Raw genomic sequence first — 56,759 nt, 5'->3', positions numbered from 1 at the left:
GGAACGTCCAATTTCAGGTTGACATGAAACATGATCAAGTATCAGTTTCACGAAATGCTGACAATCTGTCAGCTTTTGGCGAGCTGCAAGGGGGCGCCTCGTGACTGTCACCGATGCCAGGCATGTGGAAGAGGGCGACTGGCTTGTCGGCAATCCGACCGGCCTGCAACTCGCCTCGGCGCTCTGGATCGGTTCGGTCGGGCTGCTCATTCTCGGGCTGCAGCCAGTGCTGCTCGGCGCGCTTTACACGGAAGGGCATGTCACCGGCGACGAGCTGGCGCTGGTCGCCACCGCCGAGATGATTGCCATAGCGATCGGCTCGGGCGTAGTGGCGATGCTCTTGCCGGCGCGCAACATGCGCTGGAAGAGCGCTTTACTTCTGGTCCTGCTGGCGCTCGCCAATTTCTGGGCGGCCTATGCCGGGAGTCCCAACGCGCTGATCGGCGCCCGTACTCTCGCAGGCTTGGCGGAGGGCGGACTGGTCGCCGTCGCCACCGAGCTGATCGCCCGCTCGCGCCGGGCCGAGCGCATCGGCGGCTATTTCGTCACGCTGCAGACGCTGGCGCAATGCGCGTTGGCGCTGCTGCTCGCGCTCTATGCGGTGCCGGCCGCCGGCTCGGCCGGCGGGTTCATTGCGCTCGGCATTGTCTGCCTTTTGTCGCTCGCCTTCGCCTCGATGGTGCCGGACGATTATGCCGACCTGCCGAAGGAAGAGCATTTTGCCAATGTGCTCACCGTGCCGGCGATCACGGCGCTGTTGTCGATCTTCTGCTACTTCATGTTCTTCGGCGCCGTCTGGGCTTTTCTCGAGCCGCTCGGCGCTGAGTTCGGCATCGATGGCCGCACTGTCGGCCTGATGGTTTCGGCAAGCCTCGCCACGCAGGTGGTGGGTGCCATGACGGCGACCGTCTTTGAAGCGCGCATCGACTATCGCTTCGCCATAACCATCATCGGTGTCGTGGCGGCGATCAGCTCCGCGCTGCTTGCCTCCGGCCCGGGGCTTTCCGTGTTCTGGGCGACGGCATTGGTGATGGGCTTCATCCTGCTCTTCATCGTGCCTTACCAGATCCGTCTGGCAATCACCGCCGACGAGACGCGAACGGCTGTACTCCTCGTACCGGCCGCGCAGCTCTTCGGCCTCGCCATCGGCCCGATCGCCGCTTCGCTGCTGATCGAGGGCGAAAACTTCCGTCCGGTGCCGGAATTCGCCGCGGCAAGCGCGCTGGCCAGCGTCGCGCTGCTCGGCGTTTTCGTGCTGGTCGCGCGGCGCCGCATTCCAGTCTGAGCGGGAGGTGACGGTGGCAAACGCCTGGAGCAACTGGTCGGGCTTCGTGAAGGCCGCGCCGAAGCTGATCGCCACACCCACCGACGCCGGTGAGCTGGCAGAGCTGGTGCGCTCGGCGCCCGGTCCGCTGCGGGTCGCCGGCGCCGGCCATTCCTTCACGCCGCTGGTGCAGTCGGACGGCACCATCGTCTCGCTGGAGAAGATCGAGGGGCTCGTCTCTCATGACCCCGCAACCAATCGAGCAAGGGTGGGGGCAGGCACGCAGCTCGGCGCCCTGATGCACATCCTGCAGGACATCGGCCAGGGCTTGCCCAATATGGGCGATATCGACCGCCAGGCGATCGGCGGCGCGCTGGGCACCGCCACGCATGGCTCCGGCCCGACGCTCGGCGCCTATCATACGCAACTGGAAACGGTGCAGTTCGTCGACGGGCAGGGTAAGTTGCGCGAATATAGCCGGGCAGGGGATCAGGACATGACCCACGCCACCGGCGTCGCGCTCGGCGCCTTCGGCGTGCTCACCGAAGTGACGATGAACAACATCCCGACCTACCGGCTGCGCCGCCGCAAATGGGCGCTGCCGATCGGCGACATGCTGCGCGATTTTCAGACGATGATGGCCGCGCATCGCTCGGCGGAGTTCTACTACATCCCGTTCTCCGGCTACGCGCAGTTCATCGCCAGCGACCTGAGCGACGCCGCGCCCACGCCGCGGCCGACGGAGGACGACGAGGAGGGGCTGGCGACGTTGCGCAAGCTGCGCACGGCGCTGCGCTGGCTGCCGTGGCTGCGCCGCGCGCTGATCAAGGGCGCGGTGAAAAAGGTGCCCGCCGAGGATTATGTGCAGGACTGGCTCAACGTCTATGCCAGCGACCGCCGGACAAAGTTCAACGAGATGGAATATCACCTGCCTTTCGAGGAAGGCCCGAAGGCGTTGGCCGAGATCATCGAGCTGACGGAGAAGCACTTTCCGGAAGTCTATTTCCCGATGGAGGTGCGTTCGGTGGCGCCCGACGATTTCTGGCTTTCGCCCTTCCACAAAAGACTGACCTGCTCGATCGCCATCCACCACGATGCTGCGAACGACCCGCTGCCCTTCATGCGCGCGGCTGAGCCGATCTTCCGCAAGTACGGCGGCAGGCCGCATTGGGGAAAGATGCATAGCCTGAAGGCGGCGGATTTCAAAAAACTCTATCCGCGCTGGGATGAGGCGATGGCGGTGCGCCGCGAGATCGATCCGGAAAACCGTTTCGTGTCGCCCTATATGGCCGGCCTGTTCGGCATCGAGCCCGGTCCTTTTGGCATCCGACAATGAGCGCGTATTTCGCCGAGCTGTCGAAGGCGCTGAAGGCGGCGGAGATTTTTCGGCCCTGCCTGGTGCTCGACCGCGATCGGCTGGATGGCAACATCGCGCTGGCGAAGGGGAGATTGGCGCCCGGCCTTGCCGTGCGCCTGGTCGACAAGTCTCTGCCTTGCGTGTCGCTGCTTTCGCACATTGCGAGAGCGCTCGGCACCGACCGATTCATGACCTTCCATCCGCCGGTGATGCAGGCCGTGCTCGACGCTTTCCCCGAGGGCGACCTGCTCTACGGCAAGCCGATGCCGGCCGGCGCGGCCAGGGCCGCGCTAACGCGGGGCGGCGCCGGCTGGTGGTCGCGGGTCTGCTGGCTGATCGATACGCCGGAGCGTCTGGCGGAGTATGGTGCGCTCGCCGCCGCGCTCGACACCGAACTGCGTTTCGCCTTCGAGATCGATGTCGGCCTGCATCGCGGCGGTTTTTCCAATCCCGCCGGAATCAGGGCGCTCTCGATCCCCAAGGGCCTGCGCTGCGAAGGCGTCATGGCCTATGAGGCGCATGCGCCGGAAATCCCCGGACTGCTCGGCGGCGCCGAAAAAGCACTGAAGAAGGCGTCGGCCAAGGCGGCCGAATTCGTCGCCGCCCTCGATCCGGACCAGCGCCGCATCCGCAATATCGGCGGCTCGAAGACGGCGCTGCTGCATGGCGGCGGCATGGCCAACGAAGTGTCGATCGGTTCGGCGTTCGTGCTGCCCAAAGATTTCGACACGCCCGGCCTCGACGGCTTCCAACCGGCGGCCTTCATCGCGACGCCGATTCTGAAGGCGGTCGATCCGGTGTTGCCCGGCCCGGCGACGATCTCCGGGACGCTACGGGCGCTCGGCCTTTTCCCGCGCAAGGGCTGCTATCTCTATGGCGGCAAATGGATGGCCGAGCCGGTGTTCCCCGAAGGCATGAAGCCGAACGGGTTGATCGGGCTGTCGTCCAACCAGCAGTTCATGGGGCTGCCTGCCGGGGCGGACGTGAAGCCCGGCGACTATGCTTTCCTGCGGCCGACGCAGAGCGAGGCGGTGCTGCAGCATTTTGGCTCGATTGCGGTGTTTTCAGCGGGACGGATCGTGGAGTTCTGGCCGGCGCTGCCGATGGGGTGAGGGAGCGCTTCAGGCACTCGCGACTAGCGCCGGGGACCTTGAGGTCGTCATTCTAGGGCGGAGCGAAGCGAAGCGGAGCGCAGACCCTAGAATCCAGGCCGTTACGTCCGCCGAAGAACGATACGGTGCAGAAAGTAGGTCCCCATGCCACCGTGTCCGTGCCAAGGTCTGCACCGCTGCGGCGCTTGTAGGTTACGGCATGGATTCTAGGGTCTACGCCGCGTCGCTTCGCTCCTTGCTCCGCCCTAGAATGACGAAGTTGCGAGGTGCCTCGCCGCATCATTTAATTGACTCCGTCAACTAAATGGTTGATCCTGTCCAGGACAGGAGGAACTCCCATGACGATCCACGATCATCCCGGCAAGGAGCGCATAGACGCGGTGCGCGCTTTCAACCGCTTCTACACCCGCCAGATCGGCGTGCTCGATGAAGGCTGGCTCAAAAGCGCCTTTTCGCTGACTGAGGCCCGGGTGCTTTATGAGCTTGCCCATCGCGATGGGCTCGTTGCCAGCGATCTGGTGCGCGATCTGGGCCTCGATCCCGGCTATGTCAGCCGGCTGCTGAAGAAATTCGAGGACCGCGGCCTGGTCGAGCGCGCCGCCACCGAGGCCGATGCGCGCCGCGCCTCGATCACGATCACGTCCGCGGGCAGGGAGGCTTTCGCGCCGCTCAACCAGGATTCGCACGACCAGGTGCGCGCGCTGCTCGATCGTCTGGCGCCCGTCGATCAGGAACGGCTGGTCAAAGCGATGCGCACGGTGCAGGACCTGCTTGGCGACAAACCCGAACCCAAGGTGCCCTATATCCTGCGTCCGCTGCAGGTCGGCGATATCGGCTGGATCACGCACCGCCAGGGCCTGCTCTACGCGCAGGACTATGGCTGGGACGAAACCTATGAGGCGCTGGTCGCCGAAATCCTCGGCGAGTTCGTCAAGAATTTCGTCCCGCAATGGGAGCGCAGCTGGGTCGCCGAGAGGGAGGGCGAGGTGGTCGGCTCCGTCTTCGTCGTGCGCAAGTCGCCCAAGGTGGCGAAGCTCAGGTTGCTCTACGTCGAGCCGTCGGCGCGCGGCTTGGGCATCGGCGGGCGGCTGGTCGACGAATGCATCGCCTTTTCGCGCGCCAAGGGCTACAAGACGCTGACGCTGTGGACCAATGACATTCTTGGTTCGGCCCGCCGCATCTACCAGGCGGCAGGCTTCAAGCTGGTTGAGGAAGAGCGCCACCATTCCTTTGGCAAGGACTTGGTCGGCCAGACTTGGAATCTAGAACTGTAGCGCTGATCAGCCCTTTACCGGCACTCAGATTTCCAGTCCGCCATTGCCGCTGTGCGGATCGAACTCTGGCCCGTAGCGCTCGAACTCCGGCGCGTCGGCGATCTCATGGCCGGAGGCCGGCAGCCATTTGTTCCAGATCGTGTTGACGGTGTGGCGGATGGTCGAGATGTGCTCGCGATGCGCGAACACCGCGTACTTCTGCGCCGGCACTCTGACCCGGCAGAAGTCCTTTGGCAGATCCGAGAAATCGGCGACCTCTACGCCGGCGACGTAGTCGAAATTGCCGACGTCGTCGCCGTTGACGCAGGCGCCGTACGCGACGTTGCCGATCTGGCCGGGGATGTTGCCGATATAGGGGCCGAAGCGCTGCCACTGCGTCGGGATGCCGGCGCTGGATTCGCAACTGTAGCGCTCGCCGAGCCCGGCGATGAGGAACGGCCGGCTGGTCTCGAAGCGCGGCGGCTCGAGCGTGGCTAGAAGCGAACTGTCCATGAGGATGGGCTCCACGAGGTCGAGGTTTTTGGTCGAGCTCTCGGCGCGCACCAGTTCCGGCGTGGTGCCGAACTGGTCGCGGAAGGCCCGCGTGAAAGCCTCATGCGATCCGTAGCCGGCATCGAGCGCGACGCTCAGAATATCGGGCGCCCCACCGGCGAGCTTGCGCGCCGCTTCGCTGAGCCGGCGCGCCCGCATATAGCCCATGACCGACCGTCCGGTGGCGGCGCCGAAGGCGCGCGTCACGTGGAAGCGCGACACGCCGCTGCTTGCCGCGACATCGTCCAGCGAAATCGCATCCGGCAGATGGCTTTCGACAAACCACAGCGCTTTCTCGGTCGGGTTCATTGGGCCTCGCATTTGGCGGGGCGACACTAGCCACCGCATCGACAGCCAGTTTGATCGAAATTGCGCAGTGGGCAATAATGGCAACGCGCATGCCCGGTCGAGTGGGATCGACCGGGCATCGTGCGCGAGCCCGAGAAGGGTGTCCCGATGACGACGGCGACGGCCGATCAGGTCTTCCGCTTTGGCGGGTTCACACTCGACCTTGCCAGGGGGACGCTGTGCGGCGTCAACGAGCCGCTCTACCTCCGGCCGAAAGCCTACGCGCTGCTTTCGCACCTCGCCCGCAATATGGGCCGCGTCGTTCCGAAATCGGAGCTGATGGATGTCGTCTGGCCGGGCGTCTATGTCACCGAGGATTCGCTCACCCAATCGATCCGCGAGATCCGCAAGGTGCTGGGCGACGATATGGTGCGCACGGTCTCGAAACGCGGCTACATGCTTGCCGCCGAGGCGCAGGCAGCGCCCGAGATCAGCACGCAGCCGATCGTGGCCGTGGTGCGCTTCCGCAACGACAGCGGCGATCCGGCCGACGAGGCGATGGTCGACGGCTTTGCCGAGGACATCATCAACGGCGTGGCGCGCTTCGGCACCGTCACTGTGCTGGCACGCAATTCGAGTTTTTCCTTCGCCTCCTTCGGACGCGCCGAGTGGTCCCAGATCCGCGCCCGCATCGGCGCCGACTATCTGGTCGAGGGGTCGCTGCGCCGGCAGGGCGAGCATATCGTGGTGGCCGTCAGCCTCGTCGACATCGCCACCGCCAGCCAGCTCTGGGGCGACCGCTACCAGTCTCAGGGCGCCGGCCTGTTCGCGGTCGAGCGCGAGATCGTCGAGCAGATCGTCAGCCGCCTGGTCACCCGCGTCACCAATGCCGGCCTGGAGCAGGCCTCGCGCAAGCCGGTGACCAGCCTTGCCGCCTATGAGCTTCTGCTGCGCGGTTTTGCGCTGTTGCGCGACCCGGCCCAGACCGACCAGCGCGGCGCGGAGGCCTTGTTCGAGGCGGCCATCGCCAAGGACCCGAATTACGGATTGGCCTACACCTATCTGGCTTTGGCGCGGGCACTGGACGGGGAGTTTGGCCGCGCCAGCGATGCCGTGCTGGAAAACGCCCGCGACCTCGCCGACAAGGGACTGGCCTTGTCGCCGGACCAGCCAACCGGGCATCGCGTCCAGTCGCTGATCCGCCTCTATATGCGCGACCACGTGGCGGCCGAGCATCACATGCGTATCGCGCTGCAACTCAACCCCTACGACGCCGACAGCATCGAGCAGATGGGCATGCTGCTCACCATGCGCGGCCGGCCGCTAGAAGCGCTGACCTGGCTGGCGCGCGGCATCCGCATCGATCCCTTGCATCCGCACTGGTATCAGTTCGACCGTGCGCTGGCGCTCTACATGATGGGCGAATACCGCCAGGCGGCGGAAGCGCTGGAACTGGCGACGCGCCCGGCGCCCTGGATCAGGACAAGGCTCGCGGCCTGCTATGCCCAGATGGGCGATATGGAGCGGGCGCGCCGGCAGATCGCCCTCATCGAGGAAGGCGAACCGTTCTCTCCGCTCGATTACGCGTTGCGCGGCGTGCCGTTTGAAAATCCGGCCGATGCCGAGCATCTCGCCGAGGGCGTCAGGCTTGCCCTCGGCGTTGGAACGTCCGCCGGTCAATCGACGACGACCACGATATAGCGGCCCTGATAGAGCCGGTAGTAGGTGCCGCCGCATCGCCAGACGTCGAAGCCGTTGACCTTGGTGCGGACGCAGCCTGCCGGCAGCGTGGCAACCCAGGCGGTGGTGTGCCTCAGCACGCGCCACGTCGTGGTGCGGCGCGCGACGCCGGCGGCGCTGCGCGGCGTCCAGGGCGCACCGATGCGGGCCTGGGCTTCATTCACGAGGGAGAACGGCGCGAGACCGCCGAGGTCGGTGGCAGCCATGACGAGGCCGAGAGCGGCCAGGCCGATCTTCTGGCTCGCCTTGCGGCGGGAAGGGGCCGCGGCACGCGCGAGACTGGAAGTTTCATGCGGATGCGTCATTTCCATTGCTCCTTTGCATTTCGGGTTGATTGGTAGGTTTGCCCAGCACCGCGCGAACGCGCTCCCGGCCGGGCGCGGGATCCTCGGTGGGCACGCCGGTCAGGCCGGCGCGCCCACGAGATCTGGAACCGCATCGCCGCCGGACAGCGCCGGCGATGCATTGGCAGAGGTCGCCGCCGGCTGTCCGGCCGGCGCCTTGATGCCGAACCAGGCGACGTAGAGCGTCGGCAGGAAGACCAGCGTCAGCACGGTCGCCACCATCAGGCCGCCCATCACCGCATAGGCCATCGGTCCCCAGAACACCGTCGGCGCGATCGGGATCATGCCGAGGATCGCGGCGGCCGCCGTGAGCAGGATCGGCCGCAGTCGATGCGTGGTGGCGCTGATCACGGCTGCCCAGGGCTCCTCGCCGGCGGCGATGTGCTGGTCGATCTGCGCGATCAGGATGACCGAGTTGCGGATCACCATGCCGATCAGCGACATCACGCCGAGGATAGCGACGAAGCCCATCGGCGCGCCCGACAAGAGCAGGGCGCCGGCAACGCCGATGAGGGCCAGCGGCGCGGTGAGCAGCACCAGCACCAGGCGCTGGAAGCTCATCAGCTGGATCATCAGCACCGTTGCCATGACGAACAGCATCAGCGGGAAGACCACGAAGATGCTGGCCTGCGCCTTGGCGCTGTCCTCGATCACGCCGCCCTGCTCGACGCTGTAGCGGGCCGGCAGCTCCGCTTTGAAGGCGGCGATCGCCTTGTCCAGTCTCCGGGTCACCGAGGCAGCGTTGTTGCCAGGCGCGACGTCGGCCTGCACGGTCACGGTCGGCAACCGGCCGCGGCGCCAGATCAGTGGCGGCTCGGTCTGGTAGCTGAGCTTGGCCACCTGCTCGAGCGGCACGCGGCGTCCGCCCGACGCGCTGATCGTCAGGCCGCGCAGCGTGTCAATGCTGGCACGTTCGGTCTCCACCGCCCGGGCGACGATGTCGACGAGGTAGGTGTCGTCGCGCATCTGCGTGATCTTCGAGCCCGACAGCACCGCGTTGATCGTCTCCGACAGCTGCTGCGATGAGATGCCCAGCGCTCGCGCCCGGTCCTGGTCGACCTCGACCTTGATGACCTTGGCCGGCTCGTTCCAGTCGTAGTTGATGTTGCGCACCGCCGCATCGCTGCCCAGCACCTGCGCGAACTGCTGCGCCAGGCTGCGCGTCTTGTCCGGATCCGGACCGCTGACGCGGAACTTCAGCGGCCAGCCGACCGGTGGACCGAGCTCCAGCGGCGTGACGCGGGCCATGACATCGTCGAAGCCGGTCGACAGCTCCTTCTCCAGCCGGTCGATGACGGCCTGGCGCACTGCGTGCCCCTTGGTCACCACGACGGCCTGGGCGAAGAAGTCGTTGGCGAGCTGTGCGTCGAGCGGCAGGTAGAAGCGCACCGCACCCTGGCCGACATAGAAGCTCCAGTGGTCGATGTTAGGATCGGCGGCAAGCAGCTTCTCGACGCGCTCGACGACGGCATCTGTCGACTTGATCGAGGCGGTGCGCGGCAAGGTGAGGTCGAGCATCACCTCCGGCCGGTCGGACTTCGGGAAGAATTCCTGGCCGACGAAGCCCATGGCCACGACCGAGAGCGCGAACAGCCCCGCCGTCGCCGACAGCACCAGCCATTTCGCCCGCATCGCCATCTCGAGCAGCGTCTGGAAGCCGCGCGCGATGCGCGACGGCTGGTAGCTGCCATGGCCCTTGATGCGATCGGGCAGCAATGCCACGCCAGTCAGTGGCGTGAACAGCACCGCCACCACCCAGGAGACGAGCAGCGCTATTGCCACGACCGCGAACAGCGAGAAGCAGTATTCGCCGGCGCCGCTCTTGGCGAAGCCGACCGGCACGAAGCCGGCGATCGTCACCAGTGTGCCGGTGAGCATCGGGAAGGCGGTGGAGGTATAGGCATAGGTGGCGGCCGAGATCTTGTCGTAGCCTTCCTCCATGCGCGAGATCATCATCTCGACCGCGATCATCGCATCGTCGACCAGGAGGCCGAGCGCGATAATCAGCGCGCCGAGCGAGATGCGCTGCAGCGAGATGCCGAAATACTCCATGGTGACGAAGGTAATGGCCAGCACCAGCGGGATGGCGATGGCCACCACGACACCAGGGCGCCAGCCGAGTGCCAGCAAGGAGACGGCAAGCACGATGGCGATCGCCTCGCCGAGGCTCTTGGTGAACTCGCCGACAGATTCTTCCACGACATGCGACTGGTCGGCGACCAGGCCAACCTCGGCGCCGAGCGGCAGCTCGGCCTCCATCTCATGCATCTTGTCCTTGACGTTCTCGCCGAGCGCCAGCGCGTCGCCGCCCGCGGTCATCGAGATGGCGATGCCGACGGCAGGCTTGCCGCTGAAGCGGAACATCGGCTGCGGCGGGTCGGAATAGGCGCGCTTGACCTCGGCTACGTCGCCCAGCCGGAAATAATGCCCGTTGGCGTAGAAGTTGATGGCCTTCAGGCTCTCCTCGGAGGTGAAGCTGCCGGAGACACGGACGGCGATGCGCTCGGGGCCGGCATCGACCGTACCGCTGGGCGTCAGCGCGTTCTGCGCCTGCAGCGCCTGCGACAGCGTGCCGACATCGAGGCCGAGCGCGGCGACCTTCTGGGTCGAGAATTCAAGATAGATCTTCTCGTCCTGCTGGCCGATCAGATCGACCTTGGCGACGTCCTTCACGGTGAGCAGCCCGGCGCGCAGGCTGCTGGCCAGGTCCTTCAGCTCACGATGGCTGAGGCTGTCGGAGGTGAGCGCATAGATCAGCGAATAGGTGTCGCCGAACTCGTCGTTGTAGAACGGGCCCTGGACGCCGGACGGCAAGGTCGGCTTGATGTCGTCGAGCTTTTTGCGCACCTGGTACCAGAGCGGCTGCACCTGGTCGCCGGCGACCGTGTCCTTGAGGTTGACGAAGACGACGGACTCGCCGGGCTTGGTGTAGCTCTTGACGTAGTCGAGGTCCGGCAGCTCTTCGAGCTTCTTTTCGATGCGGTCGGTGATCTGCTCCACCGTGTCGCTGGTGCCGGCGCCGGGCCATAGCGTCTTCACCACCATGGTCTTGATGGTGAAGGGCGGGTCCTCCTCGCGGCCGAGGCCGCGATAGGCATAGAGGCCGGCGAGCGCGGCCGCGATCATCAGGTAGACGATGAAGCTGCGGTGGCGCAGCGCCCATTCGGAAAGATTGAAGCTGGTCATGATGCGGCTCCTTTTCAGGGCGCGCGAAAGCGCGCTCCGCCGGCGCCTGCCGGCTGGCGAAAAAACAAACGACGGTTGGGGTTCAGTCAGCAGCGCCCGCCGCGCGGCGGGCGCCGTGGCAATTCAGGCCAGGCTGTGCATGGTGCCAGGCACACGATATGGCGCGCGCTCGGCGGTTCTCGGCCGGATCGCGAGGCCGGCGAGATAGCGCTGGAAGGCGGCCGCCTCCTGGACGGGGGAGGCGAGCGCGACATGGCCGTCCGGCCTCACCAGATAGGCTGCGTCGCGCTGCAGTCCGGCCTTCTCGGCCACGTCCGACCAGGCGAAGGCGTGGACCGGGATTCCGCTCGGCGCGAGCATCGCCCGGAAATCGCAATTCACCTCTCCATAGACATGGACCTGCCAGTCCAGCGACTGCAGCGGCTCGAAATTGTCGCCGTTCGCGCCGGCGACATAAGGCAGGCGGTCGCCGCCGCTCACCTTGCCCGCCGTGCCCGAGCTGATCGGGCTGGCGCGATACTCGATCGCCGCCTGCGAGATCACGCCGAAGAAGAAGCGCGAGCCGAACGAGGTGTGGAGCAGCACGTTCAGGATCTTCGGCATCAGATAGCGGCGGAACAGGCCGATCAGCCGCGAGCGGCTGGTGATGAAACGGAAAGCGGTATCGGTGCTCTCGATCAGCTTCTGCGCGAAGGCGATGCGCTCCGGCTCGTAGCTGTCGAGCAGCCGCATATCGGCCCGGCCCTGCACCACGGCGGCGAGCTTCCAGGCGAGGTTCACCGCATCGCCCATGCCGGTGTTCATGCCCTGGCCGCCGGCGGGGCTGTGGATGTGGCCGGCATCGCCGCAGAGGAACACGCGGCCGCCGCGGAAGCGCTCGGCGACGCGATGATGGACGCGATAGGTCGAGAACCAGTTGACCTCGTCGACCGTGACGCCGGTGTCGCGCTCGACATCGGCGCGGATCGCCTCGAAGGTGATCTTCTCGTCGGCTTCATGCGCCTTCGGCACGATGCCGATCAGCCTGACCGAACCGGACTGCCGGACCGGCATGACGATCATGCCGTTGCGGGTGATCTCGCCACGGCCCTTCACGTCGGCGACATAGAAGGACTGCTCGTAAGCGCCGCCAGGGAAGCCGATGTTCAGCCCATGTCGAACCGTGCTGTGGGCGCCGTCGCAACCGGCGAGATAGGCGGCGCCGACGGTTTCGGTCCGGCCTCCCTTGCTCAGCGTGGCGACGATCGCGTCGCCTCTGTCCTGGAAGGCGACGAGTTCCGTGCTGCGCTCGACTTCGACGCCGGCGCGCTTCAAATGCGCGATCAACAGACGTTCATGGATGTCTTGCGGCAGGGCGAAGGCGAAGGAATAGGGGCTGATGCCGCGGCCGAAATCGGAGAGCGGCAGCCGCGCCGCTATGCCGGCCGGCGTGTGCACGGTGAGCCGCTCGATGCGAACGCCCTCCGCAAGCACGTGGTCGACGATGCCGATCTGGCGGTGGAACTCCAGCGTGCGCGCCTGGACGGCAAGCGCCCGCGAGGTCTCGCCGGGAGCGGCGGCCTTGTCGAAGATGCGCACCGGGACGCCGAGCCTGGTCAGCCAGAGCGCGAGCGTCAGCCCGGTCGGACCGGCGCCGGCAATCAGGACCTTTGTCTTGGACACGGTCATTTTCCTTCTCCTTCAACGATACGAACTTTTTCGTGTTCCCGCAGCCGGTTGACGCCGGCGGTGACGACGAGGTCGCCCTGGGCAAGCCCGTCACTGACGACGACGCGGTCGGTCTCGTAGCGGGCGACGGAGACGGGCCTCAGTTCGACGGCCGATGACGATGTGACCACCCAGACGGCCGGCTTGCCGTTCTGGTCGAACAGCGCGCTGCCCGGCAGCACCGTCACCGGCGCGCTGGCCATCTCGGCGCGACCGGCGACGCTCGCGCCAAAGCGCATTTCGTCCGGCGCATTTTCGAGCGAGACCTTCACCTGGAAGGTGCGCGTCGCGGCGTCGGCCATCGGTGCAATCTCGCGAATGGTGCCGAGCGCCGTGATCGCCGGATTGCTGAGCAGCGAGACCGTGACCTGCGGCGGCCGCCTGGTACCAGGCGCGTTGGCGAAGGCGGCTTCCGCAATCGAGAACACCGCGTCGCGGCTCTCCGGATCGGCAACGCGAACCACCATCTGCCCGACATTGACGGACTGGCCGGCTTCGGCGCCGGTGGCGGTGACGATGCCGTCGAATTCCGCACGCAGCTCGGTATAGCTCAGCTGGTCCTTGGCCATCTCGAAGGCGATGTTCGCCGATTTGAGCTTGGCCTGCGCCGAGCGCAGGTTCTTCAGCGTGGCGTCGTAGTTGGCGCGTGTCGTGAAACCCTTGGCGAGCAGCGCGCCGATGCGGGCCTCCGCGGCGCGCGCCTCCACCAGCACGGCCTGCGCGGCCGCCACGTCGGCCTCGGCGCTGGCGAGCCGGTTGCGATAGTCCTGGTCGTCGATGCGGGCGAGCACCTCGCCCTTCTTCACCTTGGAGCCGATCTCGGCGATCCGCTCGACCAGCTTGCCGGACACGCGGAAGCCGAGGTCGCTTTCGAGCCTTGGCCTTATCTCGCCGATGGCGATGCGGGTGTCGGCGTTGCGCGTCGGGGCAACCGCGATGGCCTTGACGAGCTTGGTCTCCGGCGCGGCGGGTTCTGCGTTCGAGGCCTCACTTCTGGCGTCGTGCCAGACCACGGCTGCGCCGCAGGCAAGAGCTGCGATCGAGCCGGCGACAAGGCGGCGCCTCAGCGGCTTGTTATGCCCCGAAAGGCTGGCTTTAAAAAGTGCGGCAATCATGTTGTCTCCATGACCAAGATTTCGGTCGCGCGGGAGGATGCGGCGACCGGGAACTGTGTTGGCTGGGAGGGATCGGGCGTTGCGGCCTGTCTTTCGCCAGCCCGATCTTCTTGCTGTTTCGGGCACGAGAAATCCCGAACGGTTTCTGAAAATTTTCCGATGTTTGGGTGAGGCGACGCCGGAGGGATTGACATCGGCATGCCAAACGTATGTAATGTTATTACATATCAAAATGGCGAACCAGGAATGCATCCTTCAGACAGATCGTTCGGACGATTCATGGGACAGCGACCTCTCGCAGCAGCCCGTTGCGACTCGCGCGCGAACAACCTACGATGGCGGCGTCATGGTCCCCGAGCCGCAAGACGAGGGGTGAAAAGGGAACACGGTGAGACCCTGGTCGGGTCGAGCCCGTGGCTGCCCCCGCAACTGTGAGCGGCGAGCTCCATCCGAAACGCCACTGGCCGGCAAGGCTGGGAAGGCGGATGGCGCAACGACCCGCGAGCCAGGAGACCTGCCATCGACACGAGTTGACCGGACGGGGTGTGCCGGGAGGAGACGCGGGCACCGGTCTTGTCGGCCGGCTCGTCCAGCATCCTTCCGTCGCCATTTTGGAAAGTGACGGAATGCTGGACGGCTCCATCGATCGTATCCACCACGCCATCGGACATGCGGCCCGGAAATACCATCCGGGCAACCGGGCGGGCATCCGCCCATGACCGCGCCGCTTCTCGAAGCCTGTGGCCTCGGCGTGACGGCGAATGGCCGCGCGCTGGTCGACAATGTCAGCCTGTCGATGGCGGCGGGCGGGCGGCTGGCCATCATCGGCCCCAACGGCGCCGGCAAGACGACGCTGCTTCGCATGCTGTGCGGCGCGCTGCCGCCGAGCCGCGGCGAGGTGCGTCTTGCCGGGCGCCGCCTGGACAGGATAACCGCCGCCGAGCGGGCGCTCAGCATCGCCGTTGTCGGCCAGACTGATCAGCCGGACCCACGGCTGGCGCTCATTGACTATGTCGAGCTTGGCCGCGTTCCGCATGCCGGCCTCAGGCGCCGGCACGACGACCGCGACATCGTCGTCGAGGCGCTGCGCCGAACTGGGCTCTTGCCGCTGCTCGCACGCACCATCGGCTCGCTCTCGGGCGGCGAGCGCCAGCGCGCGCAGCTTGCCCGCGCCATCGCGCAGGAACCGAAAATTCTGTTCCTCGACGAGCCGACCAACCATCTCGACCCGCGCGCCCGCGGCGAATTGCTCGACCTTGTCGCCGGCCTCGGCATGACCGTCGTCGCCGTGCTGCACGATCTCGCGCTGGTGGCGCCTTTCGCCACCAGCGTCGCGGTGATGAGCAACGCCCGGCTGCACGTGCTGGCGGCGCCGCGTGAGGCGCTGGCGCAACCGCTCATTCGCGAGGTGTTCGGCATCGATGTGCTGCGCCTCCGGCACCCGACCGAGGATCGCGAGCTCACCGTCTTCGAGCTTCCCATGCGTGCTTCCTCGCCATCCTGAGCCTGCCCAACCCAACCCGAACAACCCAAGCAAACAGGAGCACCATCCCGTGAAACGCCTCGCTTTGTCGCTTGCCCTCTCGCTTGTCGCCTCAGCCGCCTTCGCCTTCCCGGTTACCGTCGACAGCTGTGGCAAGCCGCTCACCTTCGACGCGCCGCCGAAGCGCGCCGTCATCCAGGACCTCAACATGGCCGAGATGGCTTTCGCGCTGAAGCTGCAGCCGTCGATCGTCGGGCTCACCGGCATCACCGGCTGGTACAAGGTCGGCCCCGAATTCAAGACCGAGCAGGGCTCTATCCCGGAGCTGGCGCCGAAATATCCGACGCTGGAAAACCTCGTCGCCGTGCAGCCCGATTTCTTCTTCGCTGGCTGGTATTACGGCATGAAGCCGGGCGGCGATGTCACGCCCGACACGCTTGCCCCGCACGACATCAAGACGCTGGTGCTGACCGAAAGCTGCGTCCATCTCGACAAGAACCGGCCCGCCGCCTCGATGGACCTGCTCTATGGCGACGTCGAGAAGCTGGGCAAGATCTTCGGCAAGGAGGCCGAGGCCGAGAAACTGGTCGCCGGCTGGAGGGCTGAGCTCGCCGGCATCACGGCCAAGGTGGGCGACCACAAGGGCACAAGGGTGTTTCTCTATGATTCAGGCGAGGACAAACCCTTCACCGCCGGCAAGTTCGCCATCCCCAACGCCATGATCGCCGCCGCGGGCGGGGAAAACATCATGGCCGACATGGAGACGAGCTGGGGCAACACCGACTGGGAGACGGTGGCGTCGCGCAATCCGCAGTTCCTCATCCTGCTCGATTACCAGGATGGCGGCGGTTACCGAAAACTGCTCGATTTCCTTAAAGTCCATCCGGCGATGAAGGAGACCGACGCGGTGAAGAACGAGCGCTTCGTGGCCTTGCGCTATGCCGAGCTGACGCCCGGACCCGCCAACATCGAGGCGATCGGCAAGATCGCCAGGGCCATACATCCGGACGCGTTTTGAGCTCTGGAGCACGGTTGAGCCGGGAGTGTTTCCATTGATGGATAGCCTGCTTTGGAGAATGGCGAAAACGCCCATCACTTCGTCATCCTCGGGTCTCCGCGACGGAGCTGCGCTCCTGCTTCGCCCGTGGATGACGAATTCGCGGAGATCTCGGCTAATCTCGAACGCTGGCGGGCCGATGACAGGCCTGAAGACGTGAGCTCGCGCCATAAGCCATTCGTCCTGTCGATGACGCTGGGCGCGCTGCTACTCGCAGCGCTCATGCTGCTTTCGATCGCCTATGGCTCGACGCTGATACCGCCGCGCGAGGTCGTCGGCGCGCTGGCGCGTGCGGCTGGACTGGGTGGTCAGGCCGTGCCCGGACCCGTCGGCAGCATCGTCGTCGACCTCAGGCTGCCGCGGACGCTGCTGGCGATCGCCGTCGGCGCCGGCCTCGGCGTCGTCGGCGCGCTGCTGCAGACCGTCACCCGCAACGATCTTGCCGACCCGTTCCTGTTCGGCCTTTCCTCGGGCGCCGCCGCCGGCGCCGTCTCGGTCATCACCGTCTTCGGCGACTCCTTCGGCATCTGGACCTTGCCGGTGGCGGCCTTCACCGGCGGCATATTGGCGGCGGCAATTGTGCTTCTGCTGGTCTCCCGGGTGAGGGGACAGGGGCCCGAGCGGCTGATCCTTGCCGGGCTCGCTGTCTCCTTCATGTTCACCGCTTTAACCAACTACCTCGTCTTCGCCGGCGACCAGCGCGCCGCCCACTCGGTGCTGTTCTGGACCATGGGCGGGCTCGGTCTCGCCCGCTGGGACAATATCGGCCTGGCGGCGCTGGGCGCCGGCATCATCCTCGCCTACGGCCTGTGGAACCACCGCCGTTTCGATGCCTTCCTCGCCGGCGAAAGCGCTGCCGAGAGCCTCGGCGTGCCGGTGGCGCGCATGCGCCGCGCGACATTCCTCATCGCCGCTCTGGCCACCGCGATTCTCGTCGCGGTCGCCGGTGTCATCGGCTTCGTCGGCCTGATGATCCCGCATCTCGGCCGGCCGCTGGCGGGTCCGCTGCACCGGCCCCTGATAGCGATCTGCGCGCTGTTCGGCGCGATCCTTTTGTTGGCCAGCGATCTGCTCGCCCGCACGCTGCTGCCGCCGCAGGAATTGCCGATCGGCATCATCACCAGCTCGCTCGGCGCCTTCTTCGTTGTCACATTGCTGATGCGCAAGCGCATTTAGCCGGCGGTCAGACCGTCCAGAAATAGCGCACGATGTGGAAGAAGATCGGCGCGGCGAAGACCAGGCTGTCGGTGCGGTCGAGCATGCCGCCATGGCCTTCGATCAGATGGCCCCAGTCCTTGACGCCCTGGTCGCGCTTGATCGCCGAGGCGACGAGCCCGCCGAGGAACCCCATCGCGCAGGCGACGAAGGCCACCGCCGAGGCCTGCAAAGGCGAGAAGGGCGTGATGAAGGACAAGAGCGCGCCGAGCAGGCTCGATGCGACCAGCCCGCCGATCAGCCCTTCCCAGGTCTTCGACGGCGAGACGGTCGGCGAGAAGCGGTGCTTTCCGAACAGCTTGCCGAAGATGTACTGCAGCACGTCGCTGCCCTGCACGACGATGATCAGGAAGGCGATGAGCAAGAGGTTGCGGCCTTCGAAGCCCGGCACGTTGAAGGTCAGCAGGGCAGGGACATGGCTGACGCAGTAGACCGAGATCATGATCGCCCATTGCTGCGCGGCGATGCGTTCCAGGAAGCGCTCGGTGTCGCCATGCAGCGCCGTGATCGCCGGCATCAGCAGGAAGCAGTAGACCGGGATGAAGATGACGAACAGCCCGTACCAGGCCGTCCACACCAGCCAATACTGGAACGGAATGACGATGCCGAACATGCCGAGCAGCACCCAATGGTCGCTGCGGCGGCTGTGCGTCAGCGTCACGAACTCGCGCAGCGCCGCAAAGGAGATCAGCGCGAACAGGATCGTCATGCCATAGCGGCCGAAGAAGAAGGCGACGGTCATCAGCGCCACCATCACCCACCAGGCGTTGATGCGCTGGGTAAGATTGACGAGCGTCGCGCTCAACGGCTTCGGCGCGCGCGCCGACAGGGTGGCGGCGGTGATGCTGGCGGTGCTCAGCACCACGAAAAGGCCGATGATGAGAATGCTGATTTCGTGGCGCATCAATCGTCTCGGTCGGGGCGCGGGTTGAGCGCCTTGAGCGCCGCGCGGGCGCGCGTGAGGAAGGCGCGGCGTTCCTCGCCCGGTCCCACCGCCACCGGCGCGCCGAAGACGACGCGGCAAAGCAGCGGCACCGGCAGGAACTGGCCCTTGGGCAGCACGCGCGACATGTTCTCAATCCAGCACGGGATGAGCTCCACATCCGGCCGCGCCATCGACAGATTGTAGAGCCCGGAGCGAAAGGGCAGCAGCTCGTCGCTCATGTTGCGCGTGCCTTCCGGGAAGATGATCAGCGAATGGCCCTGGTCGAGCACCGAGAGCATGACGGAGATCGGGTTCTCCTCCGGGCTCGTCCATTGCCGGCTGATCAGCACGGAGGACAGCATGTCCTCGGCGATGAAGCGGCGCAGCCGCGATTTCCCCCAATATTCGGCGGCGGCGATCGCGTGCGTGATGGCGCGCTCCTTCTCGCTGAGGCATGCCGACAACAGGATGAAATCGCCGTGGCTGGTGTGGTTGGCGAAGTAGATGCGCTGCCGGTCCGACGGCTGGCTGCCGCTCCAGATCGGCCGTACGCCGGTCACCGCCCAGGCCAGCGCCGACAGGCCGACGGACGTCGCCGTCTGCAGCAGTGTGAAGGTCCGGAGCGCAAGCTTGCTCATCGCGGCATCCAGAATCCGGCGGTCAGGAACGCGATGACGAAGATCGCGAAGGCGATGCGCTGGCGGGCAAGCAGGCGACGCGTTCCGGCGATGCGGTCGTCGAGCAGGCGCGAAGAGGAGGGGGCAGGCTTCAACCGCATGCGCGCCAGCAGATCGTCGACCGCCGCGCCGCCCGACGCCTCGTCGTCATGGCTCGCCATCAGCCGGAACAGCAGCGCGTCGAAGATGAGAAGTGCTGAAAGCCCAAGCACCATGACGGCGCTCGCCGCCGCGACCAGGAGCGCTAAAACTGCGAGCGGCGACTGGAACCCGCCGCGCGCCGAAGCGACCAGCGGCGCGACGCTGTCGCCGGCGATCACGACCGCGGCCGGCCATGCCGCCTGTTTGATGAGTATGGCGGCAAACCGGCCAGTCCGTTCCTGATAAGTGTCGTCGGTCATGCCGGCTCGTCCTGGAAAAGCACCGGCCGGCCCGATGCGGCGAGCGTCTTTTGCGCCTGTGCCGGCGTATGCGATCGGCCGGTCGCGACCAGCCATGCGGCGACGACGGTGGCGCTGCGCTGGAAGCCGAGCGCGCAGCAGACCAGCACCTTGCCTTGCCTGCGCGCCGGTTCGATCGCGGCCACCGCCCGGTCGAGCACGTCCGCTGGCGGCGGCAACAGGTCGAGCATGGGAAAGCTGATCCAGCGGCCGGTGCTGGCGCGCGGCCGTTCCAACTCGGCGGCAAGATCGATCACCGTGTCGAAGCCATGGGCCTCGGCGGCAGCGGGGAAGCGGCCGAGGAAGACGCCGTCGGCTATCGCCACCACCGGCGGCAGCTTCCGCGTCCAGGCAAGCAGATTGATCGTCGCGCCAAGCCGATGGGGCCAGAGCAGGATGCGGCTTGCCAGCGACACGCGACCGTCCTGCGTCTTCTGGAACACCTTGGCACCGGCCCCGGCATAGCCGAAGGCGACGATTGCGAGCCCCAGTGCCGGCCACAAAAGCACAAGCGCGGTTGCGGAAAAGAAGACGCCGATGGCGGCGGCACCAAGTGCTGCGATGGCGCCCAGCCCATAGCACAGTAGAAGGCGCCTCGCCATCGAGCTGGCGCTCAGGCGAAAACCGGCGAAGGGCAGCTCGCCCTTGCTCGGAAATAGCCACAGCGCGAAGATCCCGAGCAGCGCGCCGGTCGGGATGTCGATGAAGTGGTGCTGCCAGGTCGTCAGCACTGAGGCGCCGATCAGAAAACACCAGCCGTGCCAGAGCGGCAGGACAGCGCTGGCGAGGCGCTGGCGCCAGTGGTCCCAGATGATCACCAAAAGCGCGATATGCAGCGACGGCGCCTGGTTGAACGGCTTGTCGAAGCCGCCGAGCACGGCAAACAGGAAACCCGGCAGCCCTGTCGTTGCCGGCCGAACGAAGGTGGCGGTCAGTGGAAACAGGATGAAGCAGGTGACGGCGACGATCTGCGCGGTGAGATAGCGGCCGACCAGCCGGTCGACGCCCTGCCGGCTGCCATTGAGCAGCAGCGACAGGCCGTAGAACAGATTGATCGACCAGTAGGGCACGATCGTCCAGGCGACGAACGGCACATGGTGCTCCCAGGAAAAAACGATGCTGCCGACATGATCGCGCGTCGAAGCGAGCCAGTTGGCGAAGCCGTAGGTCGAGTAGAAGAACGGCGCCAGGAAGGCGAGCCACAGCGCTGCCCTGACCACGACACGGCCATAGGGCTCGGCGGCTGCGCTGTCTGAAAGTTGCGGGGGCTCGGCACTGGTTGGCATGCGCGGACGGTCCTAGAGCATGATGCCGAAAAATGTGAAGCGGTTTTCGGATGACATCATGCTCCGTCTCTTGATTTAAACACGCCTTGCGAGCGACGCGGTGAAGATGCCCCATTGGTCGATGCGCTGGTCGAGCTTCTCGAAACCGGCCGCCTCGACCAGCTGATCCATCTCGCCCTGGGTGCGCCGCCGCATCACCCAGGCCTGGCCGCCGCGATGCGAGGTTAGGCTGCGCGCGATCATCTCGATCTGCGGGTGCCAGGGCTGGTTGGTGTAGATCAGCAGGCTGCCCGGCTGCATGGCGCGGGCGAGACCGCCGAGCGAGCGGACGATCAGCGCATTGTCTGAAAAGAGCTCGTAGAGGCCGGAGACGATGGCGAGGTCCGGCGCCGGATCGAGGGCGGCCAGCCCGTCGCCGTCGAAGGCGTCGGCGCGCTGGAACGAGACGCTTGCCGGCAATTGCCGCTCGGCGATAAGCTTGCGGCCAAGCTCGACATTGAGGTCGGAATAGTCCCGCAGGCGCACGCTGGCCGGCGGCTCAGGGCTTTTGCCGATAGCGTCGAGCACGTAGCGGCCGTGGCCGGCGGCGATGTCGAGGATATGGCCGGGCCGTCCGCCGGCCTTGAGCATCGCGAGTGACGTGCCGATCAGCTCTTCGAGATTGAGCTTACGCTGGCGGATGCCGCGCCAGCCGATGGCGTCGAGAAACGTCCGGTCGACCATGCGGCCGATCGGCCCGAGGCCGCGCGCCTCGTCCTCATAGACATAGTCCAGCGTCGAGCCGGAATCGAAGCCGGTGCCGACGCCGACCTTCAAGCCGCGAGAGAACCAGCTGCCGATGCGGATGAACGCCCGGCTGAGCGCCCAGTACAGACCCTTTGGGGACAGAAGGTCGAGCGGCGAAGCGAGCCGGTCGGCCTCGTCGCGCGTGTAGCCGGCGATGTCCGCCTGCTTCAGGTCGACGGCTTCGGCCGGCGAAACGAACTGCCCTTCGAGGAAGGGCCGGATCAGGTCGAGCGCCTTGGCGCGGTCGCGCTCGCCCAGCGTGTCGTGGAAGAAGCCCGGCAGAACATGGCGCTCCTTCACGCGGCTGCCGAGATTGACGAAGAACTTGTGCTGAGGGCCATGCCGCACCACCCAGTCGCTGCCCGACAGGAGAAGCTGCGTCGGCACGGTGATGGCGCGGGCATCGGCGACGATGCGCGCCGCGTGCTGGTAGAGCTCGACGAGGATGTTCGAGGCGATCGGCCTTGTGATCAGCGGATCGTTCTCGAAGGAGGCGATGCGCACCGGATCATGGGTGAGCAGGTTCGCCTTGACGTAGGAATTGACGAAGAAGCGTCCCTTGATCTTCTGCCACAGCGCGATGCCTTCCTTGGCGAAGGGCACGTAGAGCTTGACCGAGAAGGCGGGCGAGGCAAGCACCATGGCGCGCAATTTCGGCGCATAGTCGTGCACCCACGCGGCGGCGAGCACCGCGCCGAAGGACTGCGCGATCAGCGCGATGTCCTGCGCGGCAAAACCGTCCCTGGCGGCGATCTCGCGCATGAAGCAGTCGATGTCGCGTACCAGCGCCGCGAAGCAAGGAGCATAGCCGCGCTCACCTTCGGAGCGGCCGTTGCCGCGAGCGTCCCACGCATAGAAGGCATGGTCGGGCATGCGCAATTCGTCCACGAGATGCGCCATGCGGCCGCCATGCTCGTGGCCGCGATGGAAGAGCACGACCGCGCCTTTCGCTTTTGCCGAAGCGGCCGGCCAGAAGCGATAGAATATCTGCGTGCCGTCATGGCTGCGGAACGTGCGTTCCTCCGCTTGCCGCGCAAGGCGTTGCGCCGGCGCGGTGGCGATCGGTTCGTGAAGCATAGTGTTTCCCCCGGGCGGCATGGCGAGCCTCGATGCTCAGCCGGCGCTGCCAATAAGACCGGCGCGTATCCGGTTTATGGCGGTCAGCAGCGAAAGCGTTGCCATGACTGGAAACACAAACGGCGCGATCGATGCCGGCCAGAGTCCGGCGGCGCAAAGCACCGCGACCACGCCGAGCGCCAGCGCCCTGTCGCTCTTGCCGAACGGCCCGGCATAGTTGCGTCCGATGCCTGCGGCGATGCCGAGCACGCCGGCGAATTCGGTGAGCATGGCGGCGATGGCGAAGGCGACGACACCCCAGGCGCCAAGCTGCCCAAAGGCGGCAAATGGCAGGATCAGCGCGAGGTCGGAGACGACGTCGCAGATTTCATTGAGATACATGCCGAGCGTCGAGGCCTGGCCATGCTCCCGCGCCAGCATGCCGTCCATGGCGTTGAGCGCCATGCGAACGAATAGCACGATGGGGATGAGAAGAAGAACTATGCGCCAACCCGGCAGAAGCGCGATCGCCGTTCCGGCAGCAATTGACAGCAAAGCGGCAAGTATCGTTATGCCGTTGGCCGTGATGCCCATTGCCGCCAGCCTCCTGACCAGCGGCCGCAGCCTGTCCTGGAAAGCCGGCTTGAGCACATAGAGCGTCGGCATTGCGTTGATCCCCCGATCCACGCTTCTACCTGTATCACGAAGAGGCCGGACGGCACCAGCATGCGGCAAAAAACACGGTGAATTTTCAGACGGTTGACGCCTGGTTATGAACGCATCGCCTCAAGCCGCCGCCGCAGCCAGTATTGCAGCTTGATCAGGTGCCTGATCGGCGTTCGCTCGATACGCCGGACATCGATCAGCGTGACGCCGCCGCCGTCCGACAGCGTGTGCAGGCCAGTGTCGAAGCCGGCGAGCCAGCCCTCCGGCGACAGCCGCTTGACGATGCCGGCCGAAAACTCCTCCGGCGTCAGGCGCTCGACGCGCAACAGGTTGATGGCGCCGCCATAGCTTGTGGTGCAGTCCTGCGTCGGGAAATGGAGCTGGCCGTCCTGCTCGAAGGGCGAGCCGGCCGGCCGCGATGACGCGCGACCCGTGCGCACCGGATTTTGCGAGTGCTTGCGCCACGGGCCGGCCAGGCTGTCGGCGAAGGCGACGTGCAGCTCTCGCGTGTCCCTGCCGTCAGGGCCATGCAGGGCATAGAATATCCACCAGCGCTGCTGGTGGTGGAAGATGGTCGCATCGACTGCCGGCTCGTCGAGCAGCACGGCAACCGGCTGCCACGCCTTCGGAAAATCGATCGCCTTGTAGAGCGTGAGCCGCCCGCTCTGGTAGGCCTCCGGCAGCATGAAGATGTCCGCGCCCTGCCGGATCAGGAACGGGTAGGAGAGGTGGAACGGCTCCTTCAGGGCCACGCCGCGCGAAAGCAACGTCCAGTCCCTGTCGTAGCTGTAGTAATGGATCTCGCCGCGCTTCACCCGGTAGTCATAGGCCTCGACAAGCACCGTGAAGCGGTCGCCGTGGAAGAGGCCGAACGGATCGGCGATGAAGCGGAACGACCCCTGCGGCGGCAGCCAGACGGCGCGGCTCTTGTCCAGGCCTTGCGCGGCAAGCGCATTGCCGATCGGTTCCGGCACAATGCCCACCTGCCAGATATCGATCATGGATTCGCCCTCCCGCGCCGGCGCATCTATGCAGCAAAACGCGCTTGGCGAAAACAACGGGACGCGCCGGCAGGCCCCGTGAGCGCAATGTTGGTGTAATGCCGACGGGCTATTTGCCGTGCGCGGGTGACGAAATCTGCACCAAGCATCGGTCGCCGCTGGGGGCTAGCGCTGTTGCGGCTCTTTCAGTATAGAGAGCGCGGGTTGGGAAGACTGCTTGATGGAAGCAGTCGAGGGGTAATTTGTAATGCGTTCCGGGGTTAACGTTGTTAGCGCCGTCGGCGGCGATTCTGCCGTGACGGATGCGCCAGAAGCCTATGTCATAATTGCTTATGGGGACAGACTTGGCTATCACTATAGCGCGATTTTCGCAGCTCTGCTGATCAGCGCCTACAAAGGTGATGCCAGTCCGATCGTGATCTACACCGATCGTCCTGAGCTGTTCCGAAACTATCCGTTCCAGATCGTGCCGATCACGCTGCAGCAGATCAGCGATTGGTCACTCGAAGGCCGCTACTGGTTCCGCATCAAGAACCGCGTCATGCATGACGTGCTGGGCCGTGGCTTCGAGCGCGTGCTCTACATCGACAGCGATATCGCTTTCACCGGCAATCCCAATATCGACATCGGCCGCGTCACGCCGGGGAGGGCGGTTCTGTTCCGCAACGAAGGGGCGGTGAACAGGTCACCGAAGTCGCACTATCGGGGCCTTGCCGGCTTACCGAAGAATCTATTTGCGGACGACGGTCTCGTCTTGTCGCCAAGCGCGCCGCTTTGGAGTTCGGCCGTGATGGGCCTGCATCGGGACATGCGGGCGAGCGTCGATTGTGCCGACCGCGTCATCCGCGGACTGTTGGGGAAGATCGACTCGCATACGCTGGAACAGTTTGCCCTTGGTGTGGCGCTGGCCAGAAATCATCAGGTGGTGCCCTCGTTTGGCAGCTTCAGCATCTTCTCGACCTCCAGGACAAAGGCCTTTGCACGCCGCAGGATGTTCGAGTTCTTCCAGCGCAATCATGCTGCCCCCTTCGACGTGCAGATGGCGGAAGCGAAGCGCCTGAGGCTGCGGCAGCCAATCGGCAAAATGGTGGTCGGCAGGCTCCTTGAGCTCAAGGCTGGGCCGGACCCGGATTTCAGCATGCTTGCCTGAGGCTCGTTTTTAGCGGCCGACAACCATGAGCCCGTCGCATGGCTGCCATGCGATTTGCCGGCTCCTGGAACAACGCATTCCGCTTGAATAGTGAGCACGCTTATTATATATGCCGCTCATGGTTTCAGACGGCATCGACAGACTGGGATTTTTGATCCACGACGTGCAGCGGCTCATGCGCAAGCGCTTCGAGGCGCGCGCCAGCGGGCTCGGCCTGTCGTCGGCACAGTGGCGGCTTCTCGTCCGCGTCGCCAAGGAGGCGGGCGTGGCCCAGGCGCGGCTCGCCGAGCTGCTCGAAATCGAGCCGATCAGCGTCTCGCGCCTGGTCGACCGCATGGAAGAGGGCGGCTGGATCGAACGCCGGCAGGATGCGACCGACCGGCGCGTGCGCATGATCTTCCCGACCGAGAAGGCAAACGCGGCCTATGCCGACGTCAAGAGCCTTGCCGGCGAAGTCTACGAGGAATCGTTGACCGGCGTATCGGCGGAAGAACGCCGCGTCCTGATCCGGGTGCTCGACACCATCGTGCAGAATCTGACGGACGGCGAGACGTCGTCCCTGGAAAAGATCAAGAATACGGAAGGCGCAACGGCATGAACGCGCAGGCCAAGAAAATAGACGACAACGTCACCGAGCTTGAAATGGAAGCGCCGGCGCAGCCGGCGGCAACTCCAGTCGCTGTGGCGCCTGTGCCCCAGCCGGCACCCGCGCCGAAGAAGAAGCGCCGTACCGGCCGCTTCCTTTTGATGGTCGCCCTGCCGCTGGCCCTGCTCGCCGGTGGCGCTTATGTCTGGGTGACGGGCGGGCGCTACCAGGAGACCGAGAACGCCAATTTGCAGCAGGCGAGGATTTCGATCGCCTCGGATACGGCCGGCCGCATCGTCCAGGTCGGCATTGCCGACAATCAGATGGTCAAGGCGGGGGATTTTCTCTTCGTCATCGACCCCGAGCCTTACAGAATTTCGCTGGCCCAGGCCGACGCAGCGGTTGCCGCCGCGCGTCTCAATGTCGAGCAGCTGCGCGCCGCCTACAGCCAGGCCATGGCGCAGGAAAGGTCGGCCAGCAGCGAGGTCGACTACGCGCAGTCGCAATATGACCGCGCCGCCGATCTCGCCCAGAAAGGCATCAACGCCAAGTCGTCGCTGGATCAGGCCCGCAACGACCTCGACAAGGCCAAGCAGCAGCTTGCCGTGGCGCAGCAAGGCATCGTCAGCGCCAAGGCGGCGCTTGGCGGCAACCCGGACATCGAGACCGACAAGCATCCGACGGTGATGTCGGCTTTAGCCGCGCGCGACAAGGCCGCTTACGACCTCGCGCAGACCACGGTGAAGGCGCCGGCCAACGGCGTCGTCTACCAGGCCTCGTCCTTCAAGGTCGGCCAGTATGTCTCCGTCGGCACGCCGCTCTTCGCGCTGGTCGAGACCGGCGACATCTGGATCGACGCCAACTTCAAGGAGACCCAGCTCACCAACATGAAGCCGGGCCAGAAGGCCGAGATCGTTGTCGACACCTATCCGGGCAAGACCTTCGAGGCGACGGTCAAGGCGATCGGCGCAGGCACCGGGGCCGAGTTCTCGCTGCTGCCCGCCCAGAACGCCACTGGCAACTGGGTCAAGGTCACCCAGCGCATCCCCGTGCGCCTTGAGCTGACCGATCCTGACGCCAAGATGGCGCTTCGTACCGGCATGAGCGCGACGGTCACCGTCGACACCGGCGTGGCGCGCGGCCTGCCGTCGATCTTCGGTCACGCGACGGCCGGCGAGAACGCTGAGTAGTCGAAGCAATTCCAGGAAAAGCGTGAAGCGGTTTTCCGTCCGGAATTGCGGGGAAAAACAGAGTTGGAGCAGGGGATTGGTCTGATGGGAGGAGTGGGAAAGCTGAGCGTTTGAAGGCGGTCGCGTCGCGGCTCGATCCAAGCTGAAGCTTTCGGCACGGACCCATCGGTTCTCAGGTTTCCGGGCGGCAGGCATCCGCTCAAGTAGAGACTTTCGGTCGATGTAACCCCCACATCGATAGTCGCGTCCCACCGCGATGAGGGTCTCTCAACGGAAGGCCTTGCCGCCCGGAAACCCAATGTACACGTTTTTGTTACCTGCTGGAATTTCGTCACCATGAGCACGCCCGAACCCTTCAAGGAAGTGCCGCATCGCGGCCTGATCACGGTCGCGCTGATGCTGGCGACGATCATGCAGGCGCTCGACACCACGATCGCCAATGTTGCGCTGCCGACCATGACCGGCGACCTCGGCGCCTCGCCCGACAACATCAACTGGGTGCTGACCTCCTATATCGTGGCCGCGGCGATCATGACGCCGGTCACCGGCTGGCTTGCCGATCGCCTCGGCCGCAAGGAACTGTTCCTAGCCTCCGTCGTCGGCTTCACCATTTTCTCCATGCTTTGCGGCCTCGCCTGGAGCCTCGAGACGATGGTGCTCTTCCGCCTGCTGCAAGGTGTGTTCGGCGCCGCGATCGTGCCGCTGTCGCAGACCTTCCTGCTGGACATCAATCCCAGGGAACGCCACGGCCAGGCGATGGCCATCTGGGGCGCCGGCATCATGCTGGGGCCGATCCTGGGCCCGACGCTCGGCGGCTGGCTGACCGAGAACTTCAATTGGCGCTGGGTGTTCTTCATCAACCTGCCGGTCGGCATCCTCGCCTTCATCGGCATGGCCGCCTACCTGCCGAGCATCGCAAAACGCACACGCAGCTTCGATTTCTTCGGCTTCGCCATGCTCTCGCTCGGCGTCGGCGCGCTGCAGCTTCTGCTCGATCGCGGCGGTGAAGTCGACTGGTTCTCCTCGAGCGAGATCTGGATCGAGCTCGGCCTGTCGATCACCGGTTTCTGGGTGTTCATCATCCATACGGTGACGTCCGAACATCCCTTCATCGATCCAAAGATCTTCCTCGACCGCAATTTCGTGACCGGGCTGGGCTTCATCTTCGTCATGGGCGTGCTGATCCTGGCCTCGATGTCGCTGCTGCCGCCCATGCTCGCCAACATCTTCGGCTACCCGACCGTGACCATCGGTGTCGTGCTGGGGCCGCGCGGCGTCGGCACGATGATCTCGATGCTGTTCGTCGGCCGCATCATGCACCGGATCGACGCGCGTATCCTGGTCGCCATCGGCTTCCTGCTCACCGCGCAGTCGCTCTACACCATGGCGAGCTTCACGCCGCAGATGGACAACTGGCTGATCATCTCTTCGGGCGTCATCCAGGGTCTGGGCATGGGCATGGTGTTCGTGCCGCTGTCGACGGTCGCCTTCGCCACGCTCGACGCGCGCTACCGCACCGACGCCACCTCGCTGTTCAGCCTGGTGCGCAATCTGGGTTCCTCGATCGGCGTGTCGGTGGTTGCGGCCCTCATGGTGCAGAACACGCAGATCAACCACAGCGAGCTCGGAGCCTTCATCAACCCGTACAACCCCAATCTGTGGGCTGCCTCGCCGGCGGCCGCAGGCGGCGACCCCGCCGCGCTTTCGCAGGTCGACAGGCTGGTGAACGTCCAGTCGATGATGATCTCCTACATCAACGACTTCAAAATCCTGATGGTGATGACGCTGATTGCCGTTCCGTTCGTGGTCCTGCTGCGCAAACCCAAGGCGGCGCCGGCCGGCGGTGCGCCGGCAGCGCATATGGATTGATTTTCATCGCGACGCATCTGCGACGCGTAATCTCCCCCCTTGAGGGGGAGATGGCCGGCAGGCCAGAGGGGGTCGGTCCGACTGGGCTCGGCTTGCTTGTGCAGATGGAGGTTGGCGTTCTATGCGCGGCGACCCCTCTGTCGCCTTCGGCGACATCTCCCCCGCAAGGGGGGAGATTTGGCGCGGCGTTACCTGCCCAGCACCAGCGCCCAGTAGCGCAGGCTGGGATCGCGGCCGTCGCGCACATAGGCCAACCCGAATCGGCTGAAGTCCGGATCGAGCATGTTGCGCCGGTGGCCGTCCGAATGCATCCAGATGTCGAACAGCTTTCGCTGGTCGAAGCGGCCCTCGGCGATGTTCTCGCCTGCGGCGCCGCGCACCCCGTTGCCCTTCATGCGCGAGGCGAAATCCTTGCCCCAGCCGGTCGTGTGGCTCATGCGGGCGCGCGAGGCCATGTAGCCGGCCTGCTGGAGCGCTGCCTGTTCGAGCTGTGTATCCGGAACCAGTGCCGGCAGCCCGGCCGATGTGCGGATCGTGCTCAACGTGGTGGTGGCGGAGGACGATACGCCGGCCCGTCCACCGGTCGGCAGCGAGACGCTGCCGCAGGCGGCAATGCCGCCAAGCGCCGCAAGGCCGATGGCCTTGAGCCCAATGGCCTTGAGCAATGTGCGTCTGTCTGGATTGAGGGATTCGGTGGTCAGGCTGGTCATTCGGCCTCTGATACCGGCGATCATGGCTTTTGCCGGGCAGGCGGTGAAAATCGCGTAAAGCGGCGACATTGCCCGGAAGATCGGCTATGATCGCAGCGTTTCTTGAAAGTGGCAGCCACGGAGCGGCCACCCAGGCGGTGACCGCCCCCGAGCAATACGGAGGACGGTTATGGCCGGTTTTCATGTCATGGCGGACGCGCGAGGGATGCATGTGCAGCCCACGGTGCGCCACATCACCACGTCTGATCTGTGGGATGCGTTGCGGCTCGGCGCCGAGGATTTCTGGGCCAAGCCTTCGCACTACGTGTTCCTGTGCCTGATCTATCCGATCGTCGGCCTGATCCTGACGCAGTGGTCGTCGGGCTCCAACGCCATCCAGCTCGTCTATCCGCTGATGTCGGGCTTCGCGCTGATCGGACCCTTCGCGGCGATCGGCCTCTATGAGATCAGCCGCCGGCGCGAGCTCGGCATGAGCAGCCGCTGGCACCATGCGCTCGACGTGCGCCATTCGCCCGCGCTGCCCTCGATCGCGGTGATCGGCGTCCTGCTTTTCGCCCTGTTCCTTCTGTGGCTGTTCACCGCGCAATCGATCTACACCGGCCTGTTCGGCGCCGGGCCGCCCGCTTCCGTCGGCACCTTCCTGCGCGACGTGCTGACGACCGGCAGGGGCTGGACGCTGATCCTGCTTGGCAATGCTGCCGGCTTCGTCTTCGCGGTCATTGTGCTTGCCACGACCGTGATTGCCTTCCCGCTGCTGCTCGACCGCGACGTCGGCGCCGTCTCGGCGATCGAGACCTCGGCGCGCGCGGTGATGGCAAATCCGCTGCAAATGGCGCTCTGGGGCCTGACGGTCGCCGTGCTTCTGGTGATCGGCTCGATCCCGCTGTTTGCCGGCCTTGCCGTCGTCATGCCGATCCTCGGCCACGCGACCTGGCATCTCTATCGCAAGGTGGTCGAGCCGGAGCAGATCCGGCCGGTACGTCGGCCGATGTAGGGGCCTCGCCAGCTACCTTTGCGCCTCGGTCGCCATCTTCAGGGCGAGCGCGGTCAGCACGGTGCCCATCATCCAGCGCTGGACGACCAGCCAGAACGGCCGTCCGGCAAGGAAGGTGGCGATCGAGCCTGCCGTCACCGCGATGATGGCGTTGACGGTGAGGCTGATCGAGATCTGCGTCACGCCCAGCACCAGAAGCTGCGATAGCACGTGACCCTTGGCCGGGTTGATGAACTGTGGCAGCAGCGAGAGATAGAGCACCGCCACTTTCGGGTTGAGCAGGTTGGTCATCAGGCCCATGACGAACAGCTTGCGCGGCCTGTCCTTCGGCAGCTCGCGGACCTGGAACGGCGAGCGGCCGCCTGGCCTCAGCGCCTGCCAGGCAAGCCACAGCAGGTAAAGCGCGCCGACGATGCGCAGCGCGTCGTAGGCGTAAGGCACGGCGAAGATGAGCGCGGTGATGCCGAACGCCGCCGACAGCACATAGAACAGGAAGCCCAGCGCCACGCCGCCCAGCGAGATCAGCCCGGCCTTCGGCCCTTGCGACAGCGAGCGCGAGATCAGGTAGATCATGTTCGGCCCAGGCGTCAGCACCATGCCGAGGCAGATCAGCGCGAAGGTCAGATGATTGGCGGCGTCGGGCATCGGGGTTCTCCGTTCGCGGTACACTCATCACGTGCGTTCGCCGACCGCAAGAGCATGATTGCGAGAGCTTTTGCGCCAGCGTTGAAAATTGGCGAAAGTGGCAGAGTTGCCGATCTCCCCCCTTGCGGGGGGAGATGCCCGGCAGGGCAGAGGGGGCTGTCCCGCCAGCCTCTCAGCACTTAATTCTCCGATTCCGCCAACGCTTCGTCATCCTCGGGCTTGACCCGAGGATCCATGCCGTGACGTTAAAGCCTTGAAAACGTTGCAGAATTCTGCACAGCTGCCCCCTGGTCAATGTCACGGCATGGATCCTAGGGTCTACGCGCGTCGCTTCGCTCCTTGCTCCGCCCTAGGATGACGAATGCGACAGGCCGCGTTCCTTCGCACCCCCCTCTGGCCTGCCGGCCATCTCCCCCTCAAGGGGGGAGATTGGCAGCTTCCGCGCCGGCGTTACATCCGTGCTACCCCACCACCCGCAAATTCGACAGCTCGTTCGCAATCTCTTTAAAGTTGTCCGAGAGCGTCGCGCCGGTCGCGTTCCAGAATAGCTTGGCGGGCTTGCTGGGGTCGGCCGGGTCCTTGCGGAAGCGGGAGTCCGACGAGCAGGTCTTCAGCGCCTCCATCGCCTTCTTGTCGCCGGCGTCGGTCGAAGACATGTCGAGCGCAACCGTCATCACCATGATGTTGGCCGCCTTGGCGTTGTCGCAGAGCTTGGCCATCTGCTCGTTGAGGGCGCTGGTGTAGTTGCTCGAGGTATAATTGAACTGGCCGATATCGCTCGATGTGCCGCCGAACAGGCGGGTAACCGAAGTGCGGTTATAGCCGACGCCGGTATAGCCGTAGGCGGCATAGGTCGACTTGTTGCCGGCAGGGTCCGGATTGACCGTCGAATAGGTGTTCTCGCCGTCGGTAAGCACGATGACGACCTTGTCGTTGCCGCGCTCGGTCTCCGGCCGTCCTTCGGTGAACGGTGCCGCGCTGGAGACGGTGCGCCAGCCCCAGGCCATGCCTTCCGGCACATTGGTGTTGCCGTTGGGAACCATCAGGTCGATCGCAGCCTTGACGGCTGCGAGCCCGTCGGCATTGGCGACGTCGGTGAGCGGCGTGATCGGCGTGGTGGTGCAGCTGTAGTTCGGGCCGGCGCCCGCGCCCAGCACCGGGGCATTCATCGGCCGCGGCTGGAAATACTTGGCCATATTGGACTGCCGCGTCGGCCCGTCAGGGCTCGACGGGTCGTCGTTCCACCAACTGTTGGCGGCGCCGTAGGTCGCCGGCTTCGGCTCGTCCGGATCCTGCGTCACTTTCCAATGATCGCCGGGCTCGTCTGGCGCAAACATCGGCACGAACATGGTGGCGGGGTCGCCGACGCCGATGCCGGTGTTGTTGGGGCCGCCCGATGCCGGCGTGTCGTCGACATTGTAGGGATAAGGCCGCACCTCGACGCAACCCTGCCAGCTTGCGAACGGGCCGTAGGTGTCGTTGTAGTCGTATTCGTTGTGGCTGCGCTCGCAGGTGTTGTTGGAACGGTATTCGTCGCAGACGACACGCTTGCTGCCGACGATGCGCTCATGGCTGGTGACGACCTTCATGTCCCGGTAGAGCGAGAGGCGGCTCAGCGCCTGGCCTTCCTCCGTGCCCCAGCCGGTGCCTTTCTTGTACCAGATGCCGTTGATCTTCTCGGCGTATTTGTCAGCGGCGTGGAGCGTCGACCAGTCGAAATTCTCGTTGGCGATCGGCGACAGCCCGTAGACGTCCATCCAGGAGGCGTTGTCGTTGTCCGGCCCGACATTGACCGAGGCGGCGAAGGGCACGAGGCTGAACTGGACCGGCTTGTCGATCTGCTTGATCTGCGCCGCCTGCTGGGCCAGCGTGTCGACGAGCTGCTTGGCGGCCTGCTTGAGCAGGTCGATGCGCTTCTGCCCTGTGCCGGACCCCTTCGTCGACATCGAGCCCGAATTGTCGAGCACCATCGCCACTTCCAGCGTGTTCTTCAGCCGCACCTGCGAGCACGGCCCGAGCGTGATCGGCTTGTTCGCGTCACCTTCGGACGCGCCGTTGAGCAGAGCCGCCGCCGGGTAGAAATAGGGGTGGTAGTTGAGCGTCGCGCACATGCTCACCAGGCCGCCGCCGGCCTGGCTGCTGGGCAGCGTGACGTCGAGCGAGATCGTCGTCGGGTCGATGTTGTTGAGGTTGGCGTTGAAGAAGCCGACCGCATAGGCCCTGATCTGGTCGTCGGTCGCGCCTTCCGCCAAGCGCCTCGCGGCGGCGAAGTTGGCCGCGTCGAGCGCATTCAGCACCATCTGCTTTTGCCGGTTGAGCTCGGTGAAATCGACGGCGATCGCCAGGGCGCCCATCAGCGGCACCATGGCAATCGCCGTCACGAGGGCATAATTGCCGCGCCGGTCGCGGCGAAATCGACGCCAGAATTCGCGCATCTGTGGTAAGCGGCCCTGCATGCGACTACTGCGTCATCACCGTCTCGGACGGCCTCTGGTTGAAGGCGCACTTGCCGGTCACGGTGTAGAAGAAGTCGGCATTGGAAACCGGCGCCGGCACCGCATTGCCGCCGTCTTCCCAGGCCTGATAGCTGGTCTCGCCGCAAGGCACGGCGGTGAAGATGTCGACCTTCTCTCCGGTCTCGACCTCGGGCATATCGGTCTGGCTGGCGCCGATATAGAGCCGGTTCGAGGTTGTGGGATCGTTCGACACCAGCACCTTCGGATTGCCGGAGGGTACATCCATCTGCAGATAGAGCTGGTCCATCTGGCTGACGTCGATGGAGGCGCCGGCGCCGTTGGCCGGGTAGGTGGTGGTCGCGCAGGTCGTGAGGAAGTAGATCGTCTTGTTGCCGTTGTTTTTATCCTTGGTGGTGCCGAGGATCGCGTCGGCCGGCGGATTGCTGAAGGGGCCGGTTGAGCCCGTCGTCGTGCAGGTCTGCTGCTGGACCTGCGTCTGCGTGGTTCCATTCACCGTGTAGACAGTGCTGGTTCCGTAGCCCTTCGGCTCGGTCACGGTGTAGTTCTTATTGTGGTCCGTATAGGTGTATTTATAGGGGATGTAGTTGTAATCGATCTTCATGAGGCTCTGGCCGTTGGTTTGGGCGAACTTGGTGCCGTAGAGCGTCATCGTCTTGTTCCAGTAGCCCGACACTTTCGACACCTTGAAATCGGCCTGCACCAGCGCCGGCGTTTTGTTCACCGCCGAGGCCACGCCGACATTGACCGTGTTGATCCTGGCGATCCCCATGAAATCGGTCGGCATCGGATAGGCCGCCGTGGCTTTGAAGCTCGCCGTGCCGTCGGCGGCGACGTCGACTGCGGTGAGCGTCGCCGTGCCCTGTCCGCTATTGGCGACATAGGCCTGCTGCAGCGCTACCTCGCGGTCGGCCTTCGTGGTCGTCGTCGGCATGGTGGTGATCGACAGCACCGCGGCGTCCAGCGCGTTCTGCATGTTGCTCCTGGTCGTCACCGCCGAGGTGTAGTCGACGGAAAAGCCGACCGCGACCAGCAGCGACAGCATCACCATGACAACGACAGGCATGAAGGAGCCGTCGCTGCAGCGAAGGAATCGACCGATCGTGTCAATGGCGGCCGCCGGGACATAATTGTCCCGCCTTTCGCGAAGAAATCCGCGGATCATTGCGCTTAGCCCCCGCCAAAGACCCAATTGATGTACGACCATGGTCGTATTTGATCTGCAACCATGGTCATAAATCCTTAAATTTCAGCTTGAGCGAAACGATCAACAACGCGCAGCCTTTTTGACCGCGCGTTAACCCTTTGCTTTCGGGCGGGCGATATCGGGGCTCGCCCCGCGGGCGATGGCGAAAGCTGATGACAGGATGGAGCGCTTCGGTTATGCGGGACCGGCCGTGGCGGCCTCCGAACTGAAAGGATGGCTGTCGCGGCCTTGCCAGGGATCAGATCAGGAAAACGGCATGGCGGATTCGCCGGACATCATAGCTTCGCTCGCCGATCTATCAGGAAACTACACGGCCATCCTGTGCGACGTATGGGGCGTGGTGCACAATGGCGAATGGCACTTTTCCGTCGCCGCGGAGGCGCTGGCCCGGGCGCGCGCGGCAAAAGTGCCGGTGGTGCTGATCACCAACTCGCCGCGCCGCAGCGCCGACGTCGTTGCGCAGATGAACGCGATCGGCGTTCCGGCCGATGCCTATGACCGTGTCGTCACTTCCGGCGACGTCACCCGCGACCTGATCGCCGAGGGTCCGAGGAAGATTTTCCACATCGGCCCGGAGCGCGACTTCACCCTTTATGACGGCCTCGACGTCGAGCTCGTCGAGGAGTTCGAAGCTTCAGGCGTCGTCTGCACCGGACTTTATGACGACGAGGTGGAGAAGCCGGCCGACTATGCGGAACTGCTGCAGCGCCTGCGCGCCCGCAACCTGCCTTTCATCTGCGCCAATCCAGATATCCTGGTCGAGCGCGGCGAGCGGACCATCTGGTGCGCCGGTGCGCTGGCGCGCGACTATGCGCAGCTCGGCGGCCGCACGCTGGTCGCCGGCAAGCCTTTCGCGCCGATCTACAACCTCGCCATGAAGGAGGTCGCAGGCCTGCTCGGCCACGCTGTCGAGCGCCCGGCTGTGCTCGCCATCGGCGACGGCATGATGACCGACGTCAAGGGCGCCGCCGACAACGGCTTCGACGTGCTCTACGTTTCGGGCGGTATCCATGCGCGCGACTATGGCGACCCGCTGCGGCCCGATCCCGAAAGGCTGGCAGGCTTCCTCGCAACGCACGGCTATCGGCCGGTCGCCGTCATTCCGCGGCTGCAATAGGCGGGAAGCCGGGCCATGACGGGTGCCTCTGACATGACGCAAGCTTTCGAACGCATTTCGGCGGTCGCGCCGTTGCCGGCGCATCTGCGCGGCGGCGTCGTGGCGATCGGCAATTTCGACGGCGTCCACCGCGGTCACCTCTCGGTGCTGGAGCGGGCGCTGGCCGAGGCCGCCCGCCGCGGCGTGCCGGCCCTGGTGCTCACCTTCGAGCCGCACCCGCGCAAGGTGTTCAGGCCGGAGGTACCGCTTTTCGTGCTGACGCCGCCGCCGATGAAGGCGCGGCTCCTGGCCAGGCTCGGCTTCGCCGCCCTGGTCGAGCAGCCGTTCACGCGCGACTTCGCCGCGCTCTCGGCCGATGCGTTCGTGACTGACGTGCTGGAGCACAAGCTCGGCATCTCCCACGCCGTCACCGGCTTCGACTTCCATTTCGGCAAGGACCGCCAGGGCGGCCCGGCCTTCCTGATGGCGGCCGGCGAGCGCCACGGTTTTGGCGTCACCCTGGTCGACGCCTTCCGCGACGAGGGCGCCGAGGTGGTTTCGTCGAGCCGCATCCGCGCTTTGCTTTGCGAAGGCGAGGTGGCGGAGGCCGCCGGCCTGCTCGGCTATCGCTTCACCGTCGAGAGCGAGGTGATCGGGGGGCAGCAGCTCGGCCGCACGCTCGGCTTCCCGACCGCCAATATGAGGCTTTCGCCGGAAGCCACTCTGAAGGAAGGCATTTACGCCGTCCGCTTCCGCCGCGCCGACGGCACGCTGCATGACGGCGTCGCCAGCTTCGGCCGCCGCCCGACCATCGACGACAATGGCGCGCCGCTGCTCGAAACCTATGTCTTCGACTTCTCCGGCGATCTCTACGGCGAGACCTGCGAGGTGTCGTTCTTCGGCTATCTGCGCCCCGAGCTGAAGTTCGACGGGCTCGACGCGCTGGTGGTGCAGATGAAGCGCGACGAGGCCGAGGCGAGGGCGCTGCTCGCCGGTGTGCGCCCGCTCTCGGAGCTGGACGCCGCGATCTGTTTTTGATCGGCTGGGGACCCCGGCTACCGCTTCAACGCCAACCCGATGGCGATAAAGCTCCAGCCCTGGAAGATCAGGTCGATGGCCAGGAACATGCCGAGCACCCACAGGCTGTTGACCGGCCAGCCCATGGCGATGATCAGGCCAAGCAGGATGGTGATGACGGCGGCCGCGAGCAGCCATCCCCAGCCTTGCTCAGGGCGGTGATTGTAGGCGACCCAGGCCCTCAGCAGCCCGGAAGCGACAAGCGCGATCGCCAGCAGCAGGGTGAGCACCGCCGAGGCAAGCAGCGGATTGTCGAAGGCGAAGAAGCCGGCCACGGCGTAGAGCAGGCCGCTAAGCAGCCAGTAGAAGAAGCGTCCCCAGGTTTTCACGCCGAAAGCATGGATGATCTCGATGACGCCGGCCATCAGCATCAGCCAGCCGACGACATAGACCGAGGCGACGGTGGCGATGAACAGATTGCCGAAAGCGATGCCGCCGAAAATCAACAGCAGCACGCCGAGCGCCACGAACCATCCCCATTTGTCGCGCGTTCGTCCGATCGCGTCTTTCAGGGCATCGCCTTGCAAGCTCATGATCCATCTCCCTCCGGATTTGGCCGCGCATCCTGCGGTTGAAGGAGGGTAATCCCAATGGCATAGCCCGTCCAGCGCGGTGGCTATTGCAAAGACATGCCGAAGCTGGTGTCATCCCATTTTGCGCTAGGGAGGTATGGCGATGAAGCGATCCTCTGGGCTCGCCCTGTTTTCCTCTGCTCTCGCTCTGTGCGCTGCCGCTTCGGCTCCGGCGCTTGCGGCGCAGCCCGGCGATCAGCCGGACGGCATCGCCAAGATAGAAACGGTGGTCGTCATCTTCGCGGAGAACCGCGCCTTCGACAATCTCTATGGCCATTTTCCCGGCGCCGAGGGCATCGACAAGGCGAGCCAGGAAAGCCTTGAGCAGCGTGACCGTGACGGTTCGGTGCTGTCCGAACTGCCGCCGGTCTGGGACGGGCTTACGGGCAAGGGCGTGACGCCGCCGGTGACGCAAGCGATGACCGAGCACCTTCCGAACGAGCCGTTCACCGTGAATGACGCGAAGGGGTTCAATGTTCCGCTCACCGTCGTAACGCACGATCTGTGGCACCGCTATTACCAGAACCAGATGCAGATCAACGGCGGCAAGAACGACATGTTCGTCGCCTGGGCCGATTCAGGCGCCATGCCGATGAGCAATTGGGACGCCTCCAAGACCGACATGTGGGCGGTCGCTCAGAAATATGTGCTGGCCGACCATTTCTTCATGGGCGCCTTCGGCGGCTCTTTCTTCAACCACCAGTGGCTGATCTGCGCCTGCGCGCCTTATTATGCTGATGCCGACAAGAACCCGGCCAAGCCTTCGATCTCGGTGACGGACGATAGCGGCACTGCGCTGAAGGTCGCCGACAACTCGCCGAAATCGGCGCGCGACGGCATCCCGAAATTCGTCTCCGACGGCAATCTGACGCCCGACTTCTACGTGGTGAACACGATGCAGCCGCCTTACCAGCCGAGCGGCAACAATCCGGCGCCCGGCGGCGATCCGCGCATGGCGGATGCGGCCAAGCCGACGACGCTGCCGCCGCAGACGGAGCCGACCATCGGCGACATGCTCAGTCTCAAGCACGTCAGTTGGGCGTGGTATTCGGGCGCCTGGCAATACACGCTCGATCACGGCAACCACACACCGACACCGAATTTCCAGTACCATCACCAGCCGTTCAACTACTACGCCAACTATGCGCCGGGCACCGAAGCCAGGCGCGAGCATCTGCGCGACGCCGGGCTCGGCGGCGTGAGCTTCATCCAGGCCATCGACGATGGCGGCCTGCCGCAGGTCTCCTTCTACAAGCCGCAGGGCAATCTCAACGAGCATTCCGGCTATGCCGACATCCAGGCCGGCGACCGCCATATCGCGGATGTCATCGCCCATCTGGAGAAGAGCCCGCAATGGCCGCATATGCTGGTCGTCGTCACCTATGACGAGAATGGCGGCATCTGGGATCACGTCGCTCCGCCCAAGGGCGACCGCTGGGGGCCGGGCACGCGCATCCCCGCGATCATCGTTTCGCCTTTTGCCAAGCGCGGCTATGTCGACCATGCGCCCTACGACACGACGTCGATCCTGCGCTTCATCACCGAGCGCTTCGAACTGCCGGTGCTGCATGGCATCGTGGTCCGCGACAAGGCCGTGGCCGCGCATGGCGAGCCGCCGCTCGGCGATCTTACCGGCGGGCTCGACCTCAATTGAGGGCGCGTAAGACGAAGATGGACGTCGACAGGATCGTCGCCCTGGTCACCGCTGCCGGCATCGAGCTCACCGATCGCCGCCGTAGCGCCAAAGGCGACGGTTGGTCGCTCAGCTTCGCCAACGGTGCGACGGTGGAGGTGGGCGACGACGGATCGGTCCGTGTTACGGGCAAGGGCGCCAAGGCTGTGGCGAAGCTTCTGGACCTGCCGACAGCGCCGCGCGGCAGCCGATCCGCGCGAGCGATTAGCCTACGAGACGACCGCTCTTGACCCGGAACTGACGTCCATCTTCCGATGCCGGACCTTCGTCGCCCCGCTCAACGCCAGAAGCGCCTGGTACTGACAAAGGCGTCGTGTGCTTCCGCGGCGTCCTTGAGAAGCTTGGACTTGTCCTCGGCGCTGAAAAGATCTTTCGCACCCGCCACGTCCGATAGCTCCAGCGCTGCCAACATATCGGGCGCGGTGGCGATATCGTTGAGGCTGCCGAGATGATCCTGGAGGCCCTTCATCGCCTCGATGAACCGTCGGTGGCGTTTGGCTTCCGCCTTGCTGTTGTAAAGCGGCTCGAAGAACTCGGCCGCGTAGCGCAGTTTCTTTGCGGCGATTCGCACTTTATGGCGGGTCTCGTCATCGGCATCGATGAGATCGTTGCCGCCCTTCGCCACCTTTTTCCAAAATTTGTCGAATACACCTGAGGCCAAATTCCTCGACGACTGCTCGTGCAACTTTTCGTCCGATTGGGTTCGCCAGTCCCCGATGGAAATCCACTCGGTGGCATCGATCATCAAGGAGCGAGCGCGCACCGAGGAGAGCGATGCTTCGACCGCAGCGTAGGCGTCGTCGCGCGCGTCTTGAAGACGGCTTGAAAGGGCCTCGCTCGAAGCTCGACCGATCATCACGTCGATATTGCGTGCCTCGCCAAGCTCCGAGGCGAGCCATTTCAATTCTTCTCGTAAGTGGTCGAAACGGCTGTCGTCGAATAGCGACTTGCAGATCGAGCATAGTGAGCGCAGCCGTCGCAGCGACACGCGAGCCTGGTGCAGGGCGTCGGCATCGCGAGACCAGCCGAGCGCCGTTTCATTGAGCCGAAACTGTTTGAGACAGGCCGCCGCGATGCGCGCGAAAGCTGTTGCCGCGCTCATCTCGGAAGTGAGCGGGGTCGCGGCGGATTTCACAGCACCGGGCGCCGAACTAAGCAGACGATAGCCGCGTTCCGCTTTGCTCAGCACGCCGAGATGCGCCGGCGTGATCAGGTCGACTTTGCGGGCGAGCGCAAACAGCGCTCTCGGTGAACCCGCCTTCTTTTCCAACTCGATCTCGCAGAGCGAAGCCTCGCGGTCGGCTGCAACGACCTTGCCAGCGTCCAGAGCGACTTCGACCGTCGCGTCGCCATCGATCACATTCCAACGATGCCGTTTGACATGAACCTCGAACAAGGGCGTGAGCTTTCGGCCATCCCCCGCAAGCAGGTCTCGGATCCGTGGATCGTCAAGTATCGGTGTGTCGCCGGCGACCGGTCGCTCCAATTCCTCGCGTGTGAACGATCCGGCCGCGGCGCCATCGCCCGCTTTGAGGGTTTGTATCCTTTCATTTCCCGATTGCCGAATGCGAAGCGATAGGCCGCGCTTGGACAGATCCCATCCGGTGGTATCGAAATAGATGGATCTCTGCTGAAGAATGGTGGGCGGGGATCCGAACGGATTTTTCTTTAGGAGCGACCGCGCACCCGATTGCGAAAGCTCGAGCTTCAGTTCCGTTTCCCGCATGATGTCCTCGGCGCCGCCTCGCCTCACGGCAATCGAAGGGGCCCACCTGCATGGTGCGTCATAAAGCTGTCACAAACAACCGCCCGCGCCTTGACCAACTGTGGCCGGACCTCAAGCCGGCACACGACAATGCACGAGCGGAACCGCACTTCCCGGTCCTCGTTCATCCGATGATGCAAGAGAAGGACACATAATGGCTATCAAAGAAAAAAAGAAGAAGGCGAGCCGCGTTGTGAAGGGGCAAGAGCTGGAGGTAGAGCACCTGAGGGAAATTGCCGACGTCACGCCGAAACAGGCGCGCGCCTTGCTGCGGAAGCACGGTGCCGACTGGACCAAGCTCAAAGACGAAGCCGAAGATTTGAAGAAGGAATGAACTGTCGGCACGGCTTCGCCATCTTCCGAGCGGCACCGGCCGGCGGGCTGGTTGACGCTATGGCGGCAAAGCGCCTTCGCCCTTATGAGACAGCTGACCCAGCCCCGGAACGCGCCGGCTGGTCTCCGATTGTAACGTGAATTCAGTTTCAGCTAACAGAGGCGCTCTGCTAAACTTACCATCGGGGCCAGGGACGGAGTTTCCCAATGGATGCAACCGAATTGCAGGCGATCAGCGACACCCTGATGCGGATTGTGACGCCAGATATGACGCCGAAAAAACTACTGAAGGCGGCAAGGAAGGAACACCCCGACGCGTCAAAGAAAGACATCGCCCGTGCGGCGTTCTTTTCGATTATCGCCAATGCCGACCAGGACCACGGAAAGGTCAAAAACCTACAGGCATTCGCCATCGCAGGCCGAGTGAGCGGTGACGCCTAGTGAGATGAGCCTTGCGTCTAAGGATTGCCGAGCACTCTGCAACTTTATTGCGGACGGGCTGAGAAACCTCGAAACCAGCGATATCACTCCGATGCAGTCGGGCGGACAAAAGCCGCCCGACCAAGTAGCCCGGCGCAACGCGCCCAGGGAGCAGGCACGACCCTTCGGTCTTAGGCAATCAGGCAGCCTTACGTTCCTTCAAAGCCTTCTCAAAGATATCCTTGATCGGCTTGGACATGTCCTCGCTAGCTCTCATCATCGCAGCCTGGAGGCTTCTCGCCTGCTCGGCGGATTTTTCGATCTGCTTGCGAAGGAAAGCGGTCTGAAGTTCGATGCACTCGGACAGCGACTTCGCGGCAACCAGTGCCTCAAGGTGCGTGAAGCCGGCTTCGGCATTGTCTCTCAGAGCCGCAATCATCTTCAGGGACACCTCGTTGCCGGTGGTCTTGGCCATTTCCAAGGTCGACTCAAGAGCCTTTTGTGTCGTTTCGGCGTCCGAACTCAATTTGGAAAATGCCTGCTTCGACTGCTCAACGCCCTGGTCGACAACAGCGCGAACTTGCTCGGTAGCCTTGGACGGGTCGAAGACAGGGGATTCGACGTTTTCAATCGTTTCGGTCTTGTCCGGGATCTTGGCCATTTTTCCATCCTTTTTTTGCAGGGGCGGTCACAAAACAGAGCCGCCACCTTAATTTACGAAATCGTCGCAACGGATTTATGTAACCGACATGGATTTGCGCGCGACATCGAAGTCCCAGGCGGGGCTGAACGTCCGTCCGCTGGTGGTGCATTCCGGATGTCTCGAGTTTTGCGATGATGGCGAGAGATTGAATTAGCTGGGACTCAAACAGTCCAACCGGCGTCACCGATGTTACGGATTTTAAGTCAAAATTTACCGCACTGGCGCCATGGCTTGGGCACTGGCGGATGTTCCTGCCGGCCTGTTTCGCGTAAGGGGTGACGATGCGTATTGTCGGGACGATTCCGCTGCTTCTCGCCTCTGGCCTGATGGCCGTCTCCTCAGCCCGGGCGGGCGAGGGGAGCTGGATTTCGGGCGACTGGTATCTGACGCTCGGCGCCACCGGCCTGGTCGCCCCGAATTTCGAGGGCGGCAAGAAGTACATGCTGAGCGCCCAGCCCATCATCTCGCTTGGCAAGGTGGGACCGGAGGCGCGCTTCACCTCGCGCAACGACAACATCTCGCTGGCGCTGATCGACGACGGCAGCGTGCGCGCCGGCCTCACCGGCAAGTTCCTGTTCTCGCGCGACAGCAAGGACGAGCTGGAGGGCCTCGACCCGGTGCGCTGGGGCGGCGAGGTTGGCGGCTTCTTCGAATTCTATCCGCTGGATTGGGTGCGGGCGCGTGCGGAGCTCAGGCACGGCATCCGCGCCCACAATGGCTTCGTCGCCGACATCGCCGCCGACGCCTTCTACGACGTCACGCCGACCGTCCGCATCTCAGGCGGCCCGCGCGTGTCCTTCGCCTCGTCCGATTATTTCGACGCCTATTATGGCGTCAACGCCACGGAGGCCGCCGCGTCCGGTCTCAGCGAATACCATCCGGGCGGCGGGGTTAAGTCGACCGGTCTCGGCGGCGCGATCACCTGGAAGGTGACCGAGCCGATGACGGCGAGCGTCTTCACCGAATATTCGCGCCTGATGGGACCGGCGGCCGATTCCAGCCTGGTCAAGGAGCGCGGCGACCGCAACCAGTGGACCGTCGGCGTGTCGACCACCTATCGCTTCAATTTCTCGATGTAGGCCAACAAACCAGCGCTCTGCCTTGAAATCCGCGCTTTATTCCTGCCGCGCCATCCGCTAAAAGCCACGCCATGACGAGCTTTTCGCGCCTTTTCGCGATCGCGATACGAATTACGGGCCCGGTGTTCCGGGCGGTCTGAACGCCGCCGGAGCCGCCGGGACTTTTGCGCGCGCCCCTCGCACTTTTTCAAGAAAATGCTAGTTCAACGCCTGGGGCTTCCGCCGCCGGGCAATGCAGATGGCAGATCAATGACCGACACCGTTGAAACGATCGACTATTCCAAAACGCTTTACCTGCCGCGGACGGATTTTCCGATGCGCGCGGGCTTGCCCGAGAAGGAACCGGTGCTGGTCAAGCGCTGGCAGGACATGGACCTTTACCGCAAGCTGCGCGAAGAGGCCGCCGGGCGCGAGAAATTCGTGTTGCATGATGGCCCGCCCTACGCCAACGGCAACATCCATATCGGCCATGCGCTGAACAAGATCCTCAAGGACGTCATCAACCGCTCCTTCCAGATGCGCGGCTACGACGCCAATTACGTGCCGGGCTGGGACTGCCACGGCCTGCCGATCGAATGGAAGATCGAGGAGCAGTATCGCGCCAAGGGCAAGAACAAGGACGAGGTGCCGGTCAACGAGTTCCGCAGGGAATGCCGCGACTTCGCCGCTCATTGGATCAAGGTCCAGGGCGGCGAGTTCCAGCGCCTCGGCGTCATCGGCGATTTCGACAATCCCTATACGACCATGGCCTACCATGCCGAGGCGCGCATCGCCGGCGAGCTGTTGAAATTCGCCATGTCGGGCCAGCTCTATCGCGGCTCGAAGCCGGTGATGTGGAGTGTGGTCGAGCGCACTGCGCTCGCCGAGGCCGAGGTCGAGTACCAGGACTATGAGAGCGACACGATCTGGGTAAAGTTCCCGGTCGCGAGCCTTGCGCGCTCCGTGGACGGCGGCGAGAGCGGGCAGGCTGCGGCGTTGTCCGAGGCCTCGCTCGACCTGCTCGAAGCCCATGTCGTCATCTGGACGACGACGCCTTGGACGCTGCCCGGCAACCGCGCCGTCAGCTATTCGCCGCGCATCGCCTACGGCCTCTACGAGGTGACCGCGGCCGAGAACGCTTTCGGTCCGCAGCCCGGCGAGAAGCTGATCTTCGCCGACGCGCTGGCCGAGGACGCCGCGGCCAAGGCAAAGGTCACCTTGAACCGCCTTCACAGCGTTTCGGCAGAACAGCTCGCAAGCCTTACGCTTTCGCATCCGTTCAGGGGGTTGGCCGATGGCTATCAATTCCCCGTGCCGATGATCGCGGGTGAGCATGTCACCGACGATGCCGGCACCGGCTTCGTGCACACCGCACCCAGCCACGGCCGCGAGGACTTCGACGCCTGGACGGACGCGGTGGCCGAATTGCTCAAGCGCGGCGTCGACACCGCGATCCCGTTCCCGGTCGACGATGCCGGCTACTTTACCAAGGATGCGCCCGGCTTCGGCCAGGACCGCGAAGGCGGCGCCGCGCGCGTCATCGACGACAACGGCAAGAAGGGCAACGCCAACCAGGCGGTGATCGAGGAACTGATCAAGCGCAACGCGCTCTTCGCGCGCGGCCGGCTGAAGCACAGCTATCCGCATTCCTGGCGCTCGAAGAAGCCGGTCATCTTCCGCAACACGCCGCAATGGTTCGTCTACATGGACAAGGACTTCGGCGACGGCACGACGCTGCGCAGCCGCGCGCTGAAGGCGATCGACGACACCCGCTTCGTGCCTGCGGCCGGCCAGAATCGCATCCGCGCCATGATCGAGGAAAGGCCGGACTGGGTGCTGTCGCGCCAGCGCGCCTGGGGCGTGCCGATCGCCGTATTCGCCGATGTCGACGGCAATGTGCTGAGGGACGAGGCAGTCAACCAGCGCATCATGGACGCCTTCGAGAAGGAGGGCGCCGACGCCTGGTTCGCGCCGGGCGCCAAGGAGCGCTTCCTCGGCAACCACGACGCTACGAAATGGCACCAGGTGATGGACATCCTCGACGTCTGGTTCGATTCCGGCTCGACGCATGTCTTCACGCTGGAGGACCGTCCCGATCTCAAATGGCCGGCCGACGTCTATCTCGAAGGTTCCGACCAACACCGCGGCTGGTTCCATTCCTCGCTGCTCGAAAGCTGCGGCACCAGGGGCAGGGCGCCTTACGACACGGTCATCACCCATGGCTTCACCATGGATGAGGAGGGTCGCAAGATGTCGAAGTCGCTCGGCAACACCGTCGTGCCGCAGGACGTGATCAAACAGTCCGGCGCCGATATCCTCAGGCTCTGGGTGGTGACGACCGATTATTGGGAAGACCAGCGGCTCGGCAAGAACGTGCTGCAGACCAATATCGACGCCTACCGCAAGCTCAGAAACACCATCCGCTGGATGCTTGGCACGCTTGCCCATGACGATGGCGAGGACGTTCCTCTGGACAAGATGCCGGAACTGGAGCGGCTGATGCTGCACCGGTTGTCCGAACTCGACGAGGTGGTGCGCCAGGGTTATGACGCCTTCGAGTTCAAGCGCATCACCCGCGCGCTGCTCGACTTCATGGTGGTCGAGCTTTCGGCCTTCTACTTCGACATCCGCAAGGACGCGCTCTACTGCGACGCGCCGTCCAGTTTGCGCCGCAAAGCGGCGGTGCAGGTCGTGCGCCACCTGTTCGAATGCCTGGTGAAGTGGCTGTCGCCGATGCTGCCCTTCACCATGGAAGAGGCCTGGCTCGACCGTCACCCGGACGCCGTCTCCGTGCATCTCGACCAGTTCCCGGCGATCCCGGAAAACTGGAGGAACGAGGCGCTGGCCGAGAAGTGGCGCAAGGTCCGGCAGGTGCGCCGCGTCGTTACCGGCGCTCTCGAGATCGCGCGCGCCGAGAAGCTGATCGGTTCCTCGCTGGAGGCCGTTCCGGTGGTCACCATCGACGATGCCGCGCTGGAAGCGGCGATCGCCGATGTCGACATGGCCGAGATGGCGATCACCAGCGACCTGGTCATACAACACGGCAAGGCTCCGCAAGGCGCTTTCACCCTCGACGACGTCAAGGGCGTCGCCGTGGTTGTGGAAAAGGCCGAGGATCGCGGTCTGGTCAAATGCGCGCGTTCCTGGCGCTATACGGCCGATGTCGGACAGGATCCGGAATTCCCGGACGTCTCGGCCCGCGACGCCGCGGTGCTGCATGAGCTGAAGGCGCTCGGCCGACTGTAGCACCGGGATTATAAGCCGATGCAGAAATACCACGCGGGCGGCGCAAATCCGCTCGCGCGTTGCCCTTAATAAGTGGTTGAGGTAAACACGCGACACTTCGGCAGACAAATTGTCGCCGGATTTCCATCGCAAATGCGGGAATATCGGGGACCGCGCCATCGGCCGATGGCGATCAGAGGCAGCTAGAGTGGGACTTTATGGCATGACCGAAAAGACTTTTGCGCGCGCCGCGCTGCTGGCGCCGCTCGTGGTGTCGGCCATCGCCATGTCCGGCTGCGTCAGCTCGCCCACCTACGGAACCGACAAGACTGCTGCCGCGCAGCTCTTCGACGACGTTTCAGGCGCTGCCGCGATCACACCGAAGCATCGCGACCCGATCGACTACAAGCCGCGTCCGGATCTGGTGAAGCCGGCGCCGGGGCAGAAGGAAAACCTGCCGCAGCCGCAGGAGAGCATCCAGACGGCGAGCGCCGAATGGCCCGAATCGCCCGAGGCCCGCCGCGCCCGCATCCGTGCCGACGCGACCGCCCACCAGAACGATCCGAATTATCAGCCGGAAGCGGTCGAGGATGTGCAGACCGATCCGGTGGCGGTGAAGAAGGCGATGGCCGATTCGGCGTCCAGCCATCCGCCGCGCTGGTCGCCGGACGATTCCAGTGCTGCCCGCTCTGCCGAGATCCAGCGTCGTCTGGCCGAAGGCAAGCAGGGCAATCCCAATGTGCGCAAATATCTGAGCGAGCCGCCGCTCGCCTATCGCCAGCCCTCCGACGCCGCGCCGCAGAACGAGCTCGGCGAGGACGAGTACAAGAAGGAGCGCCGCCTCAAGGCGCAGGCGGAAGGCAAGAAGAGCGGCGGCTGGTTCGACTGGCTGGGCCTGTAAGTAGTGAATAGTGAATAGTGAATAGTGAATAGTGAATAGGTCACTACTCACTACCCACTACTCACTAATTTCTTCACCATTCACCGCCATTCCGTCTCTCGCGAAAGAACTCCTTGAGGATGAGAGCGGCTTCGCTTTCGCCCAGCCCAGGATAGATGTCTGGCGTGTGGTGGCAGGTGGGCGAGGCGAAGAAGCGCACGCCGTTGACCACCGCACCGCCTTTCTCGTCGGCGGCGCCGAAATAAAGCCGCCGCAGCCTCGCGAAGGAGATGGCGCCGGCGCACATGGCGCAGGGTTCCAGCGTCACATAGAGGTCGTGGCCGGTAAGCCGCTCGCTGGCGAGTTTGCGGCAGGCGTCGCGGATCGCCAGCATCTCGGCATGGGCGGTGGGGTCGGCGAGTTCGCGCGTGCGGTTGCCGGCTTTCGCCACGACGATGTTGCCATTGGCGATCACCGCGCCGACCGGCACTTCGCCGCGGCTTGCAGCCGCCTCGGCTTCCTTGAGCGCCAAAGCCATGAAATCCGGCCGCTTCACGCGCTTTCCATTCCGATTACTCCTCGCCACCCGACGGTGATCCTGTTATCTAGCGCGTGACCCTGAAAACCGGAATCGGTTTTTGCCGCGCTGACATATGCGCAAAAATCAAGATGACACTGCCTGCGTTGGGCGTCCGAAAGGGCGGGCGGCATCGTAGCAGCTTTAAGAAGAGCCAAGGTAATGGACGACAACGACAAGAAAGTTCCGCGCAAAGGTGCGGGCAAAGGCGGATCGAGGCCGGCAGGCCCGCGCGACCGCAGCGGAGCCGCAGGCAAGAAGGGCAAGCCATCCTTCGGCGGCAAGAAGCCGTTCGCCAAGCGCGACCGGCCGATGGCCGCGGACGGCGAGCGACCTCAGCGCGATTTCAAACGCAGCTACAAGCCGCGTGAAACTGGCGAGGGTGCGGAACGCGGCGACAGGCCGTTTCGCAAAGGCCCGCCGCGCGAGGGCAAGCCTTTCGAGAAGCGTGAAGGTCGTAAGCCATACACGCCGCGCGGCGACCGCCCCATGGCGGCCGAAGGCGAGCGCCGCGATTTCAAGCGCAGCTATAAGCCGCGTGAAGCGGGCGAGGGCGGGGAGCGTGGCGAAAGACCGTTCCGCAAAGGACCGCGCCCCGAGGGCAAGTCGTTCGAGAAGCGCGACGGCGCGCGCAAACCTTACACGCCGCGCGGCGACCGGCCGATGGCCGCCGAAGGGGAGCGCAGCGAAAGGCGCTTCGACCGCCCCAAGCGCAACTTCGCGGATCGTCCCAAACGTGATTTCGCCGAGCGGCCCAAGCGCGATTTCAGCGATCGTCCGCCGCGCGACGCCGCGTCCGGACAGGGCGGCTTCAAGCCGCGCCCGCGGCCCTCGGAAGCGGCGCCGGAGGCCGGCGAACGCATCGCCAAGCGGCTGGCGCGCGCCGGCATCGCCTCGCGCCGCGACGCCGAGGAGCTGATCGCCGCCGGCCGCATCAAGGTCAACGGGAAGGTGCTGACCTCGCCCGCCTTCAACGTCATGGCCGACGACGTCATCCATCTCGACGGCACGGAAATCCCGCCGATCGAGCGCACGCGGCTGTTCCTGTTCCACAAGCCGCCGGGCGTGGTCACCACCAACCGCGATCCGGAAGGCCGCAAGACCGTCTTCGACGTGCTGCCTGCCGACTTGCCGCGGCTGATGACCATCGGCCGCCTCGACATCAACACGGAAGGCTTGCTGCTGCTGACCAATGACGGCGGGCTGTCGCGAGTGCTCGAATTGCCGGCCACTGGCTGGCTGCGGCGCTATCGTGTGCGCGTCCACGGCAAGGTCGAGGAGAGCAAGCTCACCGCCTTGCGCGACGGCATTGCCGTCGACGGCGTCTTCTACGGCTCGGTCGAGGCCTCGCTCGATCGAGAGCAGGGCAGCAACGCCTGGCTGACGATCGGCTTGCGCGAAGGCAAGAACCGCGAGGTGAAGAACATTCTCGGCGCGCTGGGGCTGGATGTGACGCGGCTGATCCGCATCTCCTACGGGCCGTTCCAGCTCGAGGATCTGCCCGAGGGCCATGTTCTGGAGATCAAGGGTCGCGTGCTGCGCGACCAACTCGGCGAGCGGCTGATCGAGGAGTCCGGCGCCAATTTCGACGCCGAGATCGCCAAGCCGTTTTCCAACAAGCCGGTGCGGCGGAGCGAACCGCGCCGCGATGAAGGCGAGCGGCCGAAATTCACGCGCGAGGGCGACCGCCGTCCCATCGGCGAGGGCGGGCTGATCAAGGCCCGCAAGCGCCGCGAAGGCAGCCGCGACGAGGCGCTGGGCAAGCTGTCGACCAAGCCCGACAGGGCCTTCGGCGAGCGTGGCCCCAAGTCTGGCTTCAACAAGTCTGGCTTCGACAAGTCTGGCTTCGACAAATCCGAGCGCGGCTTCGGCAAGTCCGAACGCAGCAGCTTCGGCGGCAACAAGCGCGAACCGCAGCCGATAGAGCCGCCCGGCCAGCGCAAGGCCAACGTCTGGATGGCGCCGGGCGCGCGCCCGATCGGTAAGGGCAGGGCGGAGGCCGACGCTGCCAAGGCCGCGGAGGCGAAGGCGCGCAAGGCATCGTTCAAGCCCGGTGGCAAGGGCAAGCCGTTCGGCAAGCCAAGAGGCGACCGCCCCGAGGGAAGCGGTGGCGACAAGCACGAAGGCAGAGGGCCACGCGGTCCGAAGGGTCCGAGGGGTGGCAATGCGGATCGTCGGCGGTGAGTTTCGCGGGCGCCCTTTGGCGACGCCCCGTTCGAATGCCATCCGCCCGACCACAGACCGTACCCGCGAGGCGGTGTTCAATGTGCTGGCGCATCGCTACGCCGAAAAGCTCGAAGGCGGCCGCGTGCTCGATCTTTTTGCCGGCACCGGCGCGCTCGGGCTGGAGGCGCTGTCGCGCGGCGCCTCCTATTGCGTCTTCATCGAGGAATCGGCGGAAGGCCGCGGGCTGATCCGCGACAATGTCGAGGCCTTCGGGCTCACCGGCCGGACGAAAATCTTCCGCCGCGACGCCACCCATCTCGGCGAGGCCGGCACGCTTTCGCCTTTCGGCCTGGTCTTCGCCGACCCGCCCTATGGCAAGGGTCTCGGCGAGCGTGCGCTTCGCTCGGCAAAAGCCGGCGGCTGGCTTCTGCCCGGCGCGCTCTGCGTGGTCGAGGAGGCGGCCTCCGCGGCGTTCGAGCCAGGCGCGGGTTTTTCCGTGGTGGACGAGCGAGGCTATGGCGATACGGTGATCAGGTTTATCGCGGTCGGGTAACAGCGCCTCGAAAATGACGAACAAATCACTTTGCCTCGTCAGCGAACCTTTTCTATCGTCGCGACCGAAACCGGAGCATTTGATGACATTGAGCACCAGAGGGCTGGGCGCAGCACTCCTTGCCGGCACGCTGGCATTCGCGACGCAGGCCCCGGCGCGGGCCGGGGACGAAGCCGAGGCCAAGGATTTCCTGCTCGACAACGGCATGGAAGTGGTCGTCGTTCCAGACCATCGCGCGCCGATCGTCACCCATATGGTGTGGTACAAGATCGGCAGCGCAGACGAGCCGCCCGGCAAATCCGGCATCGCCCATTTCTTCGAGCATCTGATGTTCAAGGCGACCGCCAACCACGCCGCCGGCGAGTTCGACCAGGCCGTCGCCGAGATCGGCGGCTCGAACAATGCCTTCACCTCTTACGACTACACCGCTTTCCACGAGACGGTGCCGCCCTCGGCGCTCGAAGAGATGATGGGTTTCGAGGCCGACCGCATGCGCAACCTCATCCTCACCGACGACGTCATCAAGACCGAGCGCGACGTGATCCTGGAGGAGCGTCGCTCGCGCATCGACAGCAATCCGCAGGCTGTGCTCGACGAGGAGGTCGACGCGACGCTCTGGCAGAACCAGCCCTACCGTATTCCGGTGATCGGCTGGATGCAGGAGATGGAGCAGCTGAACCGCACCGACGCCAAGGCCTTCTATGACAGTTTCTACCGCCCGAACAATGCCGTGCTGGTGGTGGCCGGCGACGTCGATCCCGACGCGGTGAAAGCGATGGCCGAACGGACCTACGGCAAGATCGCGCGCGGGCCGGATCTGCGGCCGCGCATCCGCCCCGTCGAGCCCGAGCAGAACACCAGGCGCACTGTGACGCTCACAGATGCGCGCGTCTCGGTGCCGAGCTTTTCGACGCAATGGGTGGTGCCGTCCTATCATACCGCCAAGCCCGGCGAGGCCGAGGCGCTCGACCTCCTGGCCGAGATCCTGGGCGGCGACAACCACAGCCGCCTCTACCAGCAGCTGGTGGTGAAGCAGGGCATCGCCTCCGAGGCCAGCGCCTATTTCCAAGGCACCATGCTCGATGCCACCAACTTCACCGTCTATGGCTCGCCGCGCGGCGACGCCAAGCTTGCCGATGTCGAGGCCGCGGTCGACGCCGAGATCGCCGGCATCGTCAAGGATGGTGTCACTGACGACGAATTGGAGCGAGCCAAGACCCGCTATGTCCGCTCGATGATCTTTGCCCGCGACAAGCAGGACGACATGGCCAATATGTACGGCTCGACGCTCGCCACCGGCGGCAATGTGAAGGATGTGCTGGAATGGCCGGACCGCATCCGCAAGGTTACCGCCGAAGAGATCAGGACGGTCGCCGCCCGCTATCTCCTGCTCGACCGTTCGACGACCGGCTATCTCTTGCCGCAGCAACAGGCGGGGAATTGATGATGAGCCTGGTTCTTGGTCGTATGAGCACCTTTCCTTCTCCCACAAGGGGAGAAGGGGGGCTCTACCGCATCGTCGCCACCCTTTGCTTTGCCCTGTTCTTCCTGCTCTTGCCGGCGCTAGCCGCCCACGCGGAGATGAACATCCAGGAGGTGAAGTCGAAGAAGGGCATCACCGCCTGGCTGGTGGAAGACCATTCGATCCCGCTGGTTGCCGTCCGCTTCGTCTTCGACGGCGGCACCGCGCAGGATCCCGCCGGCAAGGAAGGCCTGGTCAATTTGATGAGCGGCCTGTTCGACGAAGGCGCCGGCGACCTCGACAGCGGAGCCTTCCAGCTGAAGCTCGACGATGCCGGCGCCGAGATGAGTTTTCAGGCGGCGCGTGACGGCATCTATGGCTCGATGCGCATGCTGTCCGACCAGAAGGACGAGGCTTTCGGCCTGCTGAAGCTGGCGGTGAACAGCCCGCGCTTCGACCGGGCGCCGATCGACCGCATCCGCGCCCAGGTGCTTTCCGGCATCCTTGCCAATGAGCGCGATCCCGACACGATCGCCCAGCAGCGCTGGCTACGCGCGATCTATGGGGGGCATCCCTATGCGCGGCCGGATCAAGGCACCAAGGAGAGCCTCGCCACCATCACTGCCGACGACCTCAAGGCCTTCCACAAGGCTAATTTCGCCCGCGGCGGCCTGCATGTGGCGGTGGTGGGCGATATCGATGCCGCCACGCTCAGCGGCAAGCTGGACGAGGTGTTCGGTGACCTGCCGGACAAGCAGATGCTGGCCCCGGTTGCCGACATCGCACCCAAGCTCGGCCAGCAGCTAGAAGTGAATTACGACTTGCCGCAGACCTCCCTGCAGCTTGCCTGGCCCGGCGTGAAACGGAGCGATCCCGATTTCTACGCCGCCGTGCTGATGAACGAGATTCTCGGCGGCTCGACCTTCACCTCGCGCCTTTACGAGGAGGTGCGCGAAAAGCGCGGCCTTGCCTATGGCGTCAGCTCCGACCTCGTCGATCACGAGCATTCCAACGCGCTGCTGGTCACCACCGCGACGCGCTCCGACCGCGCCGCCGAGACGCTGTCGATCGTGCGCCAGGTGGTGAAGGAGATGGCCGAGAAGGGACCGACCGCGGAAGAGCTCGCGGCGACCAAGAAATACATGATCGGCGCCTACGCCATAAACAACCTGGACTCTTCCAGTTCTATTGCCTCGACGCTGGTCGAGCTCCAGCTCGACAATCTCGGCATCGACTATATCAAGCGCCGCGCCGCGCTGATCGACGCGGTGACGCTTGCAGACGTCAAGGCGGCGGCGAGGAAGCTCCTTTCGGCCGACCCGGCGGTGATGGTGGTCGGTCCGCCGCTGGTGCAGGTGGCGGGAGGCGGCAAGGGATGAGCCCGACCTTCGCGGTTGCCTTCGGCGGCGGCGGCGCGCGGGGACTTGCGCATATCCACGCCATCGAGGCGCTGGACGAGCTCGGCATCAGGCCGGTGGCGATCGCCGGCTCCTCGATCGGCGCCATCATGGGCGCCGGCATGGCCGCCGGCATGCGGGGGACGGAAATCCACGACTACAGCCTCGCGATCCTCGGCAGCCGCGCCGAGGTGGCCGCGCGCATGTGGCGCTCGCGGCCGGGCACGATCGCCGAGGCCATGCAGGGTGGCATCCGCGTCGGCCAGTTCAATGTCGAGCGCATCCTGAAGGCCTTCCTGCCCGAGGCCATCCCCGCGACCTTCGAGGAGCTGAAAATTCCGCTCAAGGTGACGGCGACCGACTATTTCGGCCACAAGCTCGCCGTTTTCGCCGAGGGCGACCTGCATTCGGCATTGGCGGCGTCGGCCGCCATTCCGGCGGTGTTTCGCCCGGTGACGCGCGACGGCCGGGTGCTGATCGACGGCGGCATCTACAATCCCGTGCCGTTCGATCTGGTCGAGCAGGATGCCGACATCATCATCGCCATCGACGTGGTGGGCGCGCCGAGCGACGTCGAGCGCAAGCACCCGACCACCGTCGACCTGATGTACGGCGCGACGCAGCTGATGATGCAGTCGATCATCGCCAACAAGCTGCGGCAGCACCCGCCGGACATCCTCATCCGCCCGGCCGTCTCGAAATACCGCGTGCTCGACTTCCTCAAGATCGAGACGCTGATGGCCGACACGGTCGAGATCAAGGACGAGCTGAAACGCGCCGTCGAGAAAGCGGTTGCCGAGCGCGGCGGCAAGCCCGGCAAGATGGTTGTGTGACGGATCGGCTCCGGCCGATTCGCTCCACCTATAGCCAATCTCCGATGACTTGGACTTCCATGGCTATCAATGCAGTTTATCCACAAATGCGTACAAGTACGCGTTTTGTCATTAACTCTTCATCGAATTGGCTGTTGACGCTCCCTGGGTAAAGTTAATAATATCCTAATATATAGGGTAGCGCGAATTATCTCCCGACCGGCAACAACGAGTTACGGCGCTACTGGGGCAGGGGAAACGCAGTGCGGCTATTGATAGCCGTAGCAGCCATCACCATCGAGCCACCGCCTGTCTGTGAACCGCCATAATGGGCCGGCCGTTCACGGATCGGGCCGTCGGGTTGCGCCTGGTTGCATGGCAATTTGATCATTTCCTGTCCCGGAAGATTGGGCGCCGATTCGTCGGCATGGGGTGGTCTGTCGTCTGTCGGACGGCAATGAGCGGCGCTGGGGCGTCCGCCAGGGGGTAGAAAACAATGGCTACGCAAATCTCCGGTGCAGGCGGCACCACGACGTCGTTCTCCAACACGCCGCAGGCACAGGATGATCTCCTGACAGTCACCGCTTCGGGCATTCCGCTGACGGAGGACCTGACAGGTGTACTCAAGCTGAACGTGCTTGCCAACGACAGCGGCGGCGCCGCCAAGACACTGTGGTCGGTCGACGATGCTTCCGGCTCAACAGGAACCAGCACAAACGGCAACACCTATCCCACGGATCTCCTGACGAAGGATGTCACTTACACGACCGACACCGCCGGACTAGCTGGCACCTCTGATACCAGCTCCATGGGTGCGAAAATCTGGATCGGAAGTGACGGATACGTCCACTACGACACAACTGGGGTCGCCGCCCAATTGCAGGCGCTCGGTGCGGGGGAGTATTTTACCGACACGTTCACCTATGCCATCAAGCTCGGTAACGGGACGCTGAGCTGGGCGACCGCGACCGTTCGTATAGCAGGCACCAACGATGCGCCCGACATCCACCTGGTGACGAGCGACAGCGCGGCGGCTTCGCTGAACGAGACCAATGCGCCGCTGACGGCCGGCGGGACCCTGACGGTGACCGATCCCGATCTGTCGGACACGGTGGCAACTGCGGTGGATTCGGTGTCGCTTGGCGGCACCACGGGCGGGCTTACGAGCAACGATGTGCTCTCCATGCTGTCGCTGTCCTCGCCCTCGCTGGCGGCCGATCCGAGCGACACCCACAATCTCGGCTGGACTTTCAGTTCGACGCCGCAGGCCTTCGATTTCCTGGCCGCTGGCGAGACGTTGACGCTGACCTACACAATCAAGGCCAATGACGGCCACGGCGGCACCGACACGCAGACGGTCACGATCACCATTCATGGCACCAACGACGCGCCGGTGATCACCTCGGCTGCACAGTCCGGTAACGTCTCGGAGGGCGACGGTCTCGCGGCCTCGGCGCAGCAGGCGAGCGGCCAGGTCACCTTCTCCGACGTCGACGCCAGCGACAGCCACACCTTGTCGGTGAGCGTTGGTGCCGCCTATGGCACGGCCAGCGTCGATCCCGACGGCACCTGGCACTACACGGTGAGCGACAGCGGCGCGGTCGACGCGCTGGCGGTGGGCGAGCATCTTGCCGA

At 64.8% G+C, this 56,759-nt stretch carries 48 protein-coding genes and 1 riboswitch; of the genes, 28 read left to right on the top strand and 20 right to left on the bottom strand.

The window, feature by feature from the left end:
* Positions 1-100: 100 nt before the first annotated feature.
* The 4 genes from ABID26_RS32845 to ABID26_RS32830 all read left to right on the top strand — a co-directional run bounded on the left by ABID26_RS32845 (position 101) and on the right by ABID26_RS32830 (position 5,007).
* The gene (locus ABID26_RS32845) at positions 101-1,285 is read left to right on the top strand and encodes an MFS transporter (protein ID WP_354417725.1); all 1,185 of its coding nucleotides are present in this window, start codon (positions 101-103) and stop codon (positions 1,283-1,285) included.
* Positions 1,286-1,298: 13 nt separating this feature from the next.
* Positions 1,299-2,600 carry a D-arabinono-1,4-lactone oxidase gene (locus ABID26_RS32840; protein WP_354417724.1) on the top strand — a complete coding sequence of 434 codons (1,302 nt, stop codon included), beginning with the start codon at positions 1,299-1,301 and terminating at the stop codon, positions 2,598-2,600.
* The gene (locus tag ABID26_RS32835; protein ID WP_354417722.1) at positions 2,597-3,733 is read left to right on the top strand and encodes an alanine racemase; all 1,137 of its coding nucleotides are present in this window, start codon (positions 2,597-2,599) and stop codon (positions 3,731-3,733) included. The genes ABID26_RS32840 and ABID26_RS32835 overlap by 4 nt, the downstream gene beginning before the upstream one ends.
* 338 nt (positions 3,734-4,071) lie before the next feature.
* Positions 4,072-5,007 (top strand): bifunctional helix-turn-helix transcriptional regulator/GNAT family N-acetyltransferase, encoded by a 936-nt coding sequence (locus tag ABID26_RS32830; protein WP_126100645.1) that lies wholly within the window; start codon positions 4,072-4,074, stop codon positions 5,005-5,007.
* Positions 5,008-5,031: 24 nt separating this feature from the next.
* Here the strand turns inward: ABID26_RS32830 and ABID26_RS32825 are convergent, their stop codons facing one another.
* Positions 5,032-5,847 carry an AraC family transcriptional regulator gene (locus ABID26_RS32825; protein WP_354417720.1) on the bottom strand — a complete coding sequence of 272 codons (816 nt, stop codon included), beginning with the start codon at positions 5,845-5,847 and terminating at the stop codon, positions 5,032-5,034.
* 147 nt (positions 5,848-5,994) lie between these two features.
* On the opposite strand from ABID26_RS32825, the gene ABID26_RS32820 reads away from it, so the two are divergent.
* Positions 5,995-7,527: a winged helix-turn-helix domain-containing tetratricopeptide repeat protein gene (locus ABID26_RS32820; protein WP_292342486.1), complete on the top strand. Its 1,533-nt coding sequence runs from the start codon at positions 5,995-5,997 to the stop codon at positions 7,525-7,527.
* Here ABID26_RS32820 and ABID26_RS32815 read toward each other — a convergent pair.
* From ABID26_RS32815 to ABID26_RS32800, 4 genes are all read right to left on the bottom strand, one after another.
* The gene (locus tag ABID26_RS32815; protein WP_435528633.1) at positions 7,503-7,871 is read right to left on the bottom strand and encodes a hypothetical protein; all 369 of its coding nucleotides are present in this window, start codon (positions 7,869-7,871) and stop codon (positions 7,503-7,505) included. The genes ABID26_RS32820 and ABID26_RS32815 overlap by 25 nt on opposite strands.
* A 99-nt stretch (positions 7,872-7,970) precedes the next feature.
* Positions 7,971-11,096: an efflux RND transporter permease subunit gene (locus tag ABID26_RS32810; protein WP_354417718.1), complete on the bottom strand. Its 3,126-nt coding sequence runs from the start codon at positions 11,094-11,096 to the stop codon at positions 7,971-7,973.
* A 123-nt stretch (positions 11,097-11,219) separates the two neighbouring features.
* Entirely contained in the window at positions 11,220-12,764 is a 1,545-nt protein-coding gene (locus ABID26_RS32805; RefSeq protein ID WP_354417716.1) for an FAD-dependent monooxygenase, read from the bottom strand.
* Entirely contained in the window at positions 12,761-13,918 is a 1,158-nt protein-coding gene (locus ABID26_RS32800; RefSeq protein ID WP_354417714.1) for an efflux RND transporter periplasmic adaptor subunit, read from the bottom strand. Before ABID26_RS32800 ends, ABID26_RS32805 begins: the two co-directional genes overlap by 4 nt.
* A gap of 330 nt (positions 13,919-14,248) precedes the next feature.
* Positions 14,249-14,454: riboswitch (cobalamin riboswitch) on the top strand.
* A gap of 179 nt (positions 14,455-14,633) precedes the next feature.
* Between ABID26_RS32800 and ABID26_RS32795 the strand changes: the two genes are divergently transcribed.
* The 3 genes from ABID26_RS32795 (at position 14,634) to ABID26_RS32785 (ending at position 17,634) form a co-directional block, all read left to right on the top strand.
* Entirely contained in the window at positions 14,634-15,422 is a 789-nt protein-coding gene (locus tag ABID26_RS32795) for an ABC transporter ATP-binding protein (protein ID WP_354417713.1), read from the top strand.
* Between the two features lie 49 nt (positions 15,423-15,471).
* On the top strand, positions 15,472-16,419 hold the full coding sequence (locus tag ABID26_RS32790; protein ID WP_354417712.1) for an ABC transporter substrate-binding protein: 948 nt from the start codon (positions 15,472-15,474) through the stop codon (positions 16,417-16,419).
* 228 nt (positions 16,420-16,647) lie between these two features.
* Positions 16,648-17,634 carry a FecCD family ABC transporter permease gene (locus tag ABID26_RS32785; protein WP_292343883.1) on the top strand — a complete coding sequence of 329 codons (987 nt, stop codon included), beginning with the start codon at positions 16,648-16,650 and terminating at the stop codon, positions 17,632-17,634.
* Positions 17,635-17,641: 7 nt separating this feature from the next.
* Here ABID26_RS32785 and ABID26_RS32780 read toward each other — a convergent pair whose 3' ends face one another.
* The 7 genes from ABID26_RS32780 to ABID26_RS32750 all read right to left on the bottom strand — a co-directional run bounded on the left by ABID26_RS32780 (position 17,642) and on the right by ABID26_RS32750 (position 24,510).
* Positions 17,642-18,577: a phosphatidate cytidylyltransferase gene (locus ABID26_RS32780; RefSeq protein ID WP_126100637.1), complete on the bottom strand. Its 936-nt coding sequence runs from the start codon at positions 18,575-18,577 to the stop codon at positions 17,642-17,644.
* Positions 18,577-19,236: a lysophospholipid acyltransferase family protein gene (locus ABID26_RS32775; protein ID WP_126100636.1), complete on the bottom strand. Its 660-nt coding sequence runs from the start codon at positions 19,234-19,236 to the stop codon at positions 18,577-18,579. Before ABID26_RS32775 ends, ABID26_RS32780 begins: the two co-directional genes overlap by 1 nt.
* Positions 19,233-19,676 (bottom strand): hypothetical protein, encoded by a 444-nt coding sequence (locus ABID26_RS32770; protein ID WP_292342493.1) that lies wholly within the window; start codon positions 19,674-19,676, stop codon positions 19,233-19,235. The genes ABID26_RS32775 and ABID26_RS32770 overlap by 4 nt, the downstream gene beginning before the upstream one ends.
* On the bottom strand, positions 19,673-21,001 hold the full coding sequence (locus tag ABID26_RS32765; protein ID WP_292342494.1) for a phosphatase PAP2/dual specificity phosphatase family protein: 1,329 nt from the start codon (positions 20,999-21,001) through the stop codon (positions 19,673-19,675). The genes ABID26_RS32770 and ABID26_RS32765 overlap by 4 nt, the downstream gene beginning before the upstream one ends.
* A gap of 75 nt (positions 21,002-21,076) precedes the next feature.
* On the bottom strand, positions 21,077-22,864 hold the full coding sequence (locus ABID26_RS32760; protein WP_354417709.1) for a bifunctional alpha/beta hydrolase/class I SAM-dependent methyltransferase: 1,788 nt from the start codon (positions 22,862-22,864) through the stop codon (positions 21,077-21,079).
* A 36-nt stretch (positions 22,865-22,900) separates the two neighbouring features.
* Positions 22,901-23,509 carry a CDP-alcohol phosphatidyltransferase family protein gene (locus ABID26_RS32755; protein ID WP_354417707.1) on the bottom strand — a complete coding sequence of 203 codons (609 nt, stop codon included), beginning with the start codon at positions 23,507-23,509 and terminating at the stop codon, positions 22,901-22,903.
* A 104-nt stretch (positions 23,510-23,613) separates the two neighbouring features.
* Positions 23,614-24,510: a glucosamine inositolphosphorylceramide transferase family protein gene (locus ABID26_RS32750; RefSeq protein WP_354417705.1), complete on the bottom strand. Its 897-nt coding sequence runs from the start codon at positions 24,508-24,510 to the stop codon at positions 23,614-23,616.
* Between the two features lie 295 nt (positions 24,511-24,805).
* Here ABID26_RS32750 and ABID26_RS32745 point away from each other — a divergent pair, with 295 nt between their 5' ends.
* From ABID26_RS32745 to ABID26_RS32730, 4 genes are all read left to right on the top strand, one after another.
* On the top strand, positions 24,806-25,660 hold the full coding sequence (locus ABID26_RS32745) for a hypothetical protein (protein WP_354417704.1): 855 nt from the start codon (positions 24,806-24,808) through the stop codon (positions 25,658-25,660).
* A gap of 118 nt (positions 25,661-25,778) precedes the next feature.
* A complete protein-coding gene (locus ABID26_RS32740) occupies positions 25,779-26,258 on the top strand; it encodes a MarR family winged helix-turn-helix transcriptional regulator (protein WP_126102736.1) in 480 nt (159 codons plus the stop codon).
* The gene (locus ABID26_RS32735; RefSeq protein ID WP_126100629.1) at positions 26,255-27,436 is read left to right on the top strand and encodes an HlyD family secretion protein; all 1,182 of its coding nucleotides are present in this window, start codon (positions 26,255-26,257) and stop codon (positions 27,434-27,436) included. Before ABID26_RS32740 ends, ABID26_RS32735 begins: the two co-directional genes overlap by 4 nt.
* Positions 27,437-27,772: 336 nt before the next feature.
* A complete protein-coding gene (locus ABID26_RS32730; protein ID WP_126100628.1) occupies positions 27,773-29,305 on the top strand; it encodes a DHA2 family efflux MFS transporter permease subunit in 1,533 nt (510 codons plus the stop codon).
* Positions 29,306-29,493: 188 nt separating this feature from the next.
* Here ABID26_RS32730 and ABID26_RS32725 read toward each other — a convergent pair whose 3' ends face one another.
* Positions 29,494-30,015 (bottom strand): CAP domain-containing protein, encoded by a 522-nt coding sequence (locus ABID26_RS32725; protein WP_126100627.1) that lies wholly within the window; start codon positions 30,013-30,015, stop codon positions 29,494-29,496.
* A 169-nt stretch (positions 30,016-30,184) separates the two neighbouring features.
* Here ABID26_RS32725 and ABID26_RS32720 point away from each other — a divergent pair, with 169 nt between their 5' ends.
* On the top strand, positions 30,185-31,009 hold the full coding sequence (locus ABID26_RS32720) for a DUF2189 domain-containing protein (protein ID WP_126100626.1): 825 nt from the start codon (positions 30,185-30,187) through the stop codon (positions 31,007-31,009).
* A 12-nt stretch (positions 31,010-31,021) separates the two neighbouring features.
* Here ABID26_RS32720 and ABID26_RS32715 read toward each other — a convergent pair whose 3' ends face one another.
* The 3 genes from ABID26_RS32715 to ABID26_RS32705 form a co-directional block, all read right to left on the bottom strand.
* Positions 31,022-31,654, bottom strand: coding sequence for a LysE family translocator (locus tag ABID26_RS32715; protein ID WP_126100625.1), 633 nt, complete (start codon positions 31,652-31,654; stop codon positions 31,022-31,024).
* Positions 31,655-32,115: 461 nt separating this feature from the next.
* Positions 32,116-34,089 (bottom strand): pilus assembly protein TadG-related protein, encoded by a 1,974-nt coding sequence (locus tag ABID26_RS32710; RefSeq protein ID WP_126102735.1) that lies wholly within the window; start codon positions 34,087-34,089, stop codon positions 32,116-32,118.
* Positions 34,090-34,114: 25 nt separating this feature from the next.
* Positions 34,115-35,194: a Tad domain-containing protein gene (locus tag ABID26_RS32705; RefSeq protein WP_245459983.1), complete on the bottom strand. Its 1,080-nt coding sequence runs from the start codon at positions 35,192-35,194 to the stop codon at positions 34,115-34,117.
* 397 nt (positions 35,195-35,591) lie between these two features.
* On the opposite strand from ABID26_RS32705, the gene ABID26_RS32700 reads away from it, so the two are divergent.
* On the top strand, positions 35,592-36,452 hold the full coding sequence (locus ABID26_RS32700) for a TIGR01459 family HAD-type hydrolase (RefSeq protein ID WP_126100623.1): 861 nt from the start codon (positions 35,592-35,594) through the stop codon (positions 36,450-36,452).
* A 33-nt stretch (positions 36,453-36,485) separates the two neighbouring features.
* Positions 36,486-37,469 carry a bifunctional riboflavin kinase/FAD synthetase gene (locus ABID26_RS32695; RefSeq protein WP_126102734.1) on the top strand — a complete coding sequence of 328 codons (984 nt, stop codon included), beginning with the start codon at positions 36,486-36,488 and terminating at the stop codon, positions 37,467-37,469.
* Between the two features lie 17 nt (positions 37,470-37,486).
* Here ABID26_RS32695 and ABID26_RS32690 read toward each other — a convergent pair whose 3' ends face one another.
* The gene (locus ABID26_RS32690) at positions 37,487-38,041 is read right to left on the bottom strand and encodes an HdeD family acid-resistance protein (RefSeq protein ID WP_126100622.1); all 555 of its coding nucleotides are present in this window, start codon (positions 38,039-38,041) and stop codon (positions 37,487-37,489) included.
* 142 nt (positions 38,042-38,183) lie between these two features.
* On the opposite strand from ABID26_RS32690, the gene ABID26_RS32685 reads away from it, so the two are divergent.
* Together ABID26_RS32685 and ABID26_RS32680 are read left to right on the top strand one after the other, a co-directional pair.
* A complete protein-coding gene (locus ABID26_RS32685) occupies positions 38,184-39,734 on the top strand; it encodes an acid phosphatase (RefSeq protein ID WP_354417699.1) in 1,551 nt (516 codons plus the stop codon).
* A 17-nt stretch (positions 39,735-39,751) separates the two neighbouring features.
* Positions 39,752-40,003, top strand: coding sequence for a hypothetical protein (locus ABID26_RS32680; protein ID WP_126100620.1), 252 nt, complete (start codon positions 39,752-39,754; stop codon positions 40,001-40,003).
* 47 nt (positions 40,004-40,050) lie between these two features.
* On the opposite strand, the gene ABID26_RS32675 is transcribed toward ABID26_RS32680, so the two are convergent.
* Positions 40,051-41,499: a CYTH and CHAD domain-containing protein gene (locus ABID26_RS32675; protein ID WP_126100619.1), complete on the bottom strand. Its 1,449-nt coding sequence runs from the start codon at positions 41,497-41,499 to the stop codon at positions 40,051-40,053.
* A gap of 193 nt (positions 41,500-41,692) precedes the next feature.
* On the opposite strand from ABID26_RS32675, the gene ABID26_RS32670 reads away from it, so the two are divergent.
* Positions 41,693-41,872: a hypothetical protein gene (locus tag ABID26_RS32670; RefSeq protein ID WP_126100618.1), complete on the top strand. Its 180-nt coding sequence runs from the start codon at positions 41,693-41,695 to the stop codon at positions 41,870-41,872.
* A 206-nt stretch (positions 41,873-42,078) separates the two neighbouring features.
* A complete protein-coding gene (locus ABID26_RS32665; RefSeq protein ID WP_126084463.1) occupies positions 42,079-42,312 on the top strand; it encodes a hypothetical protein in 234 nt (77 codons plus the stop codon).
* A gap of 178 nt (positions 42,313-42,490) precedes the next feature.
* Here the strand turns inward: ABID26_RS32665 and ABID26_RS32660 are convergent, their stop codons facing one another.
* Positions 42,491-42,952 (bottom strand): phasin, encoded by a 462-nt coding sequence (locus ABID26_RS32660; RefSeq protein WP_292340177.1) that lies wholly within the window; start codon positions 42,950-42,952, stop codon positions 42,491-42,493.
* 323 nt (positions 42,953-43,275) lie between these two features.
* Between ABID26_RS32660 and ABID26_RS32655 the strand changes: the two genes are divergently transcribed.
* The 3 genes from ABID26_RS32655 to ABID26_RS32645 all read left to right on the top strand — a co-directional run bounded on the left by ABID26_RS32655 (position 43,276) and on the right by ABID26_RS32645 (position 48,178).
* Positions 43,276-44,073: a MipA/OmpV family protein gene (locus tag ABID26_RS32655; RefSeq protein WP_354417696.1), complete on the top strand. Its 798-nt coding sequence runs from the start codon at positions 43,276-43,278 to the stop codon at positions 44,071-44,073.
* A gap of 249 nt (positions 44,074-44,322) precedes the next feature.
* Positions 44,323-47,298, top strand: coding sequence for an isoleucine--tRNA ligase (gene ileS / locus ABID26_RS32650; protein WP_354417694.1), 2,976 nt, complete (start codon positions 44,323-44,325; stop codon positions 47,296-47,298).
* A gap of 202 nt (positions 47,299-47,500) precedes the next feature.
* Positions 47,501-48,178: a hypothetical protein gene (locus ABID26_RS32645; RefSeq protein WP_189521230.1), complete on the top strand. Its 678-nt coding sequence runs from the start codon at positions 47,501-47,503 to the stop codon at positions 48,176-48,178.
* Between the two features lie 73 nt (positions 48,179-48,251).
* On the opposite strand, the gene ABID26_RS32640 is transcribed toward ABID26_RS32645, so the two are convergent.
* Positions 48,252-48,713: a nucleoside deaminase gene (locus ABID26_RS32640; RefSeq protein WP_126100614.1), complete on the bottom strand. Its 462-nt coding sequence runs from the start codon at positions 48,711-48,713 to the stop codon at positions 48,252-48,254.
* 183 nt (positions 48,714-48,896) lie between these two features.
* Here ABID26_RS32640 and ABID26_RS32635 point away from each other — a divergent pair, with 183 nt between their 5' ends.
* From ABID26_RS32635 to ABID26_RS32610, 6 genes are all read left to right on the top strand, one after another.
* On the top strand, positions 48,897-50,918 hold the full coding sequence (locus tag ABID26_RS32635) for a pseudouridine synthase (RefSeq protein ID WP_354417692.1): 2,022 nt from the start codon (positions 48,897-48,899) through the stop codon (positions 50,916-50,918).
* Positions 50,899-51,453: a 16S rRNA (guanine(966)-N(2))-methyltransferase RsmD gene (rsmD, locus tag ABID26_RS32630; RefSeq protein ID WP_354417690.1), complete on the top strand. Its 555-nt coding sequence runs from the start codon at positions 50,899-50,901 to the stop codon at positions 51,451-51,453. Before ABID26_RS32635 ends, rsmD begins: the two co-directional genes overlap by 20 nt.
* An 82-nt stretch (positions 51,454-51,535) precedes the next feature.
* Positions 51,536-52,897 (top strand): M16 family metallopeptidase, encoded by a 1,362-nt coding sequence (locus tag ABID26_RS32625; protein WP_354417688.1) that lies wholly within the window; start codon positions 51,536-51,538, stop codon positions 52,895-52,897.
* 2 nt (positions 52,898-52,899) lie between these two features.
* Positions 52,900-54,294: a M16 family metallopeptidase gene (locus tag ABID26_RS32620; RefSeq protein ID WP_435528632.1), complete on the top strand. Its 1,395-nt coding sequence runs from the start codon at positions 52,900-52,902 to the stop codon at positions 54,292-54,294.
* Positions 54,291-55,145, top strand: coding sequence for a patatin-like phospholipase family protein (locus ABID26_RS32615; RefSeq protein WP_292299862.1), 855 nt, complete (start codon positions 54,291-54,293; stop codon positions 55,143-55,145). Before ABID26_RS32620 ends, ABID26_RS32615 begins: the two co-directional genes overlap by 4 nt.
* A gap of 475 nt (positions 55,146-55,620) precedes the next feature.
* On the top strand, positions 55,621-56,759 hold a 1,139-nt coding region (locus ABID26_RS32610), incomplete at its 3' end, for a VCBS domain-containing protein (RefSeq protein ID WP_354417686.1).

It is taken from the genome of Mesorhizobium shonense, assembly GCF_040545255.1.
GTDB classification, from domain to species: Bacteria; Pseudomonadota; Alphaproteobacteria; order Rhizobiales; family Rhizobiaceae; genus Mesorhizobium; species Mesorhizobium shonense.
This window is presented reverse-complemented; position numbering and strand designations above follow the sequence as displayed.

What these genes read in the sequence shown, in the direction of transcription:
- ABID26_RS32835 (WP_354417722.1), top strand. Translation starts at nt 2,597, where the DNA reads ATGAGCGCGTATTTCGCCGAGCTGTCGAAGGCGCTGAAGGCGGCGGAG.
- ABID26_RS32830 (WP_126100645.1), top strand. Translation starts at nt 4,072, where the DNA reads ATGACGATCCACGATCATCCCGGCAAGGAGCGCATAGACGCGGTGCGC.
- ABID26_RS32825 (WP_354417720.1), bottom strand. Translation starts at nt 5,847, where the DNA reads ATGAACCCGACCGAGAAAGCGCTGTGGTTTGTCGAAAGCCATCTGCCG.
- ABID26_RS32820 (WP_292342486.1), top strand. Translation starts at nt 5,995, where the DNA reads ATGACGACGGCGACGGCCGATCAGGTCTTCCGCTTTGGCGGGTTCACA.
- ABID26_RS32815 (WP_435528633.1), bottom strand. Translation starts at nt 7,871, where the DNA reads ATGACGCATCCGCATGAAACTTCCAGTCTCGCGCGTGCCGCGGCCCCT.
- ABID26_RS32810 (WP_354417718.1), bottom strand. Translation starts at nt 11,096, where the DNA reads ATGACCAGCTTCAATCTTTCCGAATGGGCGCTGCGCCACCGCAGCTTC.
- ABID26_RS32805 (WP_354417716.1), bottom strand. Translation starts at nt 12,764, where the DNA reads ATGACCGTGTCCAAGACAAAGGTCCTGATTGCCGGCGCCGGTCCGACC.
- ABID26_RS32800 (WP_354417714.1), bottom strand. Translation starts at nt 13,918, where the DNA reads ATGATTGCCGCACTTTTTAAAGCCAGCCTTTCGGGGCATAACAAGCCG.
- ABID26_RS32795 (WP_354417713.1), top strand. Translation starts at nt 14,634, where the DNA reads ATGACCGCGCCGCTTCTCGAAGCCTGTGGCCTCGGCGTGACGGCGAAT.
- ABID26_RS32785 (WP_292343883.1), top strand. Translation starts at nt 16,648, where the DNA reads ATGACGCTGGGCGCGCTGCTACTCGCAGCGCTCATGCTGCTTTCGATC.
- ABID26_RS32780 (WP_126100637.1), bottom strand. Translation starts at nt 18,577, where the DNA reads ATGCGCCACGAAATCAGCATTCTCATCATCGGCCTTTTCGTGGTGCTG.
- ABID26_RS32775 (WP_126100636.1), bottom strand. Translation starts at nt 19,236, where the DNA reads ATGAGCAAGCTTGCGCTCCGGACCTTCACACTGCTGCAGACGGCGACG.
- ABID26_RS32770 (WP_292342493.1), bottom strand. Translation starts at nt 19,676, where the DNA reads ATGACCGACGACACTTATCAGGAACGGACTGGCCGGTTTGCCGCCATA.
- ABID26_RS32765 (WP_292342494.1), bottom strand. Translation starts at nt 21,001, where the DNA reads ATGCCAACCAGTGCCGAGCCCCCGCAACTTTCAGACAGCGCAGCCGCC.
- ABID26_RS32760 (WP_354417709.1), bottom strand. Translation starts at nt 22,864, where the DNA reads ATGCTTCACGAACCGATCGCCACCGCGCCGGCGCAACGCCTTGCGCGG.
- ABID26_RS32755 (WP_354417707.1), bottom strand. Translation starts at nt 23,509, where the DNA reads ATGCCGACGCTCTATGTGCTCAAGCCGGCTTTCCAGGACAGGCTGCGG.
- ABID26_RS32750 (WP_354417705.1), bottom strand. Translation starts at nt 24,510, where the DNA reads ATGATCGATATCTGGCAGGTGGGCATTGTGCCGGAACCGATCGGCAAT.
- ABID26_RS32740 (WP_126102736.1), top strand. Translation starts at nt 25,779, where the DNA reads ATGGTTTCAGACGGCATCGACAGACTGGGATTTTTGATCCACGACGTG.
- ABID26_RS32735 (WP_126100629.1), top strand. Translation starts at nt 26,255, where the DNA reads ATGAACGCGCAGGCCAAGAAAATAGACGACAACGTCACCGAGCTTGAA.
- ABID26_RS32730 (WP_126100628.1), top strand. Translation starts at nt 27,773, where the DNA reads ATGAGCACGCCCGAACCCTTCAAGGAAGTGCCGCATCGCGGCCTGATC.
- ABID26_RS32725 (WP_126100627.1), bottom strand. Translation starts at nt 30,015, where the DNA reads ATGACCAGCCTGACCACCGAATCCCTCAATCCAGACAGACGCACATTG.
- ABID26_RS32720 (WP_126100626.1), top strand. Translation starts at nt 30,185, where the DNA reads ATGGCCGGTTTTCATGTCATGGCGGACGCGCGAGGGATGCATGTGCAG.
- ABID26_RS32715 (WP_126100625.1), bottom strand. Translation starts at nt 31,654, where the DNA reads ATGCCCGACGCCGCCAATCATCTGACCTTCGCGCTGATCTGCCTCGGC.
- ABID26_RS32710 (WP_126102735.1), bottom strand. Translation starts at nt 34,089, where the DNA reads ATGCGCGAATTCTGGCGTCGATTTCGCCGCGACCGGCGCGGCAATTAT.
- ABID26_RS32705 (WP_245459983.1), bottom strand. Translation starts at nt 35,194, where the DNA reads ATGCCTGTCGTTGTCATGGTGATGCTGTCGCTGCTGGTCGCGGTCGGC.
- ABID26_RS32700 (WP_126100623.1), top strand. Translation starts at nt 35,592, where the DNA reads ATGGCGGATTCGCCGGACATCATAGCTTCGCTCGCCGATCTATCAGGA.
- ABID26_RS32695 (WP_126102734.1), top strand. Translation starts at nt 36,486, where the DNA reads ATGACGCAAGCTTTCGAACGCATTTCGGCGGTCGCGCCGTTGCCGGCG.
- ABID26_RS32690 (WP_126100622.1), bottom strand. Translation starts at nt 38,041, where the DNA reads ATGAGCTTGCAAGGCGATGCCCTGAAAGACGCGATCGGACGAACGCGC.
- ABID26_RS32685 (WP_354417699.1), top strand. Translation starts at nt 38,184, where the DNA reads ATGAAGCGATCCTCTGGGCTCGCCCTGTTTTCCTCTGCTCTCGCTCTG.
- ABID26_RS32680 (WP_126100620.1), top strand. Translation starts at nt 39,752, where the DNA reads ATGGACGTCGACAGGATCGTCGCCCTGGTCACCGCTGCCGGCATCGAG.
- ABID26_RS32675 (WP_126100619.1), bottom strand. Translation starts at nt 41,499, where the DNA reads ATGCGGGAAACGGAACTGAAGCTCGAGCTTTCGCAATCGGGTGCGCGG.
- ABID26_RS32670 (WP_126100618.1), top strand. Translation starts at nt 41,693, where the DNA reads ATGGCTATCAAAGAAAAAAAGAAGAAGGCGAGCCGCGTTGTGAAGGGG.
- ABID26_RS32665 (WP_126084463.1), top strand. Translation starts at nt 42,079, where the DNA reads ATGGATGCAACCGAATTGCAGGCGATCAGCGACACCCTGATGCGGATT.
- ABID26_RS32660 (WP_292340177.1), bottom strand. Translation starts at nt 42,952, where the DNA reads ATGGCCAAGATCCCGGACAAGACCGAAACGATTGAAAACGTCGAATCC.
- ABID26_RS32655 (WP_354417696.1), top strand. Translation starts at nt 43,276, where the DNA reads ATGCGTATTGTCGGGACGATTCCGCTGCTTCTCGCCTCTGGCCTGATG.
- ileS (WP_354417694.1), top strand. Translation starts at nt 44,323, where the DNA reads ATGACCGACACCGTTGAAACGATCGACTATTCCAAAACGCTTTACCTG.
- ABID26_RS32645 (WP_189521230.1), top strand. Translation starts at nt 47,501, where the DNA reads ATGACCGAAAAGACTTTTGCGCGCGCCGCGCTGCTGGCGCCGCTCGTG.
- ABID26_RS32635 (WP_354417692.1), top strand. Translation starts at nt 48,897, where the DNA reads ATGGACGACAACGACAAGAAAGTTCCGCGCAAAGGTGCGGGCAAAGGC.
- rsmD (WP_354417690.1), top strand. Translation starts at nt 50,899, where the DNA reads ATGCGGATCGTCGGCGGTGAGTTTCGCGGGCGCCCTTTGGCGACGCCC.
- ABID26_RS32625 (WP_354417688.1), top strand. Translation starts at nt 51,536, where the DNA reads ATGACATTGAGCACCAGAGGGCTGGGCGCAGCACTCCTTGCCGGCACG.
- ABID26_RS32620 (WP_435528632.1), top strand. Translation starts at nt 52,900, where the DNA reads ATGAGCCTGGTTCTTGGTCGTATGAGCACCTTTCCTTCTCCCACAAGG.
- ABID26_RS32615 (WP_292299862.1), top strand. Translation starts at nt 54,291, where the DNA reads ATGAGCCCGACCTTCGCGGTTGCCTTCGGCGGCGGCGGCGCGCGGGGA.